Source organism: Arthrobacter sp. JZ12, from assembly GCF_035189165.1.
Lineage (GTDB): Bacteria > Actinomycetota > Actinomycetes > Actinomycetales > Micrococcaceae > Arthrobacter_D.
In genome coordinates this window covers 2574938-2630820 of record NZ_CP045246.1, presented here as the reverse complement: position 1 = coordinate 2630820, position 55883 = coordinate 2574938, and the positions used below count along the sequence as shown (strand labels likewise).

Sequence of the window (55883 nt, the reverse complement as noted above, 5' to 3'; positions counted from 1 at the left end):
CCTCGCGGATAAGCCGTTAATTGGGCGTGTTGAGGCACCCGAACTCCATGTGATGACCTACAACATCCGCCGCCGCGTCGCCCACGTAAATCCCTGGAGCCACGATTATTGGGGTCGGCGGGAGCCGCTGATCCGGCGCCTGTTGGCCGCGGAACAGCCCACCATTCTAGGGGTGCAGGAAGCATTGCCCGACCAGATGCCCGCGATCCTGGAGGGACTCGGTGAGCGGTACCGCAGCATCGGCCGGGGTCGCAACGCCGACGGCCAGGGGGAGCAGTGTCCCCTGATTTATGACGCCGACCGGCTGGAACTGCTGGAGTGGGACCAGGACGCGCTTTCCAGCACGCCCAATACGCCGGGATCCAGCGGGTGGGGGAACCTGATTCCCCGCATCCTGGTTATCGGTCGGTTCCGCGACCGGGACACCGGCAAGCAGATCACCGCTGTGAATACGCATCTCGACCACATGTCGCGCAAGTCGCGCCAGCGTTCCGCCGTCGCTATCCGCTCCCTGGCGGCGCGGACGAAGGGGGCCGTCGTCGTACTTGGCGATTTCAACACGGGAGCCGCCTCCATGCCCTATGAGGAACTGACCAAGGGCGAGGTGCTTGCCGATGCCTGGGACGAGGCGGGGGAGCGGCTGACCGAACTGTGGGGCACGTTCCCCCACTATCGGGCACCCAAGCAGGGCCGCAAGCGGATCGACTGGGTGATGGTGAACTCCGATGTCACCGTGGTAGAAATCGGCATTAACACCACGCGCTACAACGGCGCATGGCCCTCGGACCATACGCCGGTGCAGGCGATTATCAGAGTGGACTAGTGGTTGTTGTTGATGGCTCGCCGGACCTCCGGGAGGTAGCCCTTCTTGTAACCCTTCTCGTTGGGATGCAGCGCGGCGGGATCAGCGAACGGCTGGATCCACGGCCGCGGTGAACCGAGGCCGTGGCCCTCGAACCGGTCGACGACGTCAACATAGGTGAAGCCCGCAGCACGGGCCCGGGTCCGGATGATGTCGTTCAGGATGTCGGTACCCTCATTGAGGATCTGCTGCTCGGTTGGGGTCAGGGACAGGATGACGGGTGCCCGGTCAGGACCGAGAACCGGACTGCCTGTTGCCGGATCTACGGCAGGGAACGTGAAGGTGGCCCCGAACTCCGGCGAGAACAGATGCGGGTAACCCGTGACCACAACCTTTGCGTACGGAGCATTCGCGCGGATGTTGGCGTACAGCGCCGCCAGCCCCGGACCGAGGTCGGTCTGCGCGAGGGCCAGGGTTGCGTCCACCGTCTGCATGCAGATTTGTGCCCCCTGGCCGCACGCGAGGATCACGTTGAGGTACTGGACGTCGTTTCCGCCGACCGTCAGCGTCACCAGATCGGTGCCCGCGTTGAGATGATCCAGTTCAGCGAAGACCTGGACGATCGTGTCGCCGCCGCAGGCCCGGTTGGCTTCAAGGTCGATGCGTCGTCGCTCGTCCAGCAGCCCGGGGTAGCCGAGCGATGAAACGCCGCATTTCGGATCAAGGTCGGGCGGGGCCCCGACGCCCGCCGCGTACGAGTCGCCCAGGGCGACATAGTCAATAGAGCCGCGGTCGTGCGCCGACGCCGGCAGCACCCCTGACCCTGCGATAAGACCGGTAGCCAGGAGTGCGCTGGCGACGCTTCCAAAGAGTCTCATCGCCCTAAGATACGCCCGTTCGCTGTTGCCGAACAGGGCTTGGAAGCACCCCCCTTGTCAGCCCTCGACGCCCGGGTTCATCCTTGAAACCGAGCGCCTGATCGGGAGGGAAAATGGCATCGGAATCGACCGCTGAAGCCGTTGCGGAGCGGGTGTTCTCGGCCGCTCTCGGCGCCATGGAGATACTTGCCATACATTTGGGCGACCGACTCGGCTGGTACCGCTGTCTGGCGGGCGAGGGGCCGTCGTCGTCGTCCGAACTCGCCCAGCGCACCGGCACCTCCGAGCGCTACGCGCGCGAGTGGCTGGAGCAGCAGGCTGTGACGGGTTACCTCACCGCGGACGACGACGGCGGCACCCGCCGTTTCTCGCTGCCCGCCGGTGCCGCGGAGGTACTGACGGACGAGAACAGCCTCAACTATCTGGCGCCGTTGGCGCGCATGATTGCCGGTGCAGCGGTCCAGTTGCCCGCACTGCATCGCGCCTACCGGAACGGCACGGGGGTGAGCTGGCAGGAATTCGGTGATGACGCCCGCCAGGCGCAGGCAGATATGAACCGGCCGTGGTTCGAGCATGAACTGGAAAACGCGTTACGGCAGGCGCCGGATCTGGTTGCGCGGCTGGAGAAGGGAGGGGCGACGATCGCGGACATCGGGTGCGGGGCCGGTTGGTCCACCATCGCGCTCGGGCGGGCGTTTCCGGATGCATCCGTGAGCGGATTCGATATCGATGCCGAGTCAGTCGATCTTGCCCGCGCCAATGCAGCCGGGGCGGGAAACGGTGTCGAGTTCCAGCACATCGACGCGTCAGGGCTTCCGGAGGGACAGTTCGATGTGGTCTTCGCCTTCGAATGCATCCACGATATGCCGTACCCCGTTGAGGTACTGTCCGCGGCCCGGCGGTCGCTACGGGCCGGAGGGACCGTCGTCGTGATGGACGAGGCTGTGGCGGAGATTTTCGACCCGCCCGGGGATGAGGTCGAACGCCTGATGTACGGCTTCAGCCTGCTCATTTGCCTTCCGGACGGGATGTCGCATCCGGACAGCGCGGGCACCGGGACGGTCATGCGCCCGGCCACGCTGCGCAAGTATGCCGCCGAGGCCGGTTTCAGTGACGCCAGGACCCTCCCAATCCACGACTTCGGGTTCTTCCGCTTCTATGAGCTGGTGTCCTGAGCGCCTGCCCTGCCTACGCTGAAGCATGGCTTCCTACGACTGGGACTGCATCCGCCGCAACGGATCCCACCGCAACGTTGGCTGGGAGGGCGCCGTCAACGCCCGCGACCTCGGTGGTGTAAGTGCACACATCCAGCGCGGCAGGCTGTACCGGATGGGTCGGCACGAATGGCTTACCGACGCCGGCTGGCAGCAGGCCTACGACGACGGCGTCCGCACCGTGATCGACCTGCGGAACCCCGGCGAGCGCGGCCGGCGGGAGACGGATCCAGTGCTGAACACCGCCGTGCTCGACCGTTTCCAGGTGATCAACCGGCCCACCGAGGACCAGGGCGACGAGGAGTTCATGGCGCTGGTAGGGCCATACCTCAACTCACCGGAGTACTACCGAGAGAACCTGAACCGCTGGCCGGAGCGGATTGCAGCGGTGGTGAGGGCGGTTGCGGAGTCTGACGGCGCCGTCGTCATGCACTGCGCCGCCGGGCGGGACCGCACGGGACTGATAACCGCCGTGCTGCTTTCACTGGCCGATGTGCCGCACGAGGACATCGCCGACGACTACGCCCTTGCCGTGCATGGAATCAATCAGCACCATCTGGCCCAGGAGCGCCCGCGGGAGAGGCCCAAGTCTGAAGCGGAGCTGCACGAGTGGATACGCCACACCCGCGCTCACCTGCTCGAGATGCTTGATGCATTCGACGCCGCGTCCTACCTGCGGCAGGCGGGGCTCAGCGACGCGGAGCTGGAAGCGGTGCGGGCCAAGCTCACCCGCCCCTGACCGGGCGCTTCTCGAGCAGCAGGTTGGTGATGCGCAGGGTGCACAGGCGCTCGCCGTCGTCGTTGGTGATGAGTACCTCATGGGTGGTGAGGGTACGGCCGAGGTGGATAGGGGTGGCGGTGATGGTGATGTTGCCGTCGCGGGCGGACTTGTGGTGGGTGGCGGATACGTCGACGCCCACGGCGGTGCGGCCCAGGGTGCTCGCATGAATCACTGCGGCCCAGGACCCCACCGCTTCACCCACTGCCAGCGAGGCTCCGCCGTGCAGCAGTCCGAACGACTGGCGGTTGCCCTCCACCGGCATGGTCGCGACCACCCGGTCGACTGACTGCTCGAGGATCTTCACGCCCATCTTCTGGTCCAGTTCGCCGAGTGTTATCTGCCAGGTCTTGCCGGTCACGTCGGGCTCCTTGAGGATATGGAGGGAGGCGCTCATGTACGCTGGACATATTACCGAACGTCCGTTCAGTAATGTTTCCGGTACGCTCCCTGCTCCGTTTGGAAATGATGCGAAAGGTCAATGATGACTTCGACCGCACTCAGCGTGGATATTGTTCCGAGCTTCGTACGCGACGCCTGGTGGGCCCCTGACCAGGCGGCCCTTACTTCGAATAACGCCACTGCCGTCCGGGACGCCAGCACGGGCGAACTGCTTGCCATGGTTAGTACCAGCGGGTTGGACGTTGCCGACGTCGTCGACTATGCGCGGACCACCGGCCAGACGGAACTGGGGAAGTTCACGTTCCACCAGCGCGCCCTGAAGCTCAAGGCGCTGGCCCAGTTCCTGAACGGGCAACGGGAGCACCTGTACGAACTGTCCGCCCGCACCGGCGCCACGAAGCTTGACTCGATGGTGGATATCGACGGCGGCATCGGGGTCCTGTTCACCTTCGGCTCCAAGGGGCGTCGGGAACTGCCGAATTCCCAGGTGGTGATTGACGGGCCCGTCGAAATGCTGTCGAAAGACGGGTCCTTCATCGGTGAGCACATCTACACCCGGATCCCGGGCGCCGCGGTGCAGATCAACGCGTTCAACTTCCCGGTCTGGGGCATGCTCGAGAAACTTGCGCCGGCGTTCCTGGCAGGTGTGCCCACCATCGTGAAGCCCGCGACACCGACGGGCTACCTGACTGCCGCCGTCGTGAAGCTGATCATCGAGTCCAACATCCTTCCGATCGGCTCGCTGCAGCTGATTTCCGGTCCGGCGCGGGACCTGCTGGACCACCTGGACTACCGGGACATGGTGTCATTCACCGGTTCCGCGTCGACCGCGAACACATTGAAGGCGCACCCGAACGTCGCCACCGGCGGCGTCCGCTTCACCTCCGAGACCGACTCGCTGAACGCTGCGATCCTCGGGGAGGATGCTGTCCCCGGAACGCCGGAATTCGATGCCTTCATCAAATCCCTCGTAACCGAGATGACGGTCAAGGCGGGCCAGAAGTGCACCAGCATCCGGCGGACGCTTGTGCCGAAGTCGCTGGTGAACGACGTCGTTGCTGCCGCCCGCGACCGGATAGAACAGCGCGTGAGGGTCGGTGACCCGCGGGCGGAGGGCGTGACAATGGGTGCGCTCGCGTCGCTGGAGCAGCTGCAGGCTGTCCGTGCCGCCGTCGAATCGATGATTGCCGCCGGCGGCGAGCTGGCGTACGGCACGTTGGATTCGCCGCGCGTTACGCAGGCGGACGGAACGGTCGACGTCGCTGCCGAAGGAGCGTTCATGGCTCCCCTGCTGCTGACCTGGGAGAATGCTGACGCCGTCGAACTTCACACCGTGGAGGCGTTCGGACCGGTGGCCTCGGTAGTGGGGTACGACGACGTCGCACACGCCGTCGACCTGGCCGCGAGGGGCGAGGGATCGCTCGTGGCGACCGTCTGCACCAACGATCCCACCATCGCGCGTGAGCTGGTGACGGGAGTTGCGGCGCATCACGGGCGGGTGCTGTTGCTGAACCGGGAGGACGCGCGTTCTTCGACCGGGCATGGTTCGCCCGTGCCGCACCTGGTCCACGGCGGGCCCGGGCGCGCAGGCGGAGGTGAGGAGTTGGGCGGCATCCGGTCGGTTCTACACCACATGCAACGTACCGCCCTGCAGGGTTCGCCGAACATGTTGACCGCGGTTACCGGTGTCTGGCATCCGGGTGCCGACAGGAACTTTGATTCCGAGCACCCGTTCCGGAAGAACCTTGCAACGCTGCGCGTGGGCGATGCGGTGCGGTCCGAACTCCGGCAGGTGACTCTGGAAGACATCACGGCGTTCGCCAACACCACCGGAGATCAGTTCTACGCCCACACCAACGGGGAAGCGGCAGCCGCGAATCCGTTCTTCCCCGGCATTGTGGCGCACGGCTACCTGCTGCTGTCATGGGGAGCCGGGCTGTTTGTGGAGCCGGCACCGGGGCCGGTGCTGGCCAACTACGGGTTGGAGAACCTGCGATTCATCACGCCCGTTGCCGCCGGTGACTCCATCCGCGTCACGCTGACGGCCAAGCGCATCACGCCGCGCGAGGACGAAGAATACGGTGAGGTGGCATGGGATGCCGTGCTCACAAACCAGGATGATGAGATCGTGGCGACGTACGACGTCCTGACGCTCGTGGAGAAGTAAGCCGTTCAGGACCAGGGCGTGTGCGGCCGCTCCTGCTGTATTCCGTCCACCAGGATGTCGGCGCGTTCATCGAAGAAGCAGATGAGGCCGTGGATCTGCGTCGCGTCCGGGAACCGGGAATCGTAGGTCCAGGCGACATCCAAGGGCCCTGACGAGCCTGCGAAGGAGTAGTAGCTGGCCTGCCCTTTGTAGGGGCAGACCGTTGTAGTGGTGCTGGGTTCCATGAGGTCCAGGCGCACGTCATCGGGCGGGATGTACGTGCGCGGCGGAAGCATGGTCTCGTACAGCAGCTCTGCGCGCGTTGTTTCGGCCAGCAGCGTCCCCTCGCATTGCACCGCGATGTGCTTGGAGGTGCGGCGGATGTCCACGCGGTGGAACGGATCGCGAGGGTGGCCGATGATCGGCTCGTCGTCCTCCCACCAGGTGAGAACGTCGAAGTCCAGGAGGACATAGCCGCCGAGGGCGTCGTCGTCGGGCCGGAAGGCGGCGCCCGGCAGGGTCCTGTCCGCCGAAGACAGCGTCAGCGGGGTGCCGGCAGTGGTGTGCCGGGAGAAGGCTGTGCGGGGATCGAGAACAGGTGGCCCGTCCAGCATCCCCGCGAAGGGAAATTCTTGGCCACAGGATTCCTCTGTCTGCTGTGACAGGGTTGCGGCGAGGTCATCCTCGGGTACGGCGAGGATCGGGGTGACGCGGCGTGGTTCCCACACGAGCAGGGCACGCTGAGTGTCGACGATCGTACCGCCGTTGAGGTTTGCGCGTATCCGCTTGGGAGTTGGCTCGTACCGCAGTTCCGGTAGGAGGCCCAGCATGGTGCTCGAGAGTTTGGCGGCCATGGGTTCAGGGTCCGCCGGCTGGTCTCAGCCGTCAAGCGTGCGGGTCTGGTGGTTCTCCCCGCCGAATCCCGGCGTTCAATGGGAGTGTCGAGACAGTCCCACCGAACACCAGCTTCCGCTGGAACTCCCCACAGCGCTAAGGCTTTCCACATAGCCGCATCCTCCTGTGGATCCGATCCGCGGTGCGCTCAGGATGGAAAACATGACGATAGAAGAGATTGTGCGGATACGCGGAGGGGTGGTGCGCCGGCGGGACCTAGTCAGTGGCGGAGTCAGTTCGAGGCAGCTACAGCGGGCGTTGGAGGTCGGAGCCCTTGCGCGGGTGGGTCGCGGAATTTACGCCGCTCCCGACGCCGAAGAGAGCGTCCTCCGCGCGGCGCTCCTTGGGGGAGACCTGGCGTGCATTAGTGCCGCTCAGCGCCTGGGACTGTGGGTGCTTCGGCCTCCATCCATACTCCATGTTTGCCTGGACCATGGGCGGAAGCCGGAGGACGACGTGAAGATCCACCGTGGATCCCTTCCTGTGACACCTTGGTCCATCTGCGTGCAGGCAATGCGCTGTTTGCCTGAGTTGGACGCGCTCTGCATTGTGGAATCCGCCGTGGTGCAGGGCTGGGTAACGCTTAGCGAGCTCCGCGAGCTCGTGGGCGGGAAACGGGATGCGAAGCTCAGAAGGATTGTTGCGCTGGTGGATCCGTACTCTCAATCCCTACTTGAAACGGCTGCGCGGTATCCGTTGAAGGAATCGGGGCTGGCGGTGCAATCACAGGTCTACGTGAAGGACGTTGGACGCCTTGACCTGTTGGTGGAGGGAATGGTGGGCATCGAAGCCGATGGACGCAAGTATCACAGCGGCCCTACCGAGTTCGAGGAAGACCGGCGGCGCTGGAACCTTCTGAAGGTCGAAGGCGTCCCTGTGCTTAGGGTGACGTACCAACAGGTTGCCGGTGATCCAGATGGTTACTTGAAGCTTGTACACAGCGCCCTTGCCAGGCAGCGGGAAGCTCGAGCGGCCCGTCCCACTCGCAGAGGAGTTTCAGTGGGAATGTCTAGACAGTCCCACTGAATCAGCTGATTCGGTGGGAGCGACGCCGAGCGCGAGGGCCGGTGCCTCCGAGTGTCTCGCGGACACCTACCCTCGGTGCAGGCCCTCGAAGATCATGGAGATGACATCGTCCGCGAGCTTCTCCGGCGTCAGCGGACCACCCGGCCGGTACCACTCCACCAGCGAATTGATGGTGCCGAACAAAAGCCTGGCTGTTGTGCGAGGATCGATGTCCTTCCGGATGGAACCCTCTGAGCGTGCGGCATCAACCAGTGCGGCCACCTGATGGTCGAAAGCACGACGGCGTTCAAGGGCATCGCGCTCAATGTCCGTGTTCCCGCGCAGCCGGAGCAGCAGCGTGACGTAGGGCAACCGCTCGATCAGGACGGCGATTGTGCCTCGCAGAACATACTCCAGCCTCTCGTCCGCCTTGCCCGACACCGCGTCCGAATGCTCAAGAACTGCCTCGAGCCCGCCCAGCGCATGATCCAGCGCAAGCTTCAGCAGGTCCCCCTTCGAGGGCACGTGGTGGTAAATGGCCGACTTGCTGATGCCCAGGTTCTCGGCCAGCAGCCCCATGGAGGTTGCCTCGTACCCGTGCCGGTTGAACACATCCACCGCGATGTTGAGGACGGCTTGCTGGTCGTATCCGGGGCGTCCGCGCCGGGTTGTGGTCTCAGGGCTGGACATAGGGCAGTCCTAGCCGGCGACGTTCACTGCGCTCGGCAGCACGGACGTGGCGCCGAGCGCATCTGCAACGAAAGCGTAGTCCCAGGCCACGTCCTTCCACCGCTCGTACCGCCCGCTGGCGCCGCCGTGGCCGCCGTCCATCTCCGTTTTAAGGACGATGGGCTCGCTGCCCGTAGTTACCTCGCGGAGCTTTGCCACCCACTTGGCCGGCTCCACGTACAGGACGCGTGTGTCGTTGAAGCTGGTCACCGCCGCAATCCGCGGGTACGCCGTGGCGCGCACGTTCTCATACGGGGTGTACTCCTTCATGTACTGGTACACCTCGGGGTCGGTGATGGGATTGCCCCACTCTTCCCACTCCAGCGCAGAAAGCGGCAGCTCGGGGTCGAGGATGGTGGTGAGTGTGTCCACAAAGGGCACCTGCGCAACGATGGCACGGTACTTCTCGGGAGCGAGGTTTGCCACCGCGCCTACCAGCAGGCCGCCGGCAGAACCACCGATCGCGGCGATGCGGTCAGGGTCAGCCCAGCCGGACCCGGCCACGTGATCGGTGGCGTCGACGAAGTCCGTGAAGGTGTTCTTCTTCGAGAGCTTCTTGCCGTTTTCGTACCAGGTGCGGCCCATCTCGCCGCCCCCACGGATATGCGCCACGACAAAGATGATCCCGCGGTCCAACAGGGACAGCCGCGAGATGGAGAAACCCGGGTCCATGCTGATCTCGTAGCTGCCGTAGGCATAGATGACCGCGGGGTTGGTGCCGTCCTGCCGAAGGTCCCGACGGCGAAGGACCGAGAGCGGAATCCGCGTTCCATCCGCTGCGGTGGCCCACTGCCTCTCCGCCACGTAGTCCTCGGAGCGATAGCCGCCGCGGACTTCCGTCTCCTTGCGCAGGATGAGGGCTCCGCCGTCGAGCAGGTAGTCGTAGACCCGCGCCGGCGTGAAGTAGGAGGTGTAGGAGAGCCGGATCAGCGGGGACTCGAACTCAGCACCGGCCAGGTTGCAGGTGTAGAGCTCTTCGTCGAAGCCCGGTTCGATCGGCGCCGGCTGGGCAGGTGTAGCGAGGCCTCGGCGCGGCAGGATCTGCACTCGCATGGTGGTGTCCTTGCGCACCGAGACGAGCACGTGCGTTTCGGTGACGGTGGCACCGTGGACGCGGACGGCGTCGTCGTGCTCCACAACGGTGCGCCAGTCCTGGTCGGCGATTGGGCGCTCGAACTGGTCTGCGGCCACGAGGCTGACCATCGAGTTCTTCGCTCCGCGGTCATGCGTGAGCAGGTAGTGAAGCTGCCCCTCCACGCGAAGCGGCTCGGGTTCGTACAGCACGCGCTCGGACCGCGGAATGAGCGTGGCCAGCCCCTTGCCCTGATCCGTGAGGTCCAGGACCCGGTATTCGCTGTACTCCGAGCAGCTGATACCGATCAACAGCTGGGTGCGGTCAGCGGAGAGGTCGAAACCGGTCCACATCGCGACGTCGTCTTCCTGGTAGATCAACTCGTCCTGTTCGACGGCGGTGCCCAGCCGGTGTGACTTCACCTGGTACGGGCGCCAGCTGTCGTCGACCAGGGTGTAGAAGACCTGGGATGCATCGGGGGAAAAGGCCAGTCCGTAGAAAACGTTCGGGATTTCGTCGGGAAGAACTTCCCCCGACCGCAGGTCCTTGATCCGAAGCGTGAAGCGTTCGTCTCCAGCATTGTCGACGCAGTACGCCAGCAGGTTCCCGTCCTCGCTGACCGCGAGCCCACCGAGGGAGAAAAAGGGCTTGCCCTCTGCCTCCGCGTTGCCGTCCAGCAGCACCTCCTCGCCGTCAACCGGCCGGCCGGGCAGGACTTCCGGCGGTGTCCAGTCACGCGCGACGTCGCCGGTGTCGGTGGCCCTCACGCGACAGTGGATGCTGTACTGCTTCCCCTCTTCCGTGCGCGAGTAGTACCACCAGTCCTTCTTGCGCGCAGGGACTGACAGGTCCGTCTCCTGGGTGCGGTTCTTGATTTCGTTGAAGATGTCCTGGCGGAGCTGTTCCTGCCCGGCGGTGACGGCGTCGGTGTACGCGTTCTCGGCCTTCAGATGCTCGACGACCTCGGGATCGTCCTTGGCGCGGAGCCACTCGTACTCATCGACGAAAAGGTCGCCGTGATGGATGCGCTGGGTGGGGACCTTCTTGGCAACGGGGGCGGAAGTCATGGTTCCATCCTGCCAGCCCCTACCGACACCTGCATGCGAAGCGAATAAACGACGACGACGGCACTGCCTGCCTGCCCGGTGGCAGCTGGGCGGTGGCAGCCGGTCGATCTGTTGACTGGCCGCATCCCGCGTCGATATCCTGAACGAACGGTCGGTAATTATTTCCGGGCGGGTCCCTGCCCTCCCGGCCCACAGCGAGGTGACTTCATGACTACGGCTACCGACAACTCCCAGGAGATGACGGCGGAACAGGCGCAGTTCGACCGGTTGATCGCAGAGGACTCCCGCATCGAACCGCGCGACTGGATGCCGGAGGCCTACCGCAAGACGCTTACCCGCCAGATTTCCCAGCACGCGCACTCCGAAATCATCGGCATGCAGCCCGAGGCGAACTGGATCACGCGCGCACCGAGCCTCAAGCGCAAGGCCATCCTCATGGCGAAGGTCCAGGATGAAGCCGGTCACGGCCTGTACCTCTACTCCGCCGCCGAAACCCTCGGCACTTCACGCGATCAGATGATGGCTGACCTCATCGCGGGAAAGGCGCGTTACTCGAGCATCTTCAATTATCCGGCGCGAACCTGGGCGGACATGGGGGCCATCGGCTGGCTGGTCGACGGCGCCGCGATCGCCAACCAAGTGCCCCTCTGCCGCGCGTCCTACGGCCCGTACGGCCGCGCGATGGTGCGGATCTGCAAGGAAGAGTCCTTCCACCAGCGCCAGGGTTTCGAGATCCTGCTAGAGCTTTCCAACGGCACGCCGGCCCAGAAGGCGATGGCCCAGGACGCCGTGAACCGCTGGTATGCGCCCAGCCTCATGATGTTCGGGCCGCCGGACGAGGACTCACCGAACTCGCAGCAGTCCATGGCCTGGAACATCAAGCGGTTCTCCAACGACGAATTGCGCTCCCGCTTTGTCGGCATGATTGCCGAACAGGTCAAGGTCCTCGGACTCACCCTCCCGGACGACCGGATCCGCTACAACCAGGACACGGGACGGTGGGAACACGGTCCGCTCGACTGGAACGAGTTCAAGGAAGTCCTCGCCGGTCACGGGCCGTGCAATGCCCAGCGGATGGAGCGGCGTCGTGAAGCGCACGACGGCGGTGCCTGGGTCCGTGAGGCCGCTGCGGCTTACGCCGCAAAGCAAGCCGCCAAGCGTGCCGCTGCCGTGGGCGAGGCGGCGTAGGTGGTCAGCGGATCGCAAGCGGCCGACGACGGTTCGAAGGGCCCCAGCGCGGAACTGCCCGGACACCCCACAGCTGGGCCATGGCCGCTCTGGGAGGTTTTTGTACGGTCTTCACGCGGGCTCAGCCATGTGCATGCCGGGTCCCTCCACGCTCCGGACGCAGAGATGGCACTGCGGAACGCCCGCGACCTGTACACCCGGCGCAACGAGGGCGTGAGCCTGTGGGTTGTACCGGCGTCGGCAATTGTTGCCAGCGATCCCGACGCGAAGGGGCAGTTCTTCGAATCGCCCCAGGGCAAGGACTACCGGCACGCCACGTATTACACGAAGAGCGAAGGGGTGAAGCACCTGTGAGCGAAGCGAGCGCCAGCGCCACCCGAATCACCCCGGGCAATGCTCTGCGGCCCGAGGACATCGCGGTCTCGGAGGCCGTACCCAGTGCAGCGGTGGCGCAGTACGCCCTCGGGCTGGGTGATGATGCCCTCGTCCTGGCGCAGCGGCTTGGCTGGTGGATCTCGAGGGCACCGGAGCTCGAGGAGGACGTGGCGCTGGGTAACATCGCGCTGGACCTGCTCGGCCACGCGCGATCCTTCCTCACCTACGCCGGACGGGCCTGGGGGAAGACGGAGGACGACCTCGCGTATTTCCGGGGCGAGGACGAATTCCGCTCAGTCCACCTGGTTGAACAGCCCAATGGCGACTTCGCACGGACCATTGCCCGGCAGCTCGTGGTCTCCTACTACCAGTTCGAGCTCTACAAGCACCTGACCGGTTCGGCCGACCCAACAATCGCCGCCATTGCTGCGAAGGCCGTGAAGGAAGTGGATTACCACCGGGACCACAGCAGGCAGTGGGTCCTGCGCCTTGCGCTCGGAGCCGATGAGTCGCGCCGCCGCATGGTCGAAGGGCTCCTCCTTACCTGGCCGTATGTCGGCGAACTCTTCCAACATGACGCCCTTCTGGACGAGCTCAAAGGGATTGCGGTTCAGCCCTCCGGGTTGCGCGCCGCCTTCGATGCGGAACTGGAGGGACTTTTCGCCGAGGCGGAGTTGAAGATTCCGGCTGTTCCCGCGGCCGTTGGTGGCGGCCGGCAGGGCCACCACAGCGAATACCTGGGCTACATCCTCGCCGAGATGCAGGTGCTCGCCCGGGAACATCCGGGAGCGACATGGTGACGGCGGCGCGCACCCTCGAAGAGACCGTTTGGAATATCGCTGCCACTGTGGCGGATCCGGAGATTCCGGTCCTCACCATCGAGGATCTCGGAATCCTCCGCGCGATTGATGTGCACAACGACGGCGCCGTCACCGTGGCCATCACGCCCACCTATTCGGGCTGCCCGGCCATGCACACAATCCGCGATGACATCCTCACTGCCCTTGCTGCGCATGGTTACACCAATGTCCACGTGAACCTGGTTCTGTCCCCGGCCTGGACAACGGACTGGATGAGCGGGGCCGGTAGAGCGAAGCTCGAGCAGTACGGGATTGCTCCACCAACAGGACGGGCAGCGAGCGGAAAGATCAGCGTCCGGCTGGGGATCAAGTGTCCACAGTGCTCGTCGCTCAACACGCGAGAGCTGACCCGGTTCGGGTCGACCTCCTGCAAGGCGCTGTACGTCTGTCAGGACTGCAGGGAGCCGTTCGATTACTTCAAGGTCCACTGATGGCAGTGAAGCTTGCCCCGTCCACCCGGAGGCGAACTGCGTTTCACGAGCTGACCGTTTCGGAGGTCCGACGGCTCACGGAGGATGCGATCGAAGTGACGTTCGCCGTACCGGCGGACCTGGCGGGCAAATTCAACTACGTACCCGGCCAGTATGTTGCCCTGCGCACCACGTTGGACGTCGACGGGAAGCCCCGGGAAGTGCGCCGGAGCTACTCAATCTGCGCCGAACCCCGCAACTTCGAGGACGGCAGCAGCGAGATTCGTGTTGCCATCAAGAGAGATCTCGGCGGGGTGTTCTCCACCTGGGCCAACGAGTTCCTGAAGGCCGGTGACCGGCTGGACGTCATGAGCCCGATGGGTCAGTTCATCTCGAAACACCCCATGAATGGGCTGAACAATCCCGACAGTATCGACACCGAGACAGGTCACGCCTTCGTGGCGGTCGCGGCCGGCTCCGGGATCACACCGGTCATCGCCATCGCGCGTTCGGTGCTCGCGGCCAATCCGGCAGTGCGCTTCGACCTGATCTACGCCAATCGTGCGGCCATGGACGTCATGTTCCTCGAAGAGCTCGCCGACCTGAAGGACAGGTATCCTGCACGCTTCGCGCTGCACCACGTGCTCTCCCGCGAACAGCGAATCTCGCCGCTACTGACCGGGCGAATCGATGCCGTGAAACTCCAGACCCTCCTTACCAGCGTCATCCGTACCGACGATGTCGATGAGTGGTTCCTCTGCGGGCCTTTCGAGCTTGTCCAACTGTGCCGTGACACGCTCGCCGAACGTGGGGTACCACCGGAGAAGATCAGGTTCGAACTGTTCACCACAGGAGAGCCCGCCAGGCCGGAAGGGCAAATCGGACGCCCGATCCGGGACGACCCGGCGGACGACTCCTACATCATCACGTTCACCCTCGACGGGCTGAGGGGCTCCGTGACCAGCCCTGCCCACGCCCGTGAATCAATCCTCAACGCCGCCCTGCGCGTTCGCGCCGATGTCCCGTTCGCTTGCGCAGGCGGTGTCTGCGGTACCTGCCGGGCAAGATTGGTGAGCGGGACCGTTGACATGGAGGAAAACTACGCCCTGGAGCCGGACGAACTGGCGAAAGGCTATGTGCTGACCTGCCAGTCCCGCCCCACCAGTCCCGAAGTCATAGTGGACTACGACGCCTAGGAGGAACCCGTGATCGAGCTGACCATCGAGCGGAACGTAGCGGAGATCGTCCTGAACGCACCCGACAAGCTGAACGCGCTGAACGAGGAAGCCCTGTCCAAACTCTCGCTGGCGTACGACGACGCCGCCTCCGCGGCAGCGGAAGGCCGCGTCCGCGCTCTCCTGCTTCGCGGTGAAGGGCGGGCCTTTTGCGCGGGGCGCGATATTGCCGGCGTCGAACCCGAGACCGACGACGCGGTCGCCTACCTCGATGGCCTTGTCACACCGCTGCTGCGGAAGATGAGCGCCTTCCCTGCCCCAACCTTCGCGGCGGCGCAGGGGGCGTGCCTGGGGGTTGGACTGGGGCTGCTGATCGCCACGGACGTGGTGTATGTGGCGGACACGGCGAAGATCGGGTCCCCCTTTGCGCGGCTGGGGGCAACGCTGGATTCAGGCGGACATTGGCTGTTCACGGAACGGCTGGGAGCACATCGGACGCTCGACCTGATCTACACCGCTGATTTGATGACCGGTGCCGACGCGGTGGCCGGTGGCTTGTTCAGCAGGGTCTTTACGGCTGCTGAGCTGTTGCCCGCCACCAGGCAGGCAGTGGAACGGGTTGCCGCAGGTGCCACAGGCGCGTTCCGCGCGTCGAAGGAACTGGTTGCCTCGGTCCGGGACCGCAGGCTTGGGCTTTGGGATTCGGTCAGTGAGGAGAACATCGCACAGGGCAAGCTGTGCAGCAGTGCCGACTACGCCGAAGGGTTCCGTGCATTCCAGGAGAAACGCAAACCCATCTTCAAGGGCTAGGGCGCTCGCGCCATCGAAGCATCGAGCGAGAACCGTACGTGCAGGCAACCGGTTCTGCAACGGTTTGAACTCGATGCGCTGTAATGTGCCGCCCGATAGGACATATTTGTCCTTTCGTGGCATTTACTAGAGGTTGTGGCCGGGCAGTCCGCCGGTAGGGGCCTTATGGGGGACGATGACCTTCGGACGGGGTCATCGCCGGATCGGCGGACACCCGGCCATCTCACGCCTGGTGTGGGAGTTCCGCTCAAGCGACGTGTCAGCGGGTGTCCATGTCCTCGAAAACGAGGAACGTCTGTGTGTCCAGGACTCCGGGCATGGACTGTAGCTGGTCGAAAATCACGCGCCTGAGATCGACGTTGTCCTCAGCACGCACCAGCAGGATCACGTCGAAATCTCCTCCTACCAGAGCAATATGGTGCACCTCCGGAATGGCCCGCAGCTTCTCCTTCAGTTCGCGCCAGGAGTGTTGCCGGACCTTGAGGGTGACATAGGCCGAGGACCGGAGCCCTGCCTTGATGGGGTCGATCAACGCCGTGAACTTGGTCAACACGCCGTTCTCGGTGAGTCGGGCGATGCGGGAGTAGGCGTGCGCCCGGGAAATGTGGACGTTCTCTGCGATAGCAGTCACGGATTGGCGGCCGTCCCGTGTGAGTTCGGCGAGGATCTTCCGGTCCACCTCATCGAGGGGCAGTTCGGCCATCTGTCTACAACCTTCCCTGTAACCCAGCTCACATAAGCGTTTCGTCTTCGAGAGTACTGATACGGCTTCCGGAATTCCATGATCCTTCCGTTTCATGGATACGGAAGTTGTCTCTTACCCATAATTGAGGCACAAATCATCGTTCCGCTCCGGGGGTCAAAAGCCCTTGAAGCGGAGCGTCAGGCAGCGAAGCCGCACCGACGCCGCGGCGGCTGAGGGAGGCAGGCATGACCATTCACTCCGAGAGCTCCACAGGAAACCAGTTCAGCGGGTCGATGAAGCATGCGGGGGCCGATACCGGCGGATCGGTCGAGAACTTCATGCTCCCCTCCGCCCACCCGGTCCAGCTCGTGGACCCCGAGGGTCAGCACGTGCACAACGACCGTTACCCGCTGCCGGATGGGCCCCTCCTTCTGTCGGCCTACGAAAAGCTCGTGGTGGGGCGCAGGATCAACGAACAGGCCAATGCCCTCGTCCGGCAGGGCCGGATGGCGGTCTACCCCTCATCACACGGACAGGAAGCCTGCCAGGTGGCCGCCGCCGTCGTCCTTGACCCAACGGACTGGTTGTTCCCGACCTACCGCGACACGGTCGCTGTCATCACCCGCGGGGTGGATCCACTGGAAGTGCTTACGCTCCTGCGGGGGGACTGGCACGCCGGTTATGATCCGCGCCACCACAGGACAGCCACGCAGGCAACGCCCCTGGCTACCCAGCTGCTCCACGCAGTAGGGGTGGCGCATGCCGCCAAGCTCCGCGGCGAGAACACAGTTGTCCTGGCACTGTGCGGCGACGGTGCAACCAGTGAGGGGGACTTCCACGAAGCCCTGAATTTCGCGGCGGTGTTCCACGTGCCGGTTGTGTTCCTGATCCAGAACAATGAATACGCCATCTCAGTGCCGCTCAAGCACCAGTCGGTAGCGCCGTCACTGGCTCACAAGGCGATCGGCTACGGCATGCCCGGTGAGCGGGTGGACGGCAACGACCTTGCGGCGATGCTCTCCGTGCTTTCCAAGGCCGTTGAGCGGGCCCGCGACGGCGGTGGTCCCGTCCTGGTGGAGGCACACACCTACCGCATGCAGGCACATACCAACGCCGACGATCCTTCCCGCTACCGCTCCCAGTCCGACGTCGACCAGTGGGTGCCGAAGGATCCCATCACCCGGCTGCGGACCTACCTCGGCAACCTTCAGCTCCTCACCGAGAAAGAGGAACAGCGCATCGCAGCAGCGGCCGAGGAGATGGCCGGCGTGCTGCGGGAAGGCCTCAACTCCGAACCGGATATCCATCCGGCCGACCTGTTCGAATACGTCTACACGGAGAAGACTAGCCAGCTGCGCGAGCAGGCTGCCCAGCTCAGCGAAGAGCTGCTTCGGGAAGAAGCCGGCAATGACTGACACCGCTCTGCGCAAGGAATCACCGCTGACCGATGCTTCCCCGTCGGGCGTCCAGCCCCTCACCTTCGCGAAGGCGTTGAACGCGGCGCTTGCTGACGCGATGGAGGCCGATCCGTCGGTTGTGGTCTTCGGTGAGGACGTGGGTCCACTGGGCGGTGTCTTCCGCATCACGGACGGGCTCACCGCCCGCTTCGGCGAGGAGCGCTGCTTCGATACGCCGCTCGCGGAATCCGGAATCATGGGAATGGCCGTCGGCATGGCAATGAACGGCATGCGCCCGGTCGTCGAGATGCAGTTCGATGCCTTCGCGTACCCCGCCTTTGAGCAGGTGGTGAGTCACGTCGCCAAGATGCCCAACCGCACCCGGGGAAAGGTGAAGCTTCCGCTGGTCATCCGGATTCCGTACGCAGGTGGGATCGGGGGAGTGGAGCACCACTGTGACTCCTCGGAGGCCTACTACGCACACACGCCGGGCCTGACGGTGCTCACGCCCGCTACCGTCCGCGATGCCTATCTCATGCTGCGGGAGGCCATCCGTTTCCCCGATCCCGTGGTTTTCCTGGAGCCGAAGAAGCTGTACTGGTCGAAGGAGACGCTTGATCTCGAAGAGCTCAGGGCGGCAGCCGCAGCAGCGGCCGGCGGCGGCACCGGCTCCGGAGGTACCGGTTCCGACACCACCGGCTCGGCGGTCGGACGCGCCGTCGTCGCCCGTTCCGGCACCGACGCCACCCTCATCACCTACGGACCGTCCGTCCCCACAGCACTGGCTGCGGCCGCAGCGGCAGCGGAGGAAGGGCGTAGCCTCGAGGTGATCGACGTGCGCTCCATCGTCCCGTTCGATGACGAGACTGTTACCGCCAGCGTCCGGAAGACCGGGCGCGCCGTCGTGATCGCCGAAGCTCCCGGCTTCGCCTCGGTTGCCTCCGAAATTGTGGCAAGGGTGCAGGAGCGCTGCTTCCATTCCCTGGCCGCCCCGGTACGTCGGGTGACCGGTTTCGATGTTCCCTACCCCGCTCCGAAGCTCGAGCACTGGTACCTGCCCAGCGTCGACAGGATACTGGACACCGTGGACGAACTGCAGTGGGAGGACGCATGAGCGCCGAAACGCTCACGACGGCGGCTGGGCAAGTCTTCCTGCTCCCTGACCTCGGCGAGGGGCTGACGGAGGCCGAGCTGGTCAATTGGCTCGTTGCCGAAGGGGACGTGGTCACGGTCGACCAGCCGGTGGCCGAAGTTGAAACTGCCAAGTCCATGGTGGAGGTCCCCTCTCCGTATGCGGGCGTCGTCACGAGGCTGCACGGAACGGCTGGAAGCACGATCTCGGTCGGGGCACCGCTGATTACGGTGTCGCCGGCTGAGGTAGGAACGCCGGTTGCGGCTGCGCCTGTTACAGCAGCGGCTGGCGAGAAGTCGGTCGCGCCTTCCGGCCCTGCACCTGCCGATGCAGCCGTGAGCGGATCCGGCAACGTACTGATCGGCTATGGCACGCCTGCTGCCGGCAGCGGCGGGAGGACGCGCCGTCGTCGCGCCCTGGCCGCGACAGGCACGGCTACTGCCACTGACGCGCAGCCCCCGGCCGCATCACAGCAGGGCGCAGCCGTGTCCGACGCCGGCCCCCGTGCCGTGCTCTGCATCTCGCCGCTGGTGCGCAAGCTGGCGCGGGATGCTGGCTTGAGCCTCCGTTCGATTTCCGGCACGGGTGCCGCTGGAATGATTCTTCGCCGGGATGTTGAGCAGGCGATCGCGGCCTCTGGTGCCCGACCGGCTTCGGGAATTGAGGCGCCGGCATCGGTGGCGGCGGCCGAACCGGAGGCGACGGCGAGTGAGGCGACGCCGGCAACGAGTGATGGCGGCAGCTCCACGGGTGAGGACCAGCGAAGCGGACTCCGCATCAGCGAGCGAATACCGGTGCGTGGAGTCCGTAAAGCAGTGGCGGAGGCGATGACGCGCAGTCGGCGCGAGATCCCCGAGGCGACTGTCTGGGTGGACGTAGACGCAACCGCGCTCGTCGAACTGCGCGCAGACCTCATGCGCCGGAATCCCGACGAGTCAGTTGGTCTGCTGGCCTTTGTGGCTCGGTTCGCGCTCGCCGGGCTCGTCCGGTACCCGGAGTTGAACTCCCGCATCGTCGAAGGCGAGGACGGCGGGCTGGAGATTCTGAAGTTCGACGGCGTCAACCTTGGGATTGCAGCCCAGACCGACCGGGGTCTGATGGTTCCCGCCATCCGGCGGGCGGACAGGATGAGTGCCCGGCAACTGGACGCGGAGATCCGGCGGCTGGCCGCCGTCACGCGGGACGGCAAGGCCACGCCCGCTGACCTGACCTCGGGTACCTTCACCCTGAACAACTACGGCGTGTTCGGGGTGGACGGCAGCGCCGCCATCATCAACCACCCGGAGGCAGCGATTCTCGGGTTAGGACGGATCATCGACCGGCCCTGGGCGGTCAATGGAGAACTCGCGGTCCGGAAGGTCACGGAACTGACTCTCTCCTTCGACCACCGCGTGTGCGACGGCGTGGTGGCGGCAGGTTTCCTGCGCTATGTTGCGGACGCTGTGGAGAATCCGGGCGGTGTCCTGGCCGACCTCTAGACTGGGACTGCCGCGCGACCAGAGAGGAACCCATGTCCGAGCTGAACGTTGACGAGTCCTACCCCTGGCAGCAGTTGGGGGACCACGTATGGGTACTGCAGACCGAACCGTTCGCCATGAACGTCGGTTTGGTGACCGGATCCGAACGCGCCCTGGTAATCGACACCGGTACGGGCCCCGAACAGGCAGCCCACATCCTCAAGGCGGTCCGGCTGATCACAGAGTTGCCGCTCACGGTCGTCAACACGCACTCGCACTATGACCATGTCTTCGGGAATGCCTTCTTCGCAGCGGAAGGTGTGTCGGAATTCTGGGCGACCGAGCGCTGTGCCGCGGCTCTGGCTGAGAGCGGGGAGGAGCAGCGTCGCGAGGTCGCAGAGATAGACCCTGCGATGGCCACGGGCGACGGCGCTCACACGGCTATCCATCCGGCCAACCGGCTGGTCTCCGGATCACCCGTTGACCTGGACCTTGGCGGGCTTTCGGTGACACTGTTCCACCTGGGCGCCGGACACACGGATAATGACCTGCTCGTGGGTGCAGGCAACGTGCTCTTCACCGGTGACCTGGTGGAGGAGGGCGCAGACCCCTCCTTCGAGGACTCGTTCCCCGCCGAGTGGATTCGGACGCTGGGAAAGATCAGCGCCCTGGATGACCTCTATGAGGTTTTCGTGCCCGGCCATGGGGCACCGGTCGGCATCGACTTCGTCGTGACCCAGTTGAACCAGATGCGTCACGCCGTACGCGTAACCAAGACGGCGATGGACGAAGCGTCCCTGGACATGACCAAGGCCATCCCCATCCTGCCCTACGGTCCCGAGCAGTCCCGCGCGCTCCTGACCCGTCTGCGCACCCTCGCGCACTGGAAATGGCTGGAACGACAGGGCAGCCCCAGCTGAAAAAAGCTGAATCCGGGCGGAACCTGTGGATTCCTTGGGAATCCAGTTCCGGCGTCCCCGCGCGGGTGTACTCTTCGGGAACAAGCATCGCAGGGGGCTACTGGACCGCTGTCGGTTTCAGCTGATTTTCATCATTCCCGGGGATCCGGCAACCCACCAGCGACGAACAAGTTGGACCTGAGTGGTGGGGTAGGGCATCCGGCTGGGCCGGGCTGGAACTCCGCCGGAATGGAGAGCCATGAAAGTCACCCGAAGTGCCCTGGGATTTCTACTTGCCGCCGCTCTCATTGGGGTGGCGGGCTGCGGGTCGGGCGGTGGGACCACAGCCGAGGCGCCGGCAACGTCGGACTCAGCGAGCGAGACCGCGCAACCGTCGCCGGGCGGGGTATCCACCTCGGCTGAGCCCGGCGCTGGCGAAACCTCTGATGCTGCTGAGGAAGCCACGGACGGCGCGTCGGCCGAACCTACTGGGGAAGCACCGGCGGAGGATATCGTCATCACGATCCGCAACTTCGAGTACGAGTTGCCCGAATCCGTGCCACCCGGTGCGGAAATCACCGTGGTCAACGAGGACACCGCGCCGCACACGGTGACCACGACCGAATCGGATGACTTCGACGCAATCGCCCAGGGTGGGGAAACGGTCACCTTCACGGCGCCCGAAGAGCCCGGCGAGTACCCGTTCTTCTGCACCTACCACCCCAACATGACGGGCACGCTGGTGGTGAGCTCAGATGGCTAGTGAGGCGGTTCACCGGCCGATGACGCACGGACGGTCGACGCCGCTGATGGTTGCGTTGCGCATCTTGGTGGCGCTGGGGCTTGCGGTGGACGCCTACGTCCATTTTGTGCTCGCCCCCAACTACCAGTTCGCCTACCCCGACGGGATCGGGGGCGGAAACCTGTTCCGCATCCAGGCCGCCCTCGCGGTCGTTGTCGCGATCTACGTGCTGGTTCGGGGAAGCAAGTTGTCCTTCGCCCTGGCGGCGCTCGTGGCGCTGTCGGCATTCGCCGCCGTCGTTCTCTCCACCTTCATCCAGCTTCCCCAGGTGGGCCCCATTCCCGCAATGTACGAGCCGATTTGGTTCTTTGAGAAGTCGGTGAGCGCGGTCGCGGAGGGCATAGCGGGCGTGTTGGCCATCGTCGGCTTCTTCCTCGCTCCGCGGAAGGATAAACGCCTGCGGTAGCGTTGAGCGGTGCGCCCGGATCCGTTCAGTTTTCGTCAGATTGCAGTAGGCGCATACGGGCCACCGCTGCTGTACGGTGCGGCCACCGGCGCCATCGTGCCGGTGATTGCACTGTCTGCAACCGACCTAGGAGCAGACACAGCAACAGCGGCGCTGATCCTCACCCTCACCGGTATAGGGTCCTTGGTCACCAACGTTCCCGCGACGGTCATCACCACCCGGTTCGGGGAGCGGTGGTCACTGGTCGGGGCCTCGCTGTGGTGTTCCGCGGCAATGCTCCTTGCCCTCGCTGCACCTACGCTCGCAGTCTTCGGAGCGGCGATCTTCATGATCGGCATGGCGGGAGCTGTCTTCGGCCTTGCCCGCCAGACCTACCTCACCGAAGCCGTTCCGTTGGAGTATCGGGCGCGCGCGCTCTCTACGCTCGGCGGGGTGACGCGCATCGGCGTGTTCCTTGGCCCGTTTGCCGCCGCGCTCGCAATGAGTTTCACCGGTCTCGACGGCGCCTACCTGGTTGGTGCAATGATGACCCTGGCCGCAGCCGTCCTCAGTTTCTGCGTGCCGGAACTCCGAGCGGCGCGCTCGTCCGCAGATGACCACTCTGCCGGTGCTCCGCCTCCAGGCGCGCCAACTGTGTATTCGATGCTCCGTGCCCACGCGCCGACCTTCGGAACCGTCGGTATCGGCGTGCTGCTTATCGCCGCAGTTCGTGCCACCAGGCAGGCGGTCCTGCCGCTGTGGGCAGAGGAGATCGGGCTGGATCCGACGACGACGGCGCTCATCTACGGCCTGTCCGGCGCCATCGACATGCTGATCTTCTACCCCGCGGGCAAGGTGATGGACGTGCATGGGCGAAGGTGGGTTGCGGTGCCGTGCATGCTGCTGATGGAACTTGCCCTGCTCCTGCTGCCGCTCACCACCGATGCGTGGAGCCTGCTGCTTGTTGCGCTGCTGATCGGTTTCGGGAACGGCATTGGTTCCGGGATAGTCATGACTCTTGGTGCTGACTTCTCCCCGTCGGTGGGTAGGCCGCAGTTCCTGGGGATCTGGCGGGTGCTGTCCGACGTCGGGACCATGGCAGGGCCGGGAGCAGTATCAGCCGTGACTGCTGCGGCCACCCTGGCGGGAGGAATCTGGACTACCGGCGTGCTGGGCCTGCTTGGGGCGTTGGTTCTGTGGCGGTGGATCCCACCGCGCCGGGAAGGAGCAGCGAAGAGCCGCTAGCTCCGCAGGCGTGCCTGGGCTGAGAAGAACCAGCAAGCAACGGCGCTCAGCGTGAATCCCACGCCGATAATCAACGCAAGACCGAACCAGAAGAACAGCGGGATACCGGCGGTTCCCGGCACAGGAGCCGGGCCCGCCAGTTGGACCGACACGTACAGCGCCACCGATAGGCCCAGCCCGATGGCCCCGCAGGCCCAGCAGAGCACCAGCCACAGCCTGGACGCCGCCCAGTGCTCGCCGAACCCAGTCCAGACATTCCAGGGGTTGCCCAGTCGCATGATGAGCAGGCCGCCCAGCAGCGTCCAGGCCCCGACCACGAGGAAGGCTGCCACAACGTCGGCCGGACGGTGCCAGAGGTTGATGAATGTGGCCGAACCCGCCACCACGGAATAAAAGCCTCCAACCGCTGCAGCCAGCGGGCGCCAGCGTGGCGTGACCACCAAGAAGATCGCTGCCGCCGCCGACGCCGCGAGCGTGGTGTGGCCCGAGGGAAGGGAATTGAAGTCCAGTGTGGGAACCCCGCGGTCGGGGCGGTCCAGCAGGAAGTTCTTGAGCACCTGCGTAGTGAGATTGGCGCCCGCAATCGTACCGAGGGCAATGACGGCGGAGGCCCACCGCCGTCGTGCAAGCGTGACGAACAAAATCACGGCGGCGGCGATGAAAACGGAAATCACCGGAAGGCTGTCGAGGAACTGCAGAAAGGGGCCCTGAGTATCGGGGGCCGCGATGCCTGCTTCCCGCCAGGCCGATTCGTCCGCGAACTGGCCGGTGGTGGTTCGGACAAAAGCCCAGTAGGTCCAGCCGAGGGCAACGAGGCAGGCGAGCGAACCGAGAACGAACAGGACCGGATGCCGAGCTGCGGTCCGGGTGCGTTGTGCCGGGGGCTTGTGCTGGGTGCTCACCTGATTAACACTTACACGGCCTCCAATAGGTTCCTCAACTGTGCACCCCGGTGTATTCGGGGACAGGAGGATTAAACAGTGGATCCGTCCGTACACGCCCAGGGAGTGCGTGTACGGACGGATCCGGTCTGTCGGTGGCTGCGTCTGGTGGTAAGCGGAGTTACCTGGACGTCGCCGAGATGGTCGCGCTACCGCCCGCCGACGAGGTCAGCTTGATAGTGGATGTGAACGGGACGGTCGAGTTCCGGGTCCGGATGGTCCAACTTCCGTCCGCGGCAACGGTGGCCGTCCCGATCGTTGTGCCGCTTGCGTTCGTTGCGGTGATGGTGTTGTTGGCGGTGATGCTGGCGCTGCCTCCAAGCCGCCACTCACGTCGGTCCGACCGGAACTCCGCGGTGCCTGTGAGCTGGTCTGCCGGTGTCACGGTTGCCGAGGCACCTGCGGAGAAGGTTGCCCCCGGGCTGTCTCCGCCGGCGCTGGTTGCGACTAGCTTCAGCGAGTAGCTTGTGCCGTTGGTCAGTCCGCTCGCGGTCGCGGTGCGGGCAGCGGCCTCCGTCTTGACCTCAACCGGAGTGCCGGTTGAGGGGGTAGCCGTCAGGACGTAACCGGTGATCGGGGTGTTCGCCGCAACGCCGGGCTGCCACTCAACAGTGACGCTGCCATTGCCGGTAGTCGTGCGGACGACGGTAGGCGCGGTCGGTGCCTTGAGGTCGGCCTGGACGACGGTGAAATTCACAGCCGCGGCAGGGGTGTTTCCTGCGGCGCTCAGTGCAGTGACGACGAAGCTGTATGCAGTGCCCGGAGTAAGTCCTTCAACTTTTGCCGTGGTCGCTCCGGCTGCGGCTTCGACGGTCTTCACCGCGGTTCCGGCGGAGTCGAGCGCCTCGACCTTGTATCCGGTCACCGCTGAACCGTTGGCGGTTGCGGCGGTCCACGTGACGTCGGCGGACCCGGCGAGGGAACCATCCTTGACAGCCACGTTGCCCGGCGCAGTCGGAGGAGTAGCCGTGTTCACTGCCCCCGCAGTGACCGTAACGCTGCCCGCTCCCGCGGCGGTGCTGGACTGACCGTTGAGGGCTACTACCTTGACGGGATAGACCTGCTTGTCAACGAGACCGCGCAGCGTAGCGTTCGTGGCTTCCGAACCCACCTTCAGGCTGACTTCCTGGCCAAGGGCGGTGTCCTCGGCGATCACCTGGTAACCGGTGATGGGTGGGGCGTCGGCGGGAACAGTGGCCTTGTTCCAGGTGACGTTGATGCCACCGTTGCCCGCAGCGCTGGCGAATGCGTTCGTTGGAGCGTTGGGCGCCTGGCCGGCTGGACCTGCAGGGCAGCCACCGAAGCCCGGGCCGTCGATCTCCTTGAATTCGGAAATGGTGAGGCCAAGCTGTGCCTCGACGCCGACTGGTTCGGCCTGCCAGCTGGCCACGGACGGATCACCGGCGAAGGCAGCATCGGTCTCGGCCTTCGAGAAGAACCCGTAGGTCACCGTGAACGTGCCTGCTTCCGCCTTGCCTTCTACGGTGTAGCCAGCCGGTACCTCATCGTCCGGCCAGCCGATGGCACGTTCGCCGATGCCCATGTCCCGCATGTCCGGATTGACGATTTCGACACCGAACTTGCTGGTGTCGACGTCCGGTCCGTATGTACCTGTGACGATGACCTTGCCCTCTACGTCGCCAGCCTCCGGAGTGGCCGCCGAGTCCTCCCGGGACACCTTGGTGATGATGGCCGATCCTGTGACCGCGCCGTCGCCGCTGCCGTCAGGGAATTCGACGGTGACCACGTCGCCGCCGGTGATGTTCGGCGTGACGATGTCCCAGCACGAACCGCCGGGGTGGTTGACCTCCAGGAAACCGGTGTCATCGACGACGCCGCTGGCTGTGCCGATGACCTGGTCGCCGCGGGTGACTTTGATGACCGCCTTCTCGCCCGCCTGGCTTGTGTAGCCCTCGATCGCGACCATGTCGCGCTTGGCGAAGATCTCGATATTTCCAGGGCCAGTCGGTGGGTTGGCTGCCATGACAACCGTTGCTCCGCCCGCGGCAAGCGCCAGCGTGGTGGTTCCAGCGAGCAAACCGGAGACGCGCCCTCGCGTCATCCAGCCGGAACGGCCGGGACCAACGTGATTGTGAGAACCCATCACGTTTCCTTTCCTTCGCGGAGCACCAGCTCCGAATGTGATTTACAGTGCAGTCCCCAGCGCAGTCCCCATGGCGGAAAGGATCACTCGAGAGGCTTGGAGATTTCTTGAGTACCCGTTATGGATAGCCTGAACGCATGGAGTTGCCATCCCTCGAACAGGTTCTGCAATCAGCGCGGGTTGTCTCCCTGCCCATGCGCGTCCGGTTCCGGGGGGTGGCTCATCGGGAGGCGCTGCTGCTGCGGGGCCCGGCCGGTTGGGGCGAGTTCTCGCCCTTCCCCGAATACGACGACGTTGAGGCGGCTGCCTGGCTTCAGGCAGGCCTGGAAGCGGCCTGGCTCGGGCACACCGCTCCGGTACGGAGCGCGGTTTCAGTCAACGCAACAGTGCCCGCGGTGGAGGCTGCCGGCGTCGAACGGGTGCTTGCTCGCTTCGGCGCCGTGGAAGCGGTCAAGATCAAAGTCGCTGAGTGCGGGCAGAACCTGGACGACGACGTCGCGCGCGTGGCCGAGGTGCGCCGCCTCCTTCCTGCCGCCAAGCTGCGCGTTGACGCCAACGGCGGCTGGACTACGGATGCGGCGCTGGAGGCACTGGAGCGCCTCGCAGACTTCGACCTTGAGTATGCCGAGCAGCCGGTCCTTGACCTGGATGGTCTACGGCGGGTTCGACTCGAGCTGCGCAGGCGGAGCGTACCGGTGCTGATCGCCGCGGATGAAAGCGTCCGCAAGGCGGAGGACCCGCTGCGGGTCGCGCGCGAGGACGCGGCCGATCTGCTGATCGTGAAGGTGGCGCCGCTGGGCGGGGTGCGGCGTGCGTTGGACATCGTCGCGCGATCGGGGCTACCCGCCGTCGTCAGTTCAGCACTGGATACGTCGGTGGGAATCAGTGCCGGCGTGGCGCTGGCCGCGTCGCTGCCGGAGCTGCGGTACGCGTGCGGTCTTGGGACGCTGGCCCTGATGGAGGGCGACGTGACGGACCGCCCACTGGCGCCCGTTGACGGGTTGCTGGAACCGCGGCGGGTGACGGTTTCGGAAGAACTCCTCGAACGCCATGCGGCGTCACCGGCAGGTACGCAGTGGTGGCTGGACCGCCTACAGCGTGTGCATCGGGTGCTGACTGGCGGGACTTAACGGCGGGACACAGCGGCGGACTTGCCGGCAGCAGCCGGAGGATGCAGTTTCCTGCGTCCTCCGGCTGTCGCTCAGGGTTATCCCGGCTTGGGGGCTACTTGCGCAGGCCCTTGCCGTTCTTGCCGCGGAAGACCTGGACCACCGACGGGCGGGGAGCAGGGGTTCCGTCATAGGGGAACAGCGAGGTGTGAGCGCCCCACGTGCCGTCCTCGCCCGGGTGCTGAACGGCGACGAAGACCATGCCTTCCTTGTCGTGGATGACCGGACCACAGGTCTCGGCGTCACCCGGAACCGCGAGGAACTGCTCCACCTTGCCGCGATCTGCGCCCTCGAGGCTGACCTTGAACAAGCCGTCGCTGTAGCCGATGCCGGAAGAAGCGCCGTCGGTGGAGATCCACAGGTTGCCCGCGGAGTCGAAGGCCAGGTTGTCGGGGCAGGAGATCGGGGAGACCTGGTCCACCGGGAAGCCGCTGAAGTAGGTGACGTCGCCCTGTGCGGGGTCACCGCAGAGCATCAGCAAGTTCCAGTTGAAGGTCGATGCCGTGGCGTCGTTGTTCGTCTCGGTGATCTCGATGATGTGGCCGTCGCGGTTCTCGTTGCGGGGATTCGTCTCGTCAGCCTTCGCGTTGGAGCCCTTGCCGCGGTTGGAGTTGTTGGTGCAGGCGACGTAGACCTTGCCTGTGACCGGGTTGGGCTCGACGTCCTCGGGGCGGTCCAGCTTGGTGGGGCCAACCCTGTCAGCGGCGAGTCGGGTGTAGACGAGTACCTGTTCGATGGTCATGCCGGGTACCGCGCTTCGGCCGTCGCGGGTCAGCGGAATCCACTCGCCGGAGCCGTCAAAGGAGCCGTCGGACGGCACTGCGCCCGATCCGTCGATTTCACCCTCAGAGTCGCCCTGGAAACGGGCAACGAAAAGGTCACCGTTGGCCAGGAGGGTTTTGTTGTGCTCGCGGTTGCCCTCGATGTACTTGTCTCGGGAAACGAACTTGTACAGGTAGTCGAAACGCTCGTCGTCGCCCATGTAGGCCACAACGTGACCGTCGGCATTGACCCGAACGTTCGCGCCTTCATGCTTGAACCGGCCCAGGGCGGTGTGCTTCACGGGGGTGGAGTTGGGATCCATCGGGTCCAGTTCGACAATCCAGCCAAAGCGGTTCGGCTCATTCTCGTAGCCTTCAGCGGTGGCGTCGAAGCGCTCCTCGTCCAGATGCCAGCCGCGGCCCGGGTCGGTGCTGGTGAGGCCGTAGCGGCGCTGCTCAGCCGTCGGAGTTCCCACCTTGAAGTATCCGTTGAAGTTCTCCTCGCCGGAGAGAATGGTGCCCCAGGGAGTGGTTCCACCGGCACAGTTGTTCAGCGTACCCAGAACGGTGCGTCCCTCGGAATCGGCAACGGTCTTGACCAGGTCGGTGCCGGCTGCGGGACCGGTCAGGGTGAACGGCGTGGACATGGTGATACGGCGGTTCAGCTTGGCTCCGCGGACGTACTTCCACGGGAAGCCTTCCGCCTTGCGTTCCAGCTCAACGACACCCATGCCGTGGGCGTTCTTCGATATGGCGCGAACGGTGGCCGGATCCATGGTCGGGGGGAACATGATGCCCTCGTTGGTGTACTCGTGGTTGGCCACGAGCACAGCGCGGGTGTTCTTCTTGTCCAGCGGCAGGATGTCCAGGTAGTCGTTGTTGTAACCGAACTGGCCGGCCTGAGCTTCAGGTGTCTGGTTGTTGATGTCGAAGTCCGGGGTGTCGTTGAACAACGGGTCGCCCCAGCGGATGACCGGCTCCCACGAGTAGGTCTTCGGCACGGTGAAGGCGTCCACCGTGGATTCAACGGGGGCGATCGGGGAGAACTGCAGACGGCCGCCCGCCTTGGCTGCGGGGGAGAGGCCCTGGGCAGAGGGAGCCTGGGCTACGGCGTTGCCGCCGAGGAGCAGGGTCAGCGCCCCGACGGCACCGACGCCCAGCATGCTGCGGCGCGAGTACTCCGCCGAGATGATGTCGCGCATGTAGCTGTTGTTCGACGTGTTGCAGACGTCCTTGGCGCAGGCGTTGTCGCACTTCAGCGCACAGGTGACGGCGCTGCGCTTGCCCTTGACATGGTCGAGCATGGGCAGGAACCGACGGCGGGATTCAATGGTCATGGGAGTTTGGCCTTCCAGTGTTGAACTGTCGCATCCGAGGGTTCCACTGGAGGCTTTCCGCAGGGGTACCGGTGGGTAAACGGCAGGTGAATGAGGACCAATCGTTGAGTTGTGGAGCCTGTGTTCTAGCCAACAGTGCAAGGATGGGACGGTGAATTCGATCCAAAGCGCCCGGACGGTCGTAGCGGTACTCAGCGCCCATTCCGTGACCGATGTGGTTGTAGCACCGGGATCGAGGAGCGCGCCGTTGGCGTATGCGCTCGCCGAAGCCGCCGAGCGCGGGGAGATCCGGCTGCATGTCCGAGTGGATGAACGGGTAGCGGGCTTCACCGCGTTGGGCCTTGCGCTGGGATCCGAGCGGCCGGTCGCCGTCGTGACTACCTCCGGAACCGCCGTCGGCGAACTGCTGCCCGCAGTGATGGAGGCCAACCACGCGGGAGTGCCGCTCGTGGTCCTCTCCGCGGACCGCCCGGCGGAACTGCGCGGAACCGGAGCCAACCAGACCACCCGCCAGGCGGGCCTGTTCGGTGAACATGTGAGGGCCGCCGTCGACATCCCGGCGGGGTCCGATCCTGAGACGGTGTTGGCCGCGGCGCTCGCCCAAGCGCAGGGAAACTCCGGACCCGCGGGGCCCGTGCAGGTCAATCTGGGGTTCCGCGACCCGCTTGTTCCCTCGGACGACGGCGGCGCACGCGTTCCTGCTGCCGGTAGCCGGCAACCGTTCCCTGAGCCGGTGGCGGAAGGAACGACGACGACGGCGTCCCCGGCTTCAGCGAAGCCCTCCCGTACGGTGGTGATCGCCGGCCACGGCGCGGGGGAGATCGCTGCGGTGTTCGCGCAGCACCTGCGCCTGCCGCTATTGGCCGAGCCGTCGTCGAACGCGCGCTTTGGCTCCTCCGCGATCGGGGCATACCGCCTGCTTCTTGACCGGTTCGCTCCGCGGATTGAGCGCGTTGTGGTGTTTGGCCGTCCCACCCTTTCGAGGCCGGTGGCGGCATTGCTCGCTCGGACGGATATTGAGCGTGCTCTCTACGCACCCGAGTCGCAGGCCTGGTTCGAGGAGGGGAGGCGCAGCGAACAACTGATTGACACGCTCGGGGGGTTGTTGGCGTTCGCCGGCACCGGGCCGGACGGCTGGCTGGAGGAATGGCGGGAGGCCGGCGCCCGTGCGGAGGCTGCCCTTCAGCTGCATCTGGCGCAGGAGCCGGGCCTGACCGGCCTGCATGTCGCTGATGCGGTCTGGGAGAACACCACCGGAAACCTGGTGCTGGGCTCGTCCAACCCCATCCGGGATGTCGATCTGATGGCTTCCGGCGACTGGCATCCGCTGGAGGTCTACGCCAACCGGGGGCTAGCGGGCATCGACGGCACCATCTCGACAGCCTCCGGTATAGCGCTTGCCGCCGGAATTCCCACCCGTCTCCTGCTCGGCGACCTGACCTTCCTGCACGACGCCGGCGGCCTCCTGCTGGGCCTCGGTGAACAGGAACCGGACCTGCAGATCGTGGTACTCAATGATTCCGGGGGAGGCATTTTCGGGCTGCTTGAGCACGGGGAGCCGGCCACTTTGGAACGTTACGGCCCCGCCGTCGAACGTCTATTCGGTACGCCGCACGCCGCGGATCTTGCCGCGTTGGCCGCCGGATACGGCGTCCCGCACCGCATGGTGGCGACCGTACATGAACTTGACGCTGTGCTGGAGGCACCGGTGCGCGGACGCTCGGTGGTGGAGGTCAGGACTGACCGCAACGGCCTGCGGAACCTTCACGCTCAGGTGAGGTCCGCAGTGCTCGCTGCGATGGAGCGCTAGTCAGCGGAACATCCGGTAGCTGCCCCAGCCCTGACCGATGGAACTTGCGGCACCCCACCGGTTGCCCGGCATCGGGTAGTACCGAAGGTCTCCGGTGGCGGTGCGCGCCCGAAGTCCGTAGGAGCCTGGCCCCTGGAAGCCGGAGATGGCTTTCATGCTGTCCATGGCTTGCCAACCTTGGCCGATGGCCCGGGTTGGCTCGTTCATGAACCGTCCCACTCCGTTGGAGCGGTAAAGCATGAGCTGTCCGTTGGACCGGGTGGCAAGGAGGTCCTGGTTTCCGTCGCGGTCCCAGTCCGCCATGGTGAGCCTCATATCGCCCCAGCCGTTACCGATCCGCGAGATTCCGGCTGCAGCGAAGCCCAGCCCACTGGTGTTCGGGTAGTGCCAGACATTGCCGGAGCCGTCCTTGGCCACCACGGAGGGATACCGGCTTCCACGAACCCAATGTCCGACCACGATGTCGAAGTTCTGCCACCCGTGTCCGATCTGCACCGGCGCCTGAAAACCGCGCCCGAAGAGGCCGCGGTACAGGGTCAGTCGGCCGTCATTCCACTGGGCGAGGATGTCCTGGATGCCGTCGCCGTTCCAGTCGGTGTTAAAGCCGGCTTTCAGCGTTGACCAACCGCCGCCGAGCCGAGCCCGCGGGCGGAAACCGTTGAGGTAGTTCGGCGGGTAGGTCCACAGCGTGCCGGTGGCGTCAGCGGCGACTAGGTCGGAAGGTGCCGTGATGGAGGGGTTGGAGCCGTTGTAGTAGTGCTCCATGGTCGGGATCCCGCGGGTCCTCATCTCGGTGGCAACGGACCGGCCCACGTACCGCAGGTGCCACGGTTCGAAGGTGTAGCCCGTGGTGCCCTGGTAACCGTTTGGGTAGCGGATGATGAACCCGTAGCGGTGTGCATTGGCTGCAACCCAGCGACCGCCTACGGTGTCCGCGAAACAGGCACCGAGCCCGCAGGAGCCGTTGGCGTTCCCGACGTCGACGGCCAGGCCCGTCTGGTGCTCGCTGTGGCCGGGGCGGGCGGAAATGGTGTCAGCAACGGCCTGGCCGTACTGCGCCACGTAGGAGTTGTAGAGAGCGGCCTGCTGATCGTAGGAGCGGTAGCCGCTGATTACGGCGAGCGGTGCGCCCGCGCGGCTGGCTGCGGCGAAAAGGCTTTGCAGCTGCCCCGAGACTTCGCGCCGCAGCAAGTGTCCGGTGCCCGGGTAGGCCACCAGGTCGGGTGCAACGTAGCGCAGCGGGTTCAGGGGGCGTGTCTTGGTGACCAGCACCTGCACGTTGTTCGGATTGGTGATGGGCAGCGCTGCCGTGGCCGGCGGCGCGGTCAGCAAGCCCGTGAGAAGCGAAAGACAGAGGACGGCGACCGCAGCGAGGCGCGCCCTCAGGCGCGGACGTCCGGTGGCGACGAGCTTGGACATGAGAATCCCAAGGGTAAGTGAGACCGGGCGGGTAGATGCGATTCATCTTCCCACGCACCTACCCGCCCGCAAATAGTTTCTACATCACATTTACAAAACCATTCACAGGACCTTGGACAGGAAGCTGCGCGTCCGCTCGTGCTGCGGATTGCCCAACACTTCCCGTGGGTCGCCCTGCTCAACCACAACCCCGCCATCCATGAAGACAACCCGGTCACCGACCTCGCGGGCGAATCCCATCTCGTGGGTGACCACCATCATGGTCATGCCATCGCGGGCCAATTGCCGCATGACATCGAGCACGTCGCCCACCAGTTCGGGGTCGAGTGCGCTGGTGGGTTCGTCGAAGAGCATCATGTCCGGGTCCATGGACAGGGCCCGGGCAATCGCAACGCGCTGCTGCTGCCCGCCCGAGAGTTGGGAGGGGTAGGCGTCTGCCTTGTCGGCGAGCCCCACCTTGGCGAGGTTCCGCCGGGCAATTTCTTCCGCTTCGGACTTCTTCCGCTTCTTTGCGCGGATCTGAGCCAGGGTCAGGTTACGGAGCACGCTCAGGTGGGGGAAGAGGTTGAACTGCTGGAACACCATGCCGATGCGGGTACGCACCTTGTCCAGGTCGGTGTCCTCGTTCGTGATATCAACGCCCTCCACCATGATGGTCCCGGAGGTAGGCTCCTCGAGTCGGTTCACGCAACGCAGGAGGGTGGACTTACCCGATCCCGATGGGCCGATGACGCAAACCACCTCGCCCTGGTCAACGTGGAAGTCGATTCCCTTGAGAACTTCGTTCTCGCCGTAGGACTTGTGGAGCTCGCGGACCTCGATGGCGGGTACGTCGGCAGGCAGCTGGGCGGCCATGGTCTATCGGCCTCTCTTGTTGTGGCGTTCCAGCTTGGCAACCAGCTGGGTCAGCGGGAGGGTGATCACCAGGTACATGAGCGCTGCGAGGACCAGCGGCGTGGAGTTCGCCTGCGATGAGGTCAGGTCACGCGCAAAGGTGGTGAGCTCGCGGTCCGCAAGCGCCATGCCCGCGATGAACAGCAGCGACGTGTCCTTGATCAGGATGACCAGTTCATTGGTCAGCGGGGGAGTGATGATCCGGAAGGCCTGGGGCAGCACCACGGAGACCAGAGTCCAGGACGGACGCATGCCCAGTGAGCGTGCAGCCTCCACCTGGCCCTTTGGAACAGCCTCGATGCCGGCGCGGATTGTCTCGGCAATATAGGCCGACGACACAACGATCAGCGCAATCAAGCCTGCTCCGGCGTTGCCGCCCGGCGGACGCCACTGGAAAGCGATGGGCACGGCGAACGCGAAGGCGAAGATGACGAGAAGCGCCGGCAGGCCGCGGAACAGCTCGATGTAGGCCGTGGCTACCCAGCGGTAGGGGCCCACGGGTGAGAGTTTCATCAACGCGAGAATGAGACCGCCGATCAGTCCGCCGATGAAGGCGATGATTGTGTAGAGGATCGTATTCTTCGCGGCCGTGGTGATGATGGCGGGGAAGGCCTCGGCTGCGACGTCGAGGTCGAAGAAGTTGGACCGGATGGCTTTCCAGTCAGCGAGGAGCACAACGACTACGACGGCGATGACGAAGATCGCGTACAGAACACCCCGGAAGAGACGCTTGCGGGTGGTGGGTTTCACGTGTTTTCTACCTGTCTTTCAGGAGGCGAACACGGCTGCGGCAGTTCCAGGAAGCTGGAACTGCCGCACATCCGTTGAGAGGTTACTGCTCCTCGAAGTAGGTGTTGTAGATCTCGTCGTAGCGGCCGCTCTCGCGCAGTTCGGCAAGCTGGGTGTTGACAGCCTCAACGAGTGCCTCGCTGCCCTCCTTGGGGAAAGCGAAGCCGTACTGCTCGTCGGTCTGGTACTCCTCGGCGATGGTGAAGTCGCCCTCCTGCGTGTGGTTCAGGTTGACCGGGAGGTCCTGGAGGATAGCCGCGACATTTCCTGCCTGCAGGGCGGGGTACAGTTCGGCGTCGCTGGGGAACGCGATTACTTCGGTGTCCGCGGGGACGTTGTCGCGGGCGTACTGCTCGCCGGTAGTGCCCTGCTGCACACCGATCGCCTTGCCGGCAAGGTCATCGAGAGTGGCGATGTCGCCGTCGGCGGGTACCAGTAGGGACTGCAGCGAGTCGTAGTAGGGATCGGAGAACGTGAGGTTCTCCTCGCGCTCAGGGGTGATCGTCATAGCGCTTGCGCCGACGTCGCACTGTCCCGCTGCCAGCACCGCGCCGGACTGCAGGCCGTCGAATCCGACATCCTGTACCTGCAGTTCGAGGTCGAGACCGGTGGCGATCTCGCGCATGATGTCGATGTCGAAGCCGGTGTACTCCCCGTTCTCCTCGAACTCGAACGGCTCGTAGGGGACGTCCGAGCATACGGTCAGCGTGCCCTCGGAAACGAGGTTCAGCTCGGAGCCGCCCGCCGCTTCGCTACCGCCGCCTTCACCGGACTCGGAGCCGCCGCCGCCGCATGCGGTCAGGGCAAGGGTGCCGATCGCCGCTACGGCAAGCGACCTGGAGATTTTCGAGAACATGGAGTACCTCAACTTGAACGGAGTAATAAATCGTCATCGATGATTGTAGCTGTAATAGAGATGTGCATCACAGGCTACAGGTTTTGCCTATTGGTAACCAGCAGCTAAGCCTGAGCGGAATTAGGGTCTGGAAGGAGTACGCAGTCCCAGGGCTTCGATCATGGGACGGAACTTGCTCCATGTCTCGGCCAGTTCCGCGGACGGCTGCGAAGCTTCGACAATGCCGCATCCCGCGTACATCCGCACCCTAGTAGGCGTTTCGACCACGGCGCCGCGGAGGGCGATGCCCCATTCCCCGTTGCCCTGCGCGTCCATCCAGCCCACCGGTCCCGCATAGGGGCCGCGCTCGAGGTGCTCGAGCTCACGGATGAGCTCTCCCGCAACCGTCGTGGGGGTACCGCAGACAGCGGCGGTGGGGTGAAGCGCGTCCACCAGAACCAACGACGACGGCACGTTGCCCTCGCTGTCGGGCGACAGTTCGGCGGTGACATCCGAGGCGAGATGCCAGACATTGGGCAGCTCCAGCACGAAGGGCTCGCTATGGGAGGTCATGCTCTGCGTGAAGGGCTCGAGCTGACGCGTGAGTGAATCGATGGCCAACTCATGCTCGTACTGCTGCTTCTCCGAGCCGGCGAGGGTCCGCTCTGCGTAGCCGATCTCCCCGGCGGGTGCCGAGGAACGGTCCAGCGTGCCGGCGAGCACCCGGGCGCGCGCAGTCCGGTTCTCAACCTTGATCAGCATCTCCGGGGTGGAGCCGATGAGACCGTCCACAGAGTAGGTCCAGCAGTCTGAGTACCTGATCGCGAGCTCGCGCAGCACCTGCGCTGTTGAAACGGGTGAACCGAGCTCGGCCACAACGTCACGGGCCAGTACCAGCTTGCTCAGTTCGCCCTCACGGATGTGCGCGACGCCACGGCTAACGGCGTTCATCCACTGTTCCTCGGTGAGGACCCCGGGAGCCAGCCGGTCGCCGGTACAGGGCTTGCGCTCCGGTTCCACCTCTTCGAGGTAAGCGGCAAGCGCAGCTTCGGCGGCGGAGGCACTGAGGTCCGCGTCGCCGTCGTCCGAAATGTAGGTCAACCAGCTGCGGCCGTCCCTGCTGCCCACTACGATTTGCGGCACGATCAGGCGGGACGGATGGCGGGAGGTTTTGGAGAAGGCAAAGGATCCGAAGGCCAGCAGGCCGGTGCCGGGCTGCGGGGCGGGATCGACGACGTCGGCGCTGTTGACGACGGAGTGCCACCATTCCTGCGCGGTTTGGAAGCGGCCGGGCCCGTCGGTCGTGAACCGTGCGACCTCGCCGAAGGCCACGATGCCTTCGCCACGTCGGATCCAGGTGTGCACGTCGCCGCGCACCACATATTCGAGGAGGCCCGTGTTCAGCTGGAGATCGCCCCGTTCGAAAGTGACACTTCGAAGGGTCGGTGCCTGGCTCAGCGGGATCGCCACTGCAGCAGGGGACGGATTGCTCATGATGCACTAGCGTACTCCCGCCCCGGAGCCCCGCTGTTCGCCGCTGTGCTGAGGCTTGTATCAGGTGGGACGACGGCCGCATTTGAGGCGTGAACATTGTTTGAGACAATATCCGGGTGAATCGCGCATCCCTGGATAAGCGTCCTGACGAAGTTGCTGCCATGTTCGACGACGTGGCCCCGAAATACGACGTTGTCAACGACGTCCTCTCACTCGGGCAGACGCACCGGTGGCGCAAGGTTGTGGTGGAGGCTGTTGACGCTGCCAAGGGCGACCGCGTCCTGGATCTCGCTGCCGGCACCGGCACCTCGAGCGAGCCTTTCGCTGATGCCGGTGTCCGCGTGGTGGCGTGCGATTTCTCACTCGGCATGCTCCGGGTGGGCAAGCGCCGACGCCCCGACATCGACTTCATCGCCGGCGACGCCACGAATCTCCCGTTCGCCGACAACTCCTTCGATGCGTGCACCATCTCGTTCGGGCTGCGCAACGTTGACCGTCCCACCAAGGCGCTTGAGGAGATGTTGCGGGTCACCAAGCCCGGCGGTCGACTGGTCATCGCGGAGTTCTCCCAGCCCACCATCCCGCTGTGGCGCACCATGTATACCGAATACCTGATGCGCGCCCTGCCCGCCATTGCCACCAAGGTCAGTTCCAACCCCGCTGCCTACGTCTACCTCGCCGAGTCCATCCGCGCCTGGCCAAACCAGGACGAACTGGCCTCCTGGATCACTCAGAGCGGCTGGGAATCGGTCGCGTACCGGAACCTCAACGGTGGGATTGTCGCGGTCCATCGGGCAACCAAGCCTGAGGCAACACCGACGACGACGGCGGCAGGCTCCCAGACGCGCGGTCGCCGCCGCAGCACTCGGGCTGCCCACTAAGTGTCGGTCCTCATCATCGGGGCTGGCCCCGCAGGTTCCACCGCCGCCTACTACCTTGCCTCCGCCGGGATCGAGACCACCGTCGTCGAGAAGACCTTCTTCCCCCGGGAAAAAGTCTGCGGAGACGGCTTCACGCCGCGCGCAGTCCGGGAGATCCAGTTGCTCGGACTGCCGCACGGCGAGGATCTGGGCTGGCGCCGCAATAAGGGGCTGCGCCTCATCGCCGGCGGCCGCACCCTTGAGCTGCCCTGGCCTGAGCTGTCCGACTTCCCGTCCTACGGTTTGGTGCGGACCCGGCTTGGTTTCGACGAGCAGCTGGCATCGCACGCGCGCGCGGCGGGCGCGCAGATCCTCGAAGGCCACTCCGTCACCGAAGCGGTGCGAGATCACACCGGCCGGGTGACCGGCGTCGTCGTGAATGTCCTCGCGCCCAATGGGCGCCGCACAGGCGAGAAGAAGACGCTGAGCGCCGACGTCGTGCTGGCTGCTGACGGGAACTCCACGCGCACGGCAGTCAGTCTCGGAATGGCTAAGCGGGACGACAGGCCCCTCGGCGTTGCGGTACGGACCTACTTCAACAGTCCCCGCCACGAGGATCCCTGGATGGAGGGATGGCTGGAGTTGCCCGACAAGTCCGGGAATCCGCTGCCCGGCTACGGCTGGGTGTTCGGAGTGGGAGATGGCACCGCCAATGTGGGGCTGGGGATCCTGAACTCCTCGGCGTCGTTCGGGAAGCTGGACTACAAGCAGGTGCTGCGCGACTGGACCGCAGGAATGCCCGAAGACTGGGGCTTCGTCGAAGAGAACCAGGTGGGGGAGATTCGCGGCGCCGCCCTGCCAATGGGCTTCAACCGGACCCCCCACTACTCACCCGGCCTGCTGCTGCTTGGAGATGCGGGCGGAATGGTGTCGCCTTTCAACGGCGAGGGAATCTCGTACGCCATGGAGTCCGCGCGGTATGCCGCCGAGTTCATCGAGCGGTCGCTTTCCGGGGGACGGCTGCGTGACGACGTGCTGGCCGGCTATGCGCCGTACGTTCGCGACCAATGGGGGAGTCACTTCACGCTGGGCCGGATTTTCGCCGGGCTCATCGGCAAGCCCGCGATCCTGCGACTCGCACTGCGTACCGGCATGCCCATCCCCGTGCTCATGCGTTTTGTCGTTCGGATGCTAGCCAACCTGACGGATACGTCCGCAACCTCGACGAAGGGTGTCGAGGACCGGCTGATTGCCGTTCTCGAGAAGCTCGTACCGGCAACGAGCAACCAGTAGTCCCTCGCCCGATAGCGCCTATCGGGCTCCCAACACTCGCTGCGCTCGCGCCGGGCCCCTCGCCCGATAGCGCCTATCGGGCTCCCAACACTCGCTGCGCTCGCGCCGGGCCCCTCGCCCGATAGCGCCTATCGGGCTCCCAACACTCGCTGCGCTCGCGCCGGGCCCCTCGCCCGATAGGCTTAGACCCATGACGGATTCCCCCCACACCAGCTGGACCAGTGCTGGCCACGCTCGCCCGCTCGTCGAGGAGTTGGACACCAGCACCGGCGTCATAGCCACGGGGCTGCGCCTGCCAGCGGGTTTCGCGATGATCGCCGAGGATCCGGAGCTTGGCCCGGCCGTCTCCAATTGCCTGGCGAAGGTCGAGAAGCAGCTGCGCGAAGCCATTGCGAGTTCCGATCCGCTCGCTGATGCCACCTCCCGCCACCTCGTCGAGGCAGGCGGCAAGCGAATCCGTCCACTGCTGACCATCCTCGCCTCACACCTCGGGGACGCAAGCAAGGCCGAAGTGGTGGTTGCCGCCGTCGTCGTCGAACTGACCCACCTGGCCACGCTGTACCACGATGACGTGATGGATTCCGCGCCGTACCGGCGTGGAGCGCCGACTGCGCACGAGGTCTGGGGCAATTCGGTCGCGATCCTGACCGGTGACCTGATCTTCGCGCGTGCCTCCATCCTGGTTTCGGAGTTGGGAAGCCGGGCGCTCGGCATTCAGGCACGCACCTTCGAGCGCCTGTGCCTGGGGCAGCTGCACGAGACCGTGGGCCCGCAGGACGGCGAGGATCCCGTGGAGCATTACCTCTCGGTGATTGCCGACAAGACAGGCTCGCTCGTTGCCGCGTCCGGGCAGCTCGGCGCGATCTTCGCTGACGCGCCCCAATCGGCCATCGATGTGATGGTCTCCTACGGGGAGAAGGTCGGCGTGGCGTTCCAGTTGGCCGACGACGTTATCGACGTCACGGGCCTGAAGGCCAAGTCGGGGAAGTCCCCGGGGACCGACCTGCGCGAAGGTGTGCCTACGCTGCCCGTGCTGCTTCTGCGCCAGGCTGTCGCTTCCGGGGACCAGTCCGCCCGTCGGGTGCTGGACCTCGTCGACGGCGATCTCACCTCGGACGAGGCGCTCGCCGAGGCGGTCGAAGCGCTACGTGAGCACGAAGTGACCAGGCGGGCATGGGCAGTTGCCCAGCAGTGGGCGGACGACGCCGTCCGCGCCCTCGACCCCTTGCCGGAGAGCACGGTCAAGGATGCGTTGGCCAGCTTCGCAAGGGCTGTGGTCGACCGCGACGTCTAGCGGCCGCGTTAGGCTCGGGCGGGCTTATAAACGGGCACCCGTCATCGAGGAGATCAAGAGACCAAAGAGCAGGACCCCGCCCGCGGCCGGAAGCACCATGATCACGACCGAAACTATGCTGAGTACGCGCGCCGGAATGTCCAGTGCAGAGACGGGACGCTTTCGGAAGGCCAGCACCACCGCAGTAACGCTGAGGGCCAGAAAGAGAACGCTCGCCTCAAGCATGTAAACGAGGACACCGAAGCCTTCGGGACCTTTCACGCTGAACAGGACAGCGAGAAAAACGGTGAGCAGGATGATCGGCAGAGATGCCAGGATTAGTGATGCAAGACGCACGTTTCCCCCAATTTCGGACTACGCAGCCATCCTACGTGCGTTCGGAAGCCCCTCTGCGAGCAATGCGGGCGGGGCTACAAACCCAGCGCCGCGCGCAGCTCGGCAGCCTTCCGCGCCCGCACGGCCGGGTCCACGATCGGGCGCTTCGGCGTGAAGTAGAAGCCGTCGTTGTGCCAGCGGGGCAGAACGTGCTGGTGATAGTGCCACACGTGCTGGCTACCGGCCGGCTCGTTGTGCTGGCGGGTTGAGACGCCGTCGGGCTCCCAGGCCCGCTTGATGGCGATGGCCATGTCGCGGGAGACCGTCATGATGCGGCCGGCGACGTCGTCGGGCAGTTCATACAGCAGCTCATAGTGGGCCCGGGGCGTCACCAGCACGTGACCGGGGTGCGGCTCGAACCCATGGGAGGCGATGAATGCGAGCACCAGGTCATCCGAGTAGATGAGGTCACCGGGCTCGCAGAGGTTGGACGCGAACCTGAACTCGCCGGAGGCCAGATCGCAGAACGGGCACTCGTACCCGTCCGGCGCATGGTGTACCCAGGTCATTCGGCTTCTTCGTCTTCGAAGACCCAGTCGAACATGTCCAGCATGAACTCGCTGAAGGTGCCTTCCTCGTTCTTCCAGGATCCGCGGGCGTTATTACGGCGCCACACAATTGGGTCGGGGACGTTTAGCTGGTCGGCCTTCAGGCCCCACACGAACTTCTCGTCCACGTCTTCCATGAACAGCAGGAAGCCGTCCTCAATCTCCAGCTCGTCCGGATCCCACACATAGTGGAACGCCTCCATGATGTCTTCGGACGCGCCCACGGCGAGGTAGAACTCACGCAGGGCCATCGGGAGCGGGAAGTCCTGGCCTTCGCTAAGCTGAGCCAGTTCCTCTTCCGACAGGCCGTCTTCCGGGACCCACGGCTCGTCAAAGTAGTTGGGTACGAGAGCGCGGAATTTCTCCAGGAACAGCTCGGTCACAGTGGCTCCAGGTGGTGTTGAGGGGGATGCTCCAATCCTATCCCGCAGGCGGCTGCTCCGCGGGACCCGTTCCCCGCGCCGCCAGCGGAGCATGCCAACCCGCCTTCCACGCCAGCACCCGGAGGATGAACACCAGCGCAGCAACGACGACGCCGGTCACCACATTGAAGAGGTCCAGCATCGCGAGCGCCACCGTCAGGGTGGCCCCTAGGAACGCGGGCAGGGCGTACAGTTCCCCGCTGAACAGTGCCGGCACTTCATTGGCGACGACGTCACGCAGCAGCCCACCCCCGACGGCGGTGGTCACTCCGAGCAGGATCGCCGCCACCGGATTGAGCCCCTCATTGACTGCCTTCAGTGCACCGACGATGCAGAACAGGCCCAGCCCGCCGGCGTCGAAAAGCACCAGGAGGGTGCTCACCCGCTCAATATGCGAGATCAGGAAGTACACCAACACCGCGGCCAAGAGCGGCGGGGCAAGGTAGAGGGGGTTGTAGAAGGCAACGGGCTCGACGTCGATGATCAGGTCCCGCGCGACCCCGCCTCCCAGCGAGGCCAGGGAGGCCAGCAGCAGCGAGCCGATGATGTCGAAACCTTTGCGCGCAGCGAGGAGCGAACCCGAGACGGCGAAGAAGAAAACGCCGACCAGGTCAAGGATCAGGGCTGCGCTCATGGGGTTACTGCGTTACGGGGCACAAGTGTCAATAGTCGCAGGCGGGTGCTTCAATGGCCAACATGCAGACATCCAAGCTTCCCGTCCTGATCGCGTGCTCGCACGGAACCAGCAGTGCTGAGGGGCAGGCCGCAGTTAACCGGATGCGCGATGAGATGCGTGCGCTCCGGCCCGAGCTCGACATTCGTGAAGCGTATGTCGATGTTCAGGAACCGAACCTGCCGGAGGTGGTGGCTGCCCTACCCGATGGGCCCGCCGTCATTGTGCCGCTGCTGCTATCCGTCGGCTACCACGTGAAGGTGGACATCGCCGAGGCAGTGCAGAGCCGGCCGGACACTGTTGCTTCGGCTCCGCTGGGGCCGGACCCGCGGCTCGCCGCCCTGCTCCGCCGGCGCCTGGAGGAAGCGGGCGTGAAACCGGACGACGACGTCGTGCTGGCTGCCGCAGGCTCTTCGGATCCGTCGGCGGCCGAGGATGTCGAGCGGTTGGTGGGCCAGCTCGCCGAGCTGCATCCGGGGCGAATCATGGCGGGATACGGGGCAAGTGCAAAGCCCTCCGTTCCGGACGCCGTCGCGCAGCTGCAGAACGGTTCAGCATCGCCGGCGATTGCCTCCTACCTGCTCGCACCGGGATATTTCCATGACCAGCTTGGCAAGGCCGGGTCCGCCACCGTGACGGAGCCGCTGCTGCCCGATCCGGTGCTCGCGCAGATCGCACTGGACCGCTTCGATGAGGCGTGCGTGCAGCTGGCACGGTGACGGCCGCTTCGTCAAGGATTTGACCGGTTTGTGACGCGCGGTGTCGCCACGTGAACGGGTGTTGCCGAACCTTTGAAGGCGCTCCGAGGGCGGTCCTACTGTCTTTCCATGACGAGTTCAGTCGCGACCGAAGCAGCACCCGCCAACGCCCGCACCCAACGGGCGGGGAAGCCGGGCAGGCCGGCAACCAAGCCGCACGGCCAGTGGAAGGTCGATGGCACCACGCCCCTGAATGCCAACGAAACCTGGAAGCAGGAGGACAACGGCCTCAACGTCCGTGAACGTATCGAGCAGATCTACTCGAAGAGTGGGTTCGACGCGATCGACAGCACGGACCTGCACGGCCGGTTCCGCTGGTGGGGCCTCTACACCCAGCGCAGGCAGGGGATCGACGGCGGCAAGACGGCCACGCTGGAACCGCACGAACTCGAAGACAAGTACTTCATGCTCCGCGTGCGCATCGACGGCGGCGCCCTCACCACCGAGCAGCTGCGCGTCATCGGTGAAATCTCCACGGAGTTCGCACGCGACTCGGCGGACATCACCGACCGCCAGAACATCCAGCTGCACTGGGTCCGGGTGGAGGACGTTCCGGAGATCTGGAACCGGCTCGAAGCCGTAGGCCTGTCCACCACCGAAGCCTGCGGCGATGTTCCGCGCGTCATCCTTGGTTCGCCCGTGGCCGGAATCGCCAAGGACGAGATCATCGACCCGACGCCCCTCATCCACGAGCTGAGCGAACGCTTCATCGGGGACCCCGAGCTTGCGAACCTGCCGCGCAAGTACAAGACCGCGATCACCGGCCATCCCAGCCAGGACGTTGTCCATGAGATCAACGACTTCGCGTTGGTTGGCGTGGTTCATCCCGAACTCGGCGCCGGCTACGACCTCTGGGTGGGCGGCGGTCTGTCCACCAATCCCCGCCTCGCGGAACGTCTCGGCGTCTTCGTGGCGCCCGACGTCGCCGCCGAGGTCTGGCTTGGTGTGACCAGCATCTTCCGTGACTACGGCTACCGTCGCATGCGGACCAAGGCACGCCTGAAGTTCCTGCTGAATGACTGGGGGACGGAGAAGTTCCGCCAGGTACTCCAGGACGAGTACCTCGGCTTCGCCCTCCCTGACGGACCCGCCGCGCCCAAGCCCCCGACGCCGGGCGACCACGTAGGCATCCACGAGCAGAAGGACGGCCGTTTCTTCATCGGCGTCGCACCGACCGTGGGACGGGTCTCCGGCAGCATCCTGACCTCCCTCGCGGACGCCATCGAGGCCCATGGCTCCACCCGCCTGCGCACCACGCCGCACCAGAAACTCGTGGTGCTCGACGTCGAGAAGGACCGCGTGGAATCGCTCGTGAGCGAGCTCGACGCACTGGGCCTCTCCGCCCGGCCGTCCCTGTTCCGCCGGTCAACCATCGCGTGCACAGGCATCGAGTTCTGCAAGCTGGCCATCGTGGAGACCAAGGCAACGGCGGCCACCGCTATTGCCGAGCTCGAAACCCGCCTCGCGGATCTGGTCGACGACGGCACCCTCACCCAGCCGATCGCCCTCCACATCAACGGCTGCCCCAACTCCTGCGCGCGCATCCAGACCGCGGACATCGGCTTGAAGGGCATGATGCTTCCAACGCCCGACGGCGACCCCACCCCCGGCTTCCAGGTGCACCTCGGCGGCGGGCTGGCTGCCGTCGACCGCGAGGAAGCGGGACTCGGCCGGACCATCCGCGGCCTGAAGGTCACCGCCGATAATCTGCCCGACTACGTTGAGCGCGTCGTGCGCAGTTACGCTGCCGGCCGCCAGGACAACGAGACCTTCGCCCAGTGGGCGCACCGTGCCGAGGAAGGAGTGCTGCAGTGAGCCTGAGCGCAAACAGTGTCGTTGACAGTGTCGCTGTCCAGACCCGCCGCTCCGACGAGGAGCTCAAGGCCCTAGCCGCCGCAGGCGCCGAGGAACTCGGCTGGGACGCAACCGCTGACCAGGTGATTGCCTGGGTAGCCCGCAACTTCGACCTCACCCAGGCCGCGGTTGCCTGCTCCATGGCCGACGCCGTCCTCCCGCACCTGGTCTCGCAGCAGTTCCCCGGCATCGACGTACTGTTCCTCGAGACCGGCTACCACTTCACCGAAACCCACATCACCCGGGACGAAGTAGCCGAGCAGCTCAACGTCAACATTGTCGAGGTCCAGCCCGAACTGACCGTCACCCAACAGGACGCCCAGTTCGGCAAGGACCTGTTTAGCCGTGATCCCGCCCAGTGCTGCGCGCTTCGCAAGATGGACCCGCTGAAGAAGGCCCTTGCCGGGTACGAGGTCTGGTTTACCGGAGTCCGCCGCGACGAGGCACCCACCCGGACCAACACGCCCCTGGTCACCTGGGACCGTGTGCACAACCTGGTAAAGATCAACCCGCTGGCACCGTGGACCTTCGATCAGCTCCTCGACTACGCCGGCGAACACCAGGTTCCCGTCAACATGCTGCTGCCCAACGGCTACCCGTCCATTGGCTGCAAACCCTGTACCCGGCCGGTAGCCCCAGGAGAAGACCCAAGAGCCGGCCGCTGGGCCGGCCTAGCGAAGACAGAGTGCGGAATCCACCAATGAGCCATTCAACAGGTACTTTCGATCTCACCTTGGCGGCCGAGTCCGATGCCGCCCCCGCCCCTGCGCGGGACGGCGATGCTGCAAGCAGCAACGCGTCCCGCTCCGACAGGCCCGATGCCACTCCCGGGGCGGCATCGGACTCGGCAGCCGTGAGCCGCGAAGCGCCGGCGAAGCGGCTCAGTTCCCTCGACGCACTCGAGTCCGAAGCGATCCACATTATCCGCGAGGTCGTTGCTGAGTTCGAGCGGCCCGCGCTGCTGTTCTCCGGCGGCAAGGACTCTGTGGTCATGCTGCACCTTGCCACGAAGGCGTTCTGGCCGGGCAAGGTTCCGTTCCCGGTGCTGCACGTCGACACTGGACACAACTTCCCCGAGGTGATCGAGTTCCGCGACCGCACGGTTGAGCGGCTTGGTGTCCGGCTGGTTGTCGGGTCCGTTCAGGAGTACATCGACCGCGGTGAGCTTGCCGAGCGTGCTGATGGCACCCGGAACCCGCTGCAGACCGTTCCGCTGCTGGACACGATCAATGCGAACCGGTTCGACGCCGTGTTCGGCGGCGGCCGCCGGGATGAGGACAAGGCTCGGGCAAAGGAACGCATCCTGAGCCTGCGCGACGAGTTTGGGCAGTGGGATCCGCGGAACCAGCGGCCGGAACTGTGGAACCTGTACAACGGGCGCCACACGGTGGGCCAGCATGTTCGGGCGTTCCCGATCAGCAACTGGACCGAACTGGATGTCTGGCGCTACATCGAGCGGGAGAACATCGAGCTGCCGGGCCTCTACTACGCCCATGAGCGCGAGGTGTTCCGCCGCGACGGCATGTGGCGGGCGGTCGGCGAGGTGTCCCAGCCCACCGGGCAGGAGACCGTCGAGACCCGCCTGGTCCGCTACCGCACCGTCGGTGACATGTCCTGCACCGGCGCCGTCGAATCCGATGCCACGGACGTGGCAGCAGTAGTGAGGGAAGTCGCCCTCAGCACACTTACCGAACGCGGCGCCACCCGGGCAGATGACCGGATCTCCGAAGCCGCGATGGAAGACCGCAAGAAAGACGGGTACTTCTAATGAGCCCAGCAGTCGGAACTGCCCTCGAGCATTCCACGCTTTTCCGCTTTGCCACCGCCGGCTCCGTCGACGACGGCAAGTCCACCCTGGTGGGCCGCCTCCTGCATGACAGCAAGTCCGTCCTTGCGGACCAGCTCGACGCCGTTGCCCGCACCTCCGCGGAGCGTGGTTTCGGCGGGGAACGGGGAGGCCTGGACCTTGCCCTGCTGACCGACGGTCTGCGCGCTGAGCGCGAGCAGGGCATCACGATCGATGTCGCCTACCGCTATTTCGCCACCGCGAACCGCACCTTCATCCTGGCCGACACGCCGGGTCACGTGCAGTACACCAAGAACACGGTGACGGGCGCGTCCACGGCCGACGCCGTCGTCGTACTCATCGATGCACGCAAGGGCGTGCTGGAGCAGACCCGGCGCCACCTCGCCGTGGCGCGGCTGCTGCGCGTGGCACACATCATCGTTGCGGTGAACAAGATCGATCTCGTGAACTACAGCGAGGACGTCTTCCGCGACGTCGAGGCGCAGCTCACGCAGGCCGCCCGGGATCTGAGGGTCGATGCGCCGGCCGTCATCCCCGTGTCCGCCCTGGAGGGCGACAACGTGGTGGACCGCTCGGACAAGACTCCCTGGTACTCGGGTCCCTCGCTCCTGGAGCTGCTGGAACAGCTGCCCGCACTTGCCGACCTGGAAACCGACATCGAGGCCTTCCGGTTCCCTGTCCAGACCGTGATCCGGCCGCAGGGCGCGGTGGCTCCCGGCCTCGACGCGGATACCTACCGCGACTATCGCGGATACGCCGGTCAGGTTGCTGCCGGGTCCATCCGGGTGGGCGACGCCGTCACCGTCCAGCCGTCCGGACGTGTCACCACCGTGACCGGAATCGACTTCGCCGGACAGGAGCTTCTGGAGGCGTTCGCGCCGCAGTCCGTGGTCCTGCGCCTTGCTGACGACATCGATATCGCCCGCGGAGACCTCCTCGCCGAGGCCGGCACGGGCGCGAGCCTTCCCCAACCCACCCAGGACCTCTATGCCGCTCTCTGTTGGCTGTCGCCGAAGCCGCTGAAGGAGGGCTCACGGCTCCTCATCAAGCACGGCAGCAAGACGGTCCAGGGACTGGTTCGCCAGGTCATCAACAAGCTGGATCTGTCAACGTTCGCCGATCAACCGGCGTCGGGCCTTGAGCTCAACGACATCGGGACCGTCCACATCCGCCTGGCAGCACCGCTGCCCGTGGACAACTACGTGAACTTCCGCCGTACCGGAGCATTTTTGGTCATCGACCCCTCCGACGGCAACACCCTGGCCGCAGGCCTGGTGGAAACAGACCACCTGGAACTGTCGGCCCGCGAGGACGAACGTTATGACATCTAGCAAGCTCCAGACGCCATGAGCGCCCCGATCGTCGAGGTCTCGAACCTGACGAAGAACTTCGGGGGCACCCCGGTCTTCGCCGGGCTGAACCTGTCGATCGCCGAGGGTGAGTTCCTGTGTCTGGTGGGAGGCTCCGGTTCCGGCAAGTCGACCCTGCTCAACATCATCGCCGGCCTCGACCGCGCCGACTCGGGAATCGTGACGGCCCCGCCGGCCGCGGTGATGTTCCAGGAGTCTGCGCTCCTGCCCTGGCTGAGCGCAGCGGGCAACGTCTCCCTGGCGTTGAAGTTCGCAGGCGTCCCACGCTCCGAACGCGCAGCCAGGACCGCGGAGCTGCTCCGCACGGTTCGGCTTCCCGAGGCGGGAAACCGGCTGGTGCACCAGCTCTCCGGCGGCATGCAGCAGCGCGTTGCCCTGGCCCGTGCGCTCGCCCAGAACCGGACGCTGCTCCTGATGGATGAACCTTTCAGCGCACTCGATTCGATCACACGTGACTTTCTGCATGACGAGCTGGAGGATATTTGGCGCGCCACCGGCCGCACGATTGTCCTTGTCACCCACAACGTCCGCGAAGCCATCCGGCTGGGCCAGCGTGTGGTGCTGCTTGCGTCCGACGACGGTTCAATCGCCGGTCAATGGGAGGTATCGGACGTGCAGCGCCATGACGCTGTAGCCGGCGCCGCCCTGGCCGAGACCATCCGGGGTGTCCTGCATAGGGAGGTGCATGGCCTTGCCGCAGTTAGCTGAACGTTTGGCTCAACCCCGCCCCGTCCGCAATGGATCCTTGCGGGCGCCGGGTCGGAGTGTTCTGTTGATGCTTGCGCCGCTCGTCACTCTGTTCGTTGTACTCACCGTCTGGGGCTTTGCAAGTTCGATCGGTGGCGGCACCGGTCCTATGGATCTTTTTGCCGCTCTCGGAAAATTCTGGGCCTCAGGCGAGGTAGTGCAGGGCATCGCGACCAGCCTGGGCCGCGGTATCCCCGGATTCCTGCTTTCGGTGCTTGCCGGCACCGCGCTCGCGCTGGTGCTGTCAGCGTCGACCTGGCTGCGGGCCGCCGTCGCGCCCTACATGACCTTCCTGCTTACCCTGCCGACTGTGGCGTGGGTGCCGCTGGCCATCCTCTTTTTCGGGGTGACCGATGCCACCGTGTACTTCGTTGTCCTCACCGGCGCGGTGCCGGCCATCGTCAACGGGCTGCTGGCCGGCGTCGACCAGATTCAACCCCTCCACCGGAAGGTGGGACGGGTTCTGGGAGCCGGAACGCTGGATACCGCCCTGCACATCGTTCTGCCCGCCGCCCTGCCGGCCTACATCTCGGGCCTGCGGCAGGGCTGGGCGTTCTGCTGGCGCGCCCTGATGGCCGCCGAAATTATCGCCGGCGGCCAGGATCTCGGGCTCGGCCTGGGAACGCTGCTGCAGCGGGGGAGGGAACTGGACGACGTCGGCGGCGTCCTGGCAACGATCCTCCTCATTCTGGTGGTCGGCGTCGTCATTGAAGTGCTTGTCTTCGGGCCGATTGAACGGCGCCTGCTGCGTCGCCGCGGCCTGCTCATCGGAGGTTCACGATGACCTATCACCTTGGACTGCAGCTCAACGGGCGCAAAGTGCTCGTTGTCGGTGCCGGACCCGTCGCCGCACGCCGGATTCCAGCGTTGCTCGAAGACGGCGCGCTCGTCACCGTGGTAGCCCCGTACGCCTGCGAGGACATCGCCGAAGCAGCAGCCGCGGGCCGGCTTGACTGGCAGCAGCGCGAGTACCGGTCCGCTGATCTCGAGGACGCCTGGCTGGTTCTGGCCCATTCCGGATCCACGGAGGTGCAGGACCTTGTGGCTGCGGAAACCGAGGCCGCCCGTATCTGGTGCGTCAAGGGTGGGGACCCGGCAGCCTCGACCGCGTGGGTACCGGCTGTCGCCCGAATCGACGATGTGACGGTTGCAGTCAACACGAACGGAGACCCGAAGCGGGCAGCAGCCCTGCGCGACGGCGTCGCGGCAGCCCTCGAATCGGGCGAGCTCCCGCTGCGCCGGCACCGGCGGCCCGAGCGTGCCACAGGGGAGAGCGCCGTCGGCTCCGTCGCGCTCGTCGGCGGGGGACCGGCCGACGCCGGGCTGCTCACCGTCCGCGGACGGCGCCTGCTGGCGATGGCCGACGTCGTCGTCGCCGACAGGCTCGGCCCACGGTCGCTGCTCGATGGGCTCGGACCGGAGGTTCAGGTCATCGAGGTCGGCAAGCTGCCGGGCCACCATCCGGTCCCGCAGGACGAGATCAACCGCATCCTCGTCGAGCAGGCGCTGCTCGGGAACCAGGTTGTCCGCCTGAAGGGCGGCGACCCCTACGTGCTGGGCCGCGGAGGTGAGGAGGAAGCCTACTGCCGGGATCATGGCATCCCCGTCGAGGTTGTCCCCGGCGTCACCTCGGCCATTTCCGTGCCTGCGGCTGCCGGTATCCCCGTCACCCACCGCGGAGTGGCCAAGGGCTTCAGCGTCATCACCGGGCACGAGGACATCACCCAGCAGGTGGGGATGATCCCGCAGGGAAGCGACCACACGCTCATCCTTCTGATGGGTGTATCGCTGCTGCGCCGCTCCGCCGAATCGCTCGTAGCCGGAGGGCGTGCATCCTCCACACCGGTAGCCATAATCGAGAACGGGTGGATGGAATCGCAGCGCGTGACCACCGGAACCCTGGACACCATCGCGGACCTCGCCGAGGAACGCGCCGTAAAGTCCCCGGCCGTGATCGTGGTGGGCGACGTCGTCGCCCTTTCACCGTCCTGGCACTAGCCATTTCTTCATCCCAGAGCTGCACTGCACTGAACTACAGCAAGCACTGAACTTTCGAGCACTGAACTACAGCAAAGGAACACAGCCGTGTCGCAACCGTCCACCTTCTCCCTGAACCGTCCGCTGCGCGTCGCCGTCGTCGGCTCCGGCCCGGCGGGCGTCTATGCCGCCGACATCCTCACCAAGTCTGCTCCGGTGGCATCGGGAGAACTCACGGTCAGCATCGACCTCTACGACCGCTATCCTGCGCCCTACGGGCTCATCCGCTACGGCGTGGCCCCGGACCATCCGCGCATCAAGGGCATCGTCAACGCCCTGCACAAGGTGCTGGACCGCGGCGACATCCGCTTCTTCGGCAACGTGGAGTACGGCACCGATCTCACCATGGAGGACCTGCGCACCCATTACGACGCCGTCATCTTCGCCACCGGTGCGATCAAGGACGCCGACCTCAACATCCCCGGCATTGAGCTCGAGGGCTCCTTCGGCGCCGCTGACTTTGTCTCATGGTTCGACGGGCACCCCGACGTTCCCCGGGAGTGGCCGCTGGAGGCGAGGGAAATCGCCGTGATCGGCAACGGCAACGTGGCCCTCGACGTTGCCCGCATGCTCTCGAAGCACGCCGAGGACCTGCTGGTCACCGAGATTCCGGACAATGTCTACCAGGGCTTGAAGAACTCCCCGGTCACCGACGTGCACGTCTTTGGCCGCCGCGGTCCGGCCCAGGTCAAGTTCACGCCGCTTGAGTTGCGCGAACTTTCGCACTCCCGCGACGTTGACATTGTGCTCTACCCGGAGGACTTCGAGTTCGACGCTGAATCGGACCGTCAGATCCAGACGAACAATCAGACCAAGACCATGGTCGGCACGTTGACTAACTGGATCGCCGAGCAGCCGGAGGACCCTGCAGAGTTCACCGCCTCCCGGAGGCTTCACCTCCACTTCCTCCACAACCCCGTCGAGGTGCTGGGCGAGGACGGGAAGGTCACGGGCATCAAGTTCGAGCGCACCGAGCTCGACGGCACGGGCAACGCAGTCGGCACCGGAGAGTTCATCGACTATCCCGTACAAGCCGTTTACCGCGCTGTCGGCTACTTCGGCTCCGCCCTTCCCGAGGTCGAGTTCGACCACAGGCGTGGCGTGATCCCTAACGACGGCGGACGCGTGCTGGATGCCTCGGGCGCCCATGTGCCGGGAATCTACGCGACCGGCTGGATCAAGCGCGGCCCGGTTGGCCTGATCGGTCACACCAAGGGAGACGCACTGGAAACCGTTACCTACCTGCTGGAAGACCTGGAGAACCTGCCGGCGGCAAGCTCCCCGTCCGACGACGCCGTCGTCGAGCTGCTGACCGGACGCGGTGTCGAGTACACCACGTGGGAGGGCTGGCTTGCGCTCGACGCGCACGAACGTGCGCTGGGCGACGCCGCGACCGAGATCGACGGCGTGGTCCGCGAGCGCATCAAGGTGGTTCCGCGCGAGGACATGGTGTCAGTTTCCCGCGGCGCGCTCAGCAAAACGCAGGCCGGGGTCGACGCCCAGTCCCGGAGCTAGCCGGGCCGTCACCGGGCCGGCCGGGGTTCCGGTACGCCGAAGCTAGTGCTTGTGCGTACCGGATTCCCTGGACAGCACCCAGACATTGGTGTTGCCCTGGCGTTCCACGGTCACCGTGGTGACCAGGGCATTGATGAGGAACAGCCCTCGTCCCGACTCTGCATCCCCAGGATTGTCCCCCGCACTGGACAGGGGATCGGGGTGTGCTGCCGCATTGATCTCAAGGATTCGTGCCTGGAGCCTGGTGGGGGTGGCGCTCAACTCAACCCCGAGGCGCAGCCCACCATCCAGCGGGACTCCGTGTTCGACGACGTTGGACGCCGCCTCGATCACCGCCGTGGTGAACGCCATCTGGTCCTCGAACGGGACCTCGTCGAGGCCGTGCCAGAACCGGTCCAGCTCATCGTGGAGGTCATTGATCGCCTCTGGCCGGGCGTCCGCCTCGAAGCGCCGCTGGAGTTCGCTCTCAGTCATTGGCGAACGCCTCTTCGACGGTGTCGTACGGAGCGAGGACGCGGTTCATGTTGGTGAGCTCCAGGACCATACGCACCTGCTGCTGTACGCAGGCAATCCGCAGGTCTCCACCGGCCTGCCGCGCCACCTTCAGGCAGCCGATCAGCGCGCCGAGGCCGGAGGAATCCATGAATTCGGTCGCGGCAAGATTGACCACAATGTGCCGACTGCCCGCTCCGACGGCCTCGTCAACCGTCGAGCGAAGGGTTGGCGCCGAGACCATGTTGAGCCGACCGTTGGCGATCACCTCGGTGTAGGTGCCCCTGTCCTCAATCGTGAACTGCATCAGCACTCCTCTCCTCTTCGGGAACGAATCCCTCGTATTTCACGGCTTTGATCAGCACGCTCAGAACAATCAGGTCGAACACAACCCAGAAGATATTGACCAGTGTTCCCAACGGCTCGTTGTGTCCGGTCCACAGCCGGATGATTCCAACCACCGAAGCGACAGCAAGCAGGACCATCACGATCAGTTGCGGCCGAATCAGGCTCCAGCTCGGACCACCGTCCTGACGCGCCTTGGGCGTCACCGCGAAACCGAGCGGCCGCCCAAACCACACATTGCGTGCCGCGGTGGTGCAGGCCTTGATCCATGTCGGGAACAGCGCAAGGCTGTACTGCTGGCCGCGCCAGGTGCTTACGCCGCGTCCCACCACGGCGAACAGCAGCTGGTTCACGATCATGAACGGCAGGAACCGGATGAAGAAGTCGAAACTCAGGCTGGTGACCGGAAGGATGCCGAGCGTCAGGTAGATGATTGGGGCCGCGAAGTAGACCACTGCGGCGAAGCCGCTCAGGTAACTCCACATCGTTGCGAAGTACATGAGCCGCTGTCCGATGGACATGCCCTTCTTAACCAGAGGGTTCTCGCGCAGCAGCACCTGGATGGTTCCTTGGGCCCAGCGCAGGCGCTGCGTGAGCATCGTCTTCAGGTCCTCGGGCGCAAGGCCGTAGGCAAGGACCTCGTGGTGGTAGACGCTCTGCCATTTCATCGCGTGCATCCGCATGGAGGTTGCCATGTCTTCCGTCACGGAAATCGTGGCGAGCGGCATGACCGGCTGGGCCTCGTCGTCGCGGTCGATGGAGATCGCATCAAGAACCGCCTGTACGGACTCAAGCGCGCCCAGCGGCGACCACTGGCGCTCGGAAAGCTTTTCGACGGCGTCGTCCAGGTCCGGGACCGCAACACCGGGTTCGACGGCGAGGTCCAGTGCGGCAATTTCCGCCAGATCCGCTTCCATTGCCGACATGTCGGCAGCAACCATCTGCTGTACTGCGCGGTCCACCGACCGGCGCACGCGGTAGGTCACCTCGGCCAGCGGGGCACCGGCGGCCTTGTCTGCGTGCGCCTTCGTGATGGCTTCGTCGACGTCATTGAGGAGCTGCGTGACCAGCGGGTTCGCTGCTTCCGGTGAGGAGCGGGCACGGCGAACGGCCGCCCGAGCTGACTTCAAAGCAGTGTTGACTGCGCGCTCGACTTCCTTGACGTAGCCGGAGAGCCCCAGCTGCATAAGCGCTTCCCTGCGGAGCACGGCGTTGGAGCCGCAGAAGAACGCCGCGTTCCACCCATCCTTACCCTGCTGGATCGGGCCGTAGAACAGCGGTGCCTGGCTACCAAGAGGATCGTCTTCGGGAACGTTCACGAAGTATTGCGGGGTCTGAACCAGGCTGACGCGCCGGTTGTTGAAGTATCCGAGCGTGCGGTCCAGGATGCGTGGATCGGGCACCTGATCGGTGTCGAGGATGAGCAGAAACTCACCCGTCGTCGACATCAGCGCGTTGTTCAGATTGCCGGCCTTGGCATGGCGGGGGCGGTTGGCCCACTCCGGTCCACGCGTGATGTAGCCGACTCCCAGCCGTTCGGCTGCTTCCTGCAGTTCCGGGCGCGCGCCGTCGTCAAGGATCCAGGTGTTGTGCGGGTAGGTGATGCGCTGCGCAGCCTTGGCGGTCTTGAGCACCATGTCCACGGGTTCGTTGTAGGTGGTGATGAAGACGTCGACGGTTGCATTCGCAGGCGGCTCCGGGGGAGTGCGGCGCTTGAGCTTCCAGACGGTCATCCCGAACAGGGCCACGTCGATCAGGCTGTAGGTCTCGGCGATAACCAGCGGAACCGCAATCCACCAGGCGGCCCAGTTGAGGGACTCCAGCCAGCGCCAGGCAATGTAGTTCACACCGAGAATCACGGTGAGGACCACCAGCAACCTCACCCAGAAAACACTCATTCCCCGACCTTCCCGAGCCTGCGGACCACCACGGCCGTAACATCGTCCTCAACCCTTGGATCCTCACCGAGCATCAGCAGCTCCTTGCAGGCAAGCTCGGCGGAGTCCGTTGCGGCGATGATGCGCGCGGCTGCGCCTGCGAATTCATCAAGAGATTCATACAAGTCAAGCAGGCCGTCGCTGATCATGGCGAGCGCGTCGCCCGGAGCCAAGGTCACTCGTGCGGCTTGCCACT

General features: G+C 65.3%; 54 protein-coding genes (2 of these 54 running past the window's edge). 32 read left to right on the top strand and 22 right to left on the bottom strand.

The annotated features are described in order from the left end of the window. Window positions 1–823 carry the 3' portion of an endonuclease/exonuclease/phosphatase family protein gene (locus GC088_RS12170; RefSeq protein ID WP_323959259.1) on the top strand. Its footprint begins 14 nt before the window's first position, so only the last 823 of its 837 coding nucleotides appear in the window; its start codon lies off the left edge, out of view; it ends in the stop codon at window positions 821–823. Here GC088_RS12170 and GC088_RS12165 read toward each other — a convergent pair. After that, entirely contained in the window at window positions 820–1680 is an 861-nt protein-coding gene (locus GC088_RS12165) for an SGNH/GDSL hydrolase family protein (RefSeq protein WP_323959258.1), read from the bottom strand. The genes GC088_RS12170 and GC088_RS12165 overlap by 4 nt on opposite strands. Window positions 1681–1793: 113 nt before the next feature. Here GC088_RS12165 and GC088_RS12160 point away from each other — a divergent pair, with 113 nt between their 5' ends. After that, on the top strand, window positions 1794–2855 hold the full coding sequence (locus GC088_RS12160) for a MerR family transcriptional regulator (protein ID WP_323959257.1): 1062 nt from the start codon (window positions 1794–1796) through the stop codon (window positions 2853–2855). 25 nt (window positions 2856–2880) lie between these two features. Beyond that, window positions 2881–3633, top strand: coding sequence for a tyrosine-protein phosphatase (locus tag GC088_RS12155; RefSeq protein ID WP_323959256.1), 753 nt, complete (start codon window positions 2881–2883; stop codon window positions 3631–3633). Here GC088_RS12155 and GC088_RS12150 read toward each other — a convergent pair. Continuing rightward, window positions 3620–4069, bottom strand: coding sequence for a PaaI family thioesterase (locus tag GC088_RS12150; RefSeq protein ID WP_323959255.1), 450 nt, complete (start codon window positions 4067–4069; stop codon window positions 3620–3622). The genes GC088_RS12155 and GC088_RS12150 overlap by 14 nt on opposite strands. An 87-nt stretch (window positions 4070–4156) precedes the next feature. On the opposite strand from GC088_RS12150, the gene paaZ reads away from it, so the two are divergent. Next, entirely contained in the window at window positions 4157–6241 is a 2085-nt protein-coding gene (gene paaZ / locus GC088_RS12145) for a phenylacetic acid degradation bifunctional protein PaaZ (protein ID WP_323959254.1), read from the top strand. Window positions 6242–6246: 5 nt separating this feature from the next. Here paaZ and GC088_RS12140 read toward each other — a convergent pair whose 3' ends face one another. Further along, window positions 6247–7074: a DUF427 domain-containing protein gene (locus tag GC088_RS12140; RefSeq protein WP_323959253.1), complete on the bottom strand. Its 828-nt coding sequence runs from the start codon at window positions 7072–7074 to the stop codon at window positions 6247–6249. Between the two features lie 202 nt (window positions 7075–7276). Here GC088_RS12140 and GC088_RS12135 point away from each other — a divergent pair, with 202 nt between their 5' ends. Then, window positions 7277–8140: a PDDEXK-like endonuclease domain-containing protein gene (locus tag GC088_RS12135; protein WP_323959252.1), complete on the top strand. Its 864-nt coding sequence runs from the start codon at window positions 7277–7279 to the stop codon at window positions 8138–8140. Between the two features lie 66 nt (window positions 8141–8206). On the opposite strand, the gene GC088_RS12130 is transcribed toward GC088_RS12135, so the two are convergent. Next, on the bottom strand, window positions 8207–8809 hold the full coding sequence (locus tag GC088_RS12130; RefSeq protein ID WP_323959251.1) for a TetR/AcrR family transcriptional regulator: 603 nt from the start codon (window positions 8807–8809) through the stop codon (window positions 8207–8209). A 9-nt stretch (window positions 8810–8818) separates the two neighbouring features. After that, window positions 8819–10987: a S9 family peptidase gene (locus GC088_RS12125; protein WP_323959250.1), complete on the bottom strand. Its 2169-nt coding sequence runs from the start codon at window positions 10985–10987 to the stop codon at window positions 8819–8821. A 207-nt stretch (window positions 10988–11194) separates the two neighbouring features. Here GC088_RS12125 and paaA point away from each other — a divergent pair, with 207 nt between their 5' ends. Genes paaA through GC088_RS12095 form a run of 6 tightly spaced genes read left to right on the top strand, consistent with a single transcriptional unit; the run spans window position 11195 to window position 15805 of the window. Continuing rightward, on the top strand, window positions 11195–12175 hold the full coding sequence (gene paaA / locus GC088_RS12120) for a 1,2-phenylacetyl-CoA epoxidase subunit PaaA (protein WP_323959249.1): 981 nt from the start codon (window positions 11195–11197) through the stop codon (window positions 12173–12175). 54 nt (window positions 12176–12229) lie between these two features. Continuing rightward, window positions 12230–12529, top strand: coding sequence for a 1,2-phenylacetyl-CoA epoxidase subunit PaaB (paaB, locus tag GC088_RS12115; protein ID WP_323962055.1), 300 nt, complete (start codon window positions 12230–12232; stop codon window positions 12527–12529). Further along, on the top strand, window positions 12526–13350 hold the full coding sequence (paaC, locus tag GC088_RS12110; RefSeq protein WP_323959248.1) for a 1,2-phenylacetyl-CoA epoxidase subunit PaaC: 825 nt from the start codon (window positions 12526–12528) through the stop codon (window positions 13348–13350). Before paaB ends, paaC begins: the two co-directional genes overlap by 4 nt. Beyond that, window positions 13344–13841 carry a 1,2-phenylacetyl-CoA epoxidase subunit PaaD gene (paaD, locus tag GC088_RS12105; protein WP_323959247.1) on the top strand — a complete coding sequence of 166 codons (498 nt, stop codon included), beginning with the start codon at window positions 13344–13346 and terminating at the stop codon, window positions 13839–13841. Before paaC ends, paaD begins: the two co-directional genes overlap by 7 nt. After that, window positions 13841–15016, top strand: coding sequence for a 1,2-phenylacetyl-CoA epoxidase subunit PaaE (gene paaE / locus GC088_RS12100; RefSeq protein ID WP_323959246.1), 1176 nt, complete (start codon window positions 13841–13843; stop codon window positions 15014–15016). The genes paaD and paaE overlap by 1 nt, the downstream gene beginning before the upstream one ends. Window positions 15017–15025: 9 nt before the next feature. Continuing rightward, window positions 15026–15805, top strand: a complete 780-nt coding sequence (locus GC088_RS12095) for an enoyl-CoA hydratase/isomerase family protein (RefSeq protein WP_323959245.1) — start codon at window positions 15026–15028, stop codon at window positions 15803–15805. 259 nt (window positions 15806–16064) lie between these two features. Here the strand turns inward: GC088_RS12095 and GC088_RS12090 are convergent, their stop codons facing one another. Then, window positions 16065–16508 carry an Lrp/AsnC family transcriptional regulator gene (locus tag GC088_RS12090; RefSeq protein ID WP_323959244.1) on the bottom strand — a complete coding sequence of 148 codons (444 nt, stop codon included), beginning with the start codon at window positions 16506–16508 and terminating at the stop codon, window positions 16065–16067. A gap of 227 nt (window positions 16509–16735) precedes the next feature. On the opposite strand from GC088_RS12090, the gene pdhA reads away from it, so the two are divergent. From pdhA to GC088_RS12055, 7 genes are all read left to right on the top strand, one after another. Continuing rightward, window positions 16736–17905, top strand: coding sequence for a pyruvate dehydrogenase (acetyl-transferring) E1 component subunit alpha (gene pdhA / locus GC088_RS12085; protein ID WP_416377462.1), 1170 nt, complete (start codon window positions 16736–16738; stop codon window positions 17903–17905). Continuing rightward, window positions 17898–19001 (top strand): alpha-ketoacid dehydrogenase subunit beta, encoded by a 1104-nt coding sequence (locus tag GC088_RS12080; protein ID WP_323959243.1) that lies wholly within the window; start codon window positions 17898–17900, stop codon window positions 18999–19001. Before pdhA ends, GC088_RS12080 begins: the two co-directional genes overlap by 8 nt. Beyond that, window positions 18998–20497 (top strand): dihydrolipoamide acetyltransferase family protein, encoded by a 1500-nt coding sequence (locus tag GC088_RS12075; RefSeq protein ID WP_323959242.1) that lies wholly within the window; start codon window positions 18998–19000, stop codon window positions 20495–20497. The genes GC088_RS12080 and GC088_RS12075 overlap by 4 nt, the downstream gene beginning before the upstream one ends. 32 nt (window positions 20498–20529) lie before the next feature. After that, a complete protein-coding gene (locus GC088_RS12070) occupies window positions 20530–21396 on the top strand; it encodes an MBL fold metallo-hydrolase (protein WP_323959241.1) in 867 nt (288 codons plus the stop codon). Window positions 21397–21634: 238 nt separating this feature from the next. Next, on the top strand, window positions 21635–22138 hold the full coding sequence (locus tag GC088_RS12065) for a cupredoxin domain-containing protein (protein WP_323959240.1): 504 nt from the start codon (window positions 21635–21637) through the stop codon (window positions 22136–22138). Beyond that, the gene (locus tag GC088_RS12060; RefSeq protein ID WP_323959239.1) at window positions 22131–22583 is read left to right on the top strand and encodes a hypothetical protein; all 453 of its coding nucleotides are present in this window, start codon (window positions 22131–22133) and stop codon (window positions 22581–22583) included. Before GC088_RS12065 ends, GC088_RS12060 begins: the two co-directional genes overlap by 8 nt. 9 nt (window positions 22584–22592) lie before the next feature. Beyond that, entirely contained in the window at window positions 22593–23807 is a 1215-nt protein-coding gene (locus tag GC088_RS12055; RefSeq protein WP_323959238.1) for an MFS transporter, read from the top strand. Here GC088_RS12055 and GC088_RS12050 read toward each other — a convergent pair. Next, the gene (locus tag GC088_RS12050; protein WP_323959237.1) at window positions 23804–24709 is read right to left on the bottom strand and encodes a phosphatase PAP2 family protein; all 906 of its coding nucleotides are present in this window, start codon (window positions 24707–24709) and stop codon (window positions 23804–23806) included. The genes GC088_RS12055 and GC088_RS12050 overlap by 4 nt on opposite strands. A 160-nt stretch (window positions 24710–24869) precedes the next feature. Then, window positions 24870–26852 carry a fibronectin type III domain-containing protein gene (locus GC088_RS12045; protein WP_323959236.1) on the bottom strand — a complete coding sequence of 661 codons (1983 nt, stop codon included), beginning with the start codon at window positions 26850–26852 and terminating at the stop codon, window positions 24870–24872. Window positions 26853–26989: 137 nt separating this feature from the next. On the opposite strand from GC088_RS12045, the gene GC088_RS12040 reads away from it, so the two are divergent. Next, window positions 26990–27982 carry an o-succinylbenzoate synthase gene (locus GC088_RS12040; RefSeq protein WP_323959235.1) on the top strand — a complete coding sequence of 331 codons (993 nt, stop codon included), beginning with the start codon at window positions 26990–26992 and terminating at the stop codon, window positions 27980–27982. 94 nt (window positions 27983–28076) lie between these two features. On the opposite strand, the gene GC088_RS12035 is transcribed toward GC088_RS12040, so the two are convergent. Beyond that, entirely contained in the window at window positions 28077–30119 is a 2043-nt protein-coding gene (locus GC088_RS12035; protein WP_323959234.1) for a PhoX family protein, read from the bottom strand. A 151-nt stretch (window positions 30120–30270) separates the two neighbouring features. On the opposite strand from GC088_RS12035, the gene menD reads away from it, so the two are divergent. Next, window positions 30271–31929 carry a 2-succinyl-5-enolpyruvyl-6-hydroxy-3-cyclohexene-1-carboxylic-acid synthase gene (gene menD, locus GC088_RS12030; protein ID WP_416377461.1) on the top strand — a complete coding sequence of 553 codons (1659 nt, stop codon included), beginning with the start codon at window positions 30271–30273 and terminating at the stop codon, window positions 31927–31929. Here menD and GC088_RS12025 read toward each other — a convergent pair whose 3' ends face one another. From GC088_RS12025 to GC088_RS12005, 5 genes are all read right to left on the bottom strand, one after another. After that, window positions 31930–33348 carry a D-alanyl-D-alanine carboxypeptidase family protein gene (locus GC088_RS12025; protein WP_323959233.1) on the bottom strand — a complete coding sequence of 473 codons (1419 nt, stop codon included), beginning with the start codon at window positions 33346–33348 and terminating at the stop codon, window positions 31930–31932. It abuts the gene before it with no gap. A gap of 102 nt (window positions 33349–33450) precedes the next feature. Beyond that, window positions 33451–34203 carry an amino acid ABC transporter ATP-binding protein gene (locus tag GC088_RS12020; RefSeq protein WP_323959232.1) on the bottom strand — a complete coding sequence of 251 codons (753 nt, stop codon included), beginning with the start codon at window positions 34201–34203 and terminating at the stop codon, window positions 33451–33453. A 3-nt stretch (window positions 34204–34206) separates the two neighbouring features. Beyond that, window positions 34207–34992 carry an amino acid ABC transporter permease gene (locus GC088_RS12015; protein WP_323959231.1) on the bottom strand — a complete coding sequence of 262 codons (786 nt, stop codon included), beginning with the start codon at window positions 34990–34992 and terminating at the stop codon, window positions 34207–34209. Window positions 34993–35074: 82 nt separating this feature from the next. After that, window positions 35075–35887 carry a transporter substrate-binding domain-containing protein gene (locus tag GC088_RS12010; protein ID WP_323959230.1) on the bottom strand — a complete coding sequence of 271 codons (813 nt, stop codon included), beginning with the start codon at window positions 35885–35887 and terminating at the stop codon, window positions 35075–35077. 120 nt (window positions 35888–36007) lie between these two features. Next, window positions 36008–37360, bottom strand: a complete 1353-nt coding sequence (locus GC088_RS12005; RefSeq protein WP_323959229.1) for an isochorismate synthase — start codon at window positions 37358–37360, stop codon at window positions 36008–36010. Between the two features lie 116 nt (window positions 37361–37476). Between GC088_RS12005 and GC088_RS12000 the strand changes: the two genes are divergently transcribed. The 3 genes from GC088_RS12000 to GC088_RS11990 all read left to right on the top strand — a co-directional run bounded on the left by GC088_RS12000 (window position 37477) and on the right by GC088_RS11990 (window position 40807). Then, window positions 37477–38241: a demethylmenaquinone methyltransferase gene (locus GC088_RS12000; RefSeq protein WP_323959228.1), complete on the top strand. Its 765-nt coding sequence runs from the start codon at window positions 37477–37479 to the stop codon at window positions 38239–38241. Beyond that, a complete protein-coding gene (locus tag GC088_RS11995; protein WP_323959227.1) occupies window positions 38242–39513 on the top strand; it encodes a geranylgeranyl reductase family protein in 1272 nt (423 codons plus the stop codon). A 190-nt stretch (window positions 39514–39703) separates the two neighbouring features. Next, window positions 39704–40807 (top strand): polyprenyl synthetase family protein, encoded by a 1104-nt coding sequence (locus GC088_RS11990; RefSeq protein WP_323959226.1) that lies wholly within the window; start codon window positions 39704–39706, stop codon window positions 40805–40807. A gap of 24 nt (window positions 40808–40831) precedes the next feature. Here the strand turns inward: GC088_RS11990 and GC088_RS11985 are convergent, their stop codons facing one another. From GC088_RS11985 to GC088_RS11970, 4 genes are all read right to left on the bottom strand, one after another. Next, window positions 40832–41143 carry a hypothetical protein gene (locus GC088_RS11985; protein WP_323959225.1) on the bottom strand — a complete coding sequence of 104 codons (312 nt, stop codon included), beginning with the start codon at window positions 41141–41143 and terminating at the stop codon, window positions 40832–40834. Window positions 41144–41217: 74 nt separating this feature from the next. After that, on the bottom strand, window positions 41218–41691 hold the full coding sequence (locus tag GC088_RS11980) for an HIT family protein (protein WP_323959224.1): 474 nt from the start codon (window positions 41689–41691) through the stop codon (window positions 41218–41220). Next, window positions 41688–42113 (bottom strand): hypothetical protein, encoded by a 426-nt coding sequence (locus GC088_RS11975; RefSeq protein ID WP_323959223.1) that lies wholly within the window; start codon window positions 42111–42113, stop codon window positions 41688–41690. The genes GC088_RS11980 and GC088_RS11975 overlap by 4 nt, the downstream gene beginning before the upstream one ends. A 37-nt stretch (window positions 42114–42150) precedes the next feature. Further along, the gene (locus tag GC088_RS11970) at window positions 42151–42786 is read right to left on the bottom strand and encodes a trimeric intracellular cation channel family protein (protein ID WP_323959222.1); all 636 of its coding nucleotides are present in this window, start codon (window positions 42784–42786) and stop codon (window positions 42151–42153) included. A gap of 62 nt (window positions 42787–42848) precedes the next feature. Between GC088_RS11970 and GC088_RS11965 the strand changes: the two genes are divergently transcribed. The 9 genes from GC088_RS11965 (at window position 42849) to GC088_RS11925 (ending at window position 52913) form a co-directional block, all read left to right on the top strand. Beyond that, window positions 42849–43544, top strand: coding sequence for a sirohydrochlorin chelatase (locus tag GC088_RS11965; RefSeq protein ID WP_416377460.1), 696 nt, complete (start codon window positions 42849–42851; stop codon window positions 43542–43544). Between the two features lie 108 nt (window positions 43545–43652). Next, entirely contained in the window at window positions 43653–45398 is a 1746-nt protein-coding gene (locus tag GC088_RS11960) for a nitrite/sulfite reductase (RefSeq protein WP_323959220.1), read from the top strand. Further along, window positions 45395–46141, top strand: coding sequence for a phosphoadenylyl-sulfate reductase (locus GC088_RS11955; protein WP_323959219.1), 747 nt, complete (start codon window positions 45395–45397; stop codon window positions 46139–46141). The genes GC088_RS11960 and GC088_RS11955 overlap by 4 nt, the downstream gene beginning before the upstream one ends. Beyond that, window positions 46138–47205, top strand: coding sequence for a sulfate adenylyltransferase subunit CysD (gene cysD, locus GC088_RS11950; RefSeq protein ID WP_323959218.1), 1068 nt, complete (start codon window positions 46138–46140; stop codon window positions 47203–47205). The genes GC088_RS11955 and cysD overlap by 4 nt, the downstream gene beginning before the upstream one ends. Further along, window positions 47205–48575 (top strand): sulfate adenylyltransferase subunit CysN, encoded by a 1371-nt coding sequence (locus GC088_RS11945; RefSeq protein WP_323959217.1) that lies wholly within the window; start codon window positions 47205–47207, stop codon window positions 48573–48575. The genes cysD and GC088_RS11945 overlap by 1 nt, the downstream gene beginning before the upstream one ends. Before the next feature lie 15 nt (window positions 48576–48590). Continuing rightward, window positions 48591–49322 (top strand): ABC transporter ATP-binding protein, encoded by a 732-nt coding sequence (locus GC088_RS11940; RefSeq protein WP_323959216.1) that lies wholly within the window; start codon window positions 48591–48593, stop codon window positions 49320–49322. 67 nt (window positions 49323–49389) lie between these two features. Continuing rightward, on the top strand, window positions 49390–50145 hold the full coding sequence (locus tag GC088_RS11935) for an ABC transporter permease (RefSeq protein WP_323959215.1): 756 nt from the start codon (window positions 49390–49392) through the stop codon (window positions 50143–50145). Next, complete coding sequence (gene cobA / locus GC088_RS11930; RefSeq protein ID WP_323959214.1) at window positions 50142–51359, top strand: uroporphyrinogen-III C-methyltransferase; 1218 nt, start codon at window positions 50142–50144, stop codon at window positions 51357–51359. The genes GC088_RS11935 and cobA overlap by 4 nt, the downstream gene beginning before the upstream one ends. Window positions 51360–51446: 87 nt before the next feature. Then, entirely contained in the window at window positions 51447–52913 is a 1467-nt protein-coding gene (locus GC088_RS11925) for an FAD-dependent oxidoreductase (RefSeq protein WP_323959213.1), read from the top strand. A 42-nt stretch (window positions 52914–52955) separates the two neighbouring features. On the opposite strand, the gene GC088_RS11920 is transcribed toward GC088_RS11925, so the two are convergent. The 4 genes in view from GC088_RS11920 to GC088_RS11905 are tightly spaced (each overlapping or abutting the next) and all read right to left on the bottom strand, a layout consistent with a single transcriptional unit that may run on beyond the window. Then, window positions 52956–53387, bottom strand: a complete 432-nt coding sequence (locus tag GC088_RS11920; protein WP_323959212.1) for an ATP-binding protein — start codon at window positions 53385–53387, stop codon at window positions 52956–52958. Beyond that, complete coding sequence (locus GC088_RS11915) at window positions 53380–53712, bottom strand: STAS domain-containing protein (protein ID WP_323959211.1); 333 nt, start codon at window positions 53710–53712, stop codon at window positions 53380–53382. Before GC088_RS11915 ends, GC088_RS11920 begins: the two co-directional genes overlap by 8 nt. Further along, window positions 53696–55648, bottom strand: a complete 1953-nt coding sequence (locus GC088_RS11910; protein WP_323959210.1) for a glycosyltransferase — start codon at window positions 55646–55648, stop codon at window positions 53696–53698. The genes GC088_RS11915 and GC088_RS11910 overlap by 17 nt, the downstream gene beginning before the upstream one ends. Further along, window positions 55645–55883 carry the 3' end of a PP2C family protein-serine/threonine phosphatase gene (locus tag GC088_RS11905; protein ID WP_323959209.1) on the bottom strand. The gene runs 883 nt beyond the window's last position, so only the last 239 of its 1122 coding nucleotides appear in the window; the start codon falls outside the window, past its right edge; it ends in the stop codon at window positions 55645–55647. Before GC088_RS11905 ends, GC088_RS11910 begins: the two co-directional genes overlap by 4 nt.

Bases quoted from the DNA above. Each gene is read 5' to 3' on its own strand.
- GC088_RS12040 (WP_323959235.1), top strand. From the start codon at position 26,990: ATGGAGTTGCCATCCCTCGAACAGGTTCTGCAATCAGCGCGGGTTGTC.
- GC088_RS11970 (WP_323959222.1), bottom strand. From the start codon at position 42,786: ATGAGCGCAGCCCTGATCCTTGACCTGGTCGGCGTTTTCTTCTTCGCC.
- GC088_RS11945 (WP_323959217.1), top strand. From the start codon at position 47,205: ATGAGCCCAGCAGTCGGAACTGCCCTCGAGCATTCCACGCTTTTCCGC.
- GC088_RS12090 (WP_323959244.1), bottom strand. From the start codon at position 16,508: ATGGCCGAACTGCCCCTCGATGAGGTGGACCGGAAGATCCTCGCCGAA.
- GC088_RS11960 (WP_323959220.1), top strand. From the start codon at position 43,653: ATGACGAGTTCAGTCGCGACCGAAGCAGCACCCGCCAACGCCCGCACC.
- GC088_RS12045 (WP_323959236.1), bottom strand. From the start codon at position 26,852: ATGGGTTCTCACAATCACGTTGGTCCCGGCCGTTCCGGCTGGATGACG.
- cysD (WP_323959218.1), top strand. From the start codon at position 46,138: ATGAGCCATTCAACAGGTACTTTCGATCTCACCTTGGCGGCCGAGTCC.
- GC088_RS12125 (WP_323959250.1), bottom strand. From the start codon at position 10,987: ATGACTTCCGCCCCCGTTGCCAAGAAGGTCCCCACCCAGCGCATCCAT.
- GC088_RS11910 (WP_323959210.1), bottom strand. From the start codon at position 55,648: ATGAGTGTTTTCTGGGTGAGGTTGCTGGTGGTCCTCACCGTGATTCTC.
- GC088_RS12075 (WP_323959242.1), top strand. From the start codon at position 18,998: ATGAGCGCCGAAACGCTCACGACGGCGGCTGGGCAAGTCTTCCTGCTC.
- paaZ (WP_323959254.1), top strand. From the start codon at position 4,157: ATGACTTCGACCGCACTCAGCGTGGATATTGTTCCGAGCTTCGTACGC.
- GC088_RS12080 (WP_323959243.1), top strand. From the start codon at position 17,898: ATGACTGACACCGCTCTGCGCAAGGAATCACCGCTGACCGATGCTTCC.
- GC088_RS12135 (WP_323959252.1), top strand. From the start codon at position 7,277: ATGACGATAGAAGAGATTGTGCGGATACGCGGAGGGGTGGTGCGCCGG.
- cobA (WP_323959214.1), top strand. From the start codon at position 50,142: ATGACCTATCACCTTGGACTGCAGCTCAACGGGCGCAAAGTGCTCGTT.
- GC088_RS11990 (WP_323959226.1), top strand. From the start codon at position 39,704: ATGACGGATTCCCCCCACACCAGCTGGACCAGTGCTGGCCACGCTCGC.
- GC088_RS11920 (WP_323959212.1), bottom strand. From the start codon at position 53,387: ATGACTGAGAGCGAACTCCAGCGGCGCTTCGAGGCGGACGCCCGGCCA.
- GC088_RS11935 (WP_323959215.1), top strand. From the start codon at position 49,390: ATGCTTGCGCCGCTCGTCACTCTGTTCGTTGTACTCACCGTCTGGGGC.
- GC088_RS12165 (WP_323959258.1), bottom strand. From the start codon at position 1,680: ATGAGACTCTTTGGAAGCGTCGCCAGCGCACTCCTGGCTACCGGTCTT.
- GC088_RS12060 (WP_323959239.1), top strand. From the start codon at position 22,131: ATGGCTAGTGAGGCGGTTCACCGGCCGATGACGCACGGACGGTCGACG.
- paaA (WP_323959249.1), top strand. From the start codon at position 11,195: ATGACTACGGCTACCGACAACTCCCAGGAGATGACGGCGGAACAGGCG.
- GC088_RS11940 (WP_323959216.1), top strand. From the start codon at position 48,591: ATGAGCGCCCCGATCGTCGAGGTCTCGAACCTGACGAAGAACTTCGGG.
- GC088_RS12070 (WP_323959241.1), top strand. From the start codon at position 20,530: ATGTCCGAGCTGAACGTTGACGAGTCCTACCCCTGGCAGCAGTTGGGG.
- paaE (WP_323959246.1), top strand. From the start codon at position 13,841: ATGGCAGTGAAGCTTGCCCCGTCCACCCGGAGGCGAACTGCGTTTCAC.
- GC088_RS12020 (WP_323959232.1), bottom strand. From the start codon at position 34,203: ATGGCCGCCCAGCTGCCTGCCGACGTACCCGCCATCGAGGTCCGCGAG.
- GC088_RS12035 (WP_323959234.1), bottom strand. From the start codon at position 30,119: ATGACCATTGAATCCCGCCGTCGGTTCCTGCCCATGCTCGACCATGTC.
- GC088_RS12155 (WP_323959256.1), top strand. From the start codon at position 2,881: ATGGCTTCCTACGACTGGGACTGCATCCGCCGCAACGGATCCCACCGC.
- GC088_RS12140 (WP_323959253.1), bottom strand. From the start codon at position 7,074: ATGGCCGCCAAACTCTCGAGCACCATGCTGGGCCTCCTACCGGAACTG.
- GC088_RS12010 (WP_323959230.1), bottom strand. From the start codon at position 35,887: ATGTTCTCGAAAATCTCCAGGTCGCTTGCCGTAGCGGCGATCGGCACC.
- GC088_RS11915 (WP_323959211.1), bottom strand. From the start codon at position 53,712: ATGCAGTTCACGATTGAGGACAGGGGCACCTACACCGAGGTGATCGCC.
- paaD (WP_323959247.1), top strand. From the start codon at position 13,344: ATGGTGACGGCGGCGCGCACCCTCGAAGAGACCGTTTGGAATATCGCT.
- GC088_RS11965 (WP_416377460.1), top strand. From the start codon at position 42,849: ATGCAGACATCCAAGCTTCCCGTCCTGATCGCGTGCTCGCACGGAACC.
- GC088_RS12130 (WP_323959251.1), bottom strand. From the start codon at position 8,809: ATGTCCAGCCCTGAGACCACAACCCGGCGCGGACGCCCCGGATACGAC.
- GC088_RS12065 (WP_323959240.1), top strand. From the start codon at position 21,635: ATGAAAGTCACCCGAAGTGCCCTGGGATTTCTACTTGCCGCCGCTCTC.
- GC088_RS12160 (WP_323959257.1), top strand. From the start codon at position 1,794: ATGGCATCGGAATCGACCGCTGAAGCCGTTGCGGAGCGGGTGTTCTCG.
- GC088_RS11980 (WP_323959224.1), bottom strand. From the start codon at position 41,691: ATGACCTGGGTACACCATGCGCCGGACGGGTACGAGTGCCCGTTCTGC.
- pdhA (WP_416377462.1), top strand. From the start codon at position 16,736: ATGACCATTCACTCCGAGAGCTCCACAGGAAACCAGTTCAGCGGGTCG.
- GC088_RS12150 (WP_323959255.1), bottom strand. From the start codon at position 4,069: ATGAGCGCCTCCCTCCATATCCTCAAGGAGCCCGACGTGACCGGCAAG.
- GC088_RS12025 (WP_323959233.1), bottom strand. From the start codon at position 33,348: ATGTCCAAGCTCGTCGCCACCGGACGTCCGCGCCTGAGGGCGCGCCTC.
- GC088_RS12005 (WP_323959229.1), bottom strand. From the start codon at position 37,360: ATGAGCAATCCGTCCCCTGCTGCAGTGGCGATCCCGCTGAGCCAGGCA.